We start from the raw sequence: 57,671 nt of genomic DNA, 5'->3' as shown, positions 1-57,671 counted from the left end.
ACTCTACTAAAAAATCAGGAAGTAAGAATTTTACTAACTCATCAGGAATATACTTCCTTCAAATTTAAACTTAACACTAGATCCACAACTTTTGAGACTGATCACAATTTATCATAAAATAAATATTCTATATCTAGTGAAATTTATTATGTTTTTTTAAAAATTGGAACAGAATTTTCAATAGATAAAATGAGAAATTATGTATATTTATGACAAGAAGTGCGTATAATAGCAATGAATTGATTAATTTTTTACTGTATTTCTTGATATATACGGGGAGGTAATTTGAGAATATAGGAATAAGGAAAATTAAATTTCACGATTATTAAAAACAATAAAAAATATTTAAGATCGACGAGGGCGATGGTGATGTATACGTTTTGTATATGTCTTTTGTTGTTTATAGTATCTTGTAATCAAACTTCTCAGAATAAGGAAAGAGAAGTATTTGATACCTCCTTAATGAAAAAAAGCAATGAACTACAGCTTTCCGGAGAATATGAGGCTTTTATGGACCTTAATATGGCTTACCTGAAAAAAGCTGAAAAAATGAAGTATCAGGCAGGAAAAGGACTTTGCTATCTCAACATTGCAGGAGTAAATGTCTCTGCCGGAAATTATGAAAAGGCATTGTTTTTCTTTAATAACGCAGAAAAAGAACTTAGAAATTCAGAAAATAATTATCACAAAGCTACTTTTTATAATGATTATAGTCTCTATTTCTATCATCTGAAATTATATGATAAAGCCATAGAATGTAATAATAATGCATTTTACTATATAAAACGAACTGTAGATTCGGAACTTAAAAATAAATTACTCCCCAGAATTTACGTCAATAAAGGAATATTTTACGCTTTCAAGGGCTGGATGGGAACTTCATTAAAATCATTCCTTAAAGCTAATGAGCTGGAAAATTCAGCATACAGCAATTGTATGGTTGCCCAATATTACTTGTTTGCCCATCAGTTAAAGGAAGCTGTAATATACATAAATAAGGCAGATGAAAAGATGATCAGCCAAAAGACAAGTGATGTGGAATCCATGTGGGTTTACTTTACGATGGGATATTATTATAACGAAATTAATAACAGTGATGAAGCCGAGAAGAACCTTAAAAAAGCTCTTGAAATTAATATAAAAACAAAAAGAACCTATTCAACCCATATCGCAGCAGTTTATAAATCTCTGGCAGGATTATACAAAAAGAAAAATGATGGGGGTAAAGCCTATTATTATCTCAAAAATTATATGGAGGAAGAAAATCGGCTGGAAAGTGCACGGTTTGCAAGTATGAATAAAACAACGGATGATTTTATTTTAGAAATGAAAACAGAATCAGACTGGCAGAAAAGTTATTTACCTTTAACGATTGCTTTGTCAATATTTGTTTTGACGGTTTCCGGGGTGTACGTACAAAGGATTATCAGGATACTCCAAACCAAAAAAAGAAAATTAAAAAAAGAAACCGAAGAGCTGAAAAACAATGTTCAAAATAAAATGCTACAAGATGTAACTGAACTGGCAAAGAAAAATGATTCTTCCTTTTTGATGAGATTCAGGGAGCTGTATCCTGATTTTATTAATTCTCTTTTGATGATCAATCCTGATCTTGAAAATTCAGAACTTACCTTTTGTGCAATGTTGAAACTTGGTTTTTCTTCTAAAGAAATTGCAGATTATACTTTTGTGCAGCATCGGTCTATTCAGCAAAAAAAATATAGGCTCAGGAAAAGATTGAATATTTCAGGTGAGGAAGATCTTTACGCCTTTTTTAATAATCTACATAAATAGTACAGAAATAATTCTTCTATTTTAATTAATTTGTAATATATCTAAGTGTAGATAGTCGTTTTTTTATCATAATTTACAATATAATTTAGTTTTAACAGGAAAGAGCCATGATACGTATTTTTCTTTTCGCTTTACTTTTTCTTTTAGGTTCCTGTAGGCAGAGTTCCAAAGAATTTGAAAAGTCGTTTGATGTTCCCTTAACGCAAAAGAATGAAGAATTCCGCCTTTCCGGAGAATATGATTCCCTTGTAAACCTTAATAAGACATATTATGCAAAAGCAGATAAGATAGGGTATGAAGGAGGTAAAGCTTTATGTCTTATTAATTTGGCGGTAGTTAATATATCGTTGGAAAATTACCGGAAATCTCAGTTTTTCTTTGATGAAGCCAATGAAATTTTAGAAAATTCAAGCAATAATCTGCATAAAGCTGTATTCAATACTAATTATGCAAAATTTAATTATGAGCTTAGAAAATATGATAAATGTCTGAAATACAATAATAAAGCTATAGCCTTTATCACAAATAGTGAACAAAATGATAAGCAACTGAAAAATAATATACTTTTTAATATTTATCTCAAGCAAGGTATATTTTACAGTCAGAATAAGCAAAGCGATAAAGCACTTGAATATTTCCATAAAGCCCGAAAATTAGATCAGTCAGGATACGCAGATTGTGCCATAAGTGATTATGTTTATATGCATAAAAATATGGATTCTGCTAAAAAATATGTTACTATTGCTTACCATAAAGCGTTAGAACGAGGAAAAACAGATATAATAGCCCTGTATGCGAATACTATTATGGGAGAATATTATATTGCAGATAAACAATATAATAAAGCGGAAGAGGTGTTAAAAAAAGCTTTGAAAATCGATAGCCATACCAAACGCATTTCTGCTTATTATACCAAGTATATTTATAATGACCTGAGAGTAGTGTATGAAAATACAGGCGATAGTGAAAAAGCATATTATTATTTGAATGCTTATACGGAAGCAAATAGTAAAAATAATACCGCTGCCTTAAAGACTATCAATCAGGATATGGAATCTTTTATGGCGGAAACCGAAAAAGTTTCTGAAAACCACAGAAGAAATGTACAATGGGTGATCCTTATATCTGTTGCTGTCTTTTTATTGTTAGTTTTATATTCATGGAGAGTCATAAAACTATTAAAAGAGCGGAGAAATAAACTGAAATCCGAATCGGAACAGCTAAAGAACCAGATGAATGATAACAAACAGCATGAGCTTATAGAACTTGCCAAAAATAATGATGCTGCATTTTTGAATCTGTTTAAAGAAACATATCCCGATTTTATTCGTAAACTTCTATCTATCAATCCTGCACTTGAAAATTCAGAACTTACTTTCTGTGCGATGCTGAAGCTGCATTTTACTTCTAAAGAGATCGCGAATTATACACTTATTCAGCACAGAACTGTACAGCAGAAGAAGTACAGAATCAGAAAAAGGCTTAATATCCCAACTGAGACGGATATTTATCAGTTTTTTGATGAGTTGGTTTAAGTCAAAAAAAAACTGCCTGATTTCTCTTATCAGACAGTGTTTTCGAAATTTTTTTTTTTCACCACCTGGATTTCCTTAGTGGTCTCATGTCAAAATTGAAGATTTTTAATTAAAAGAAGAAAAAAAACAATACTACATAGGTACTACGTAGTAATATTTTTTATTTAAAAGATTGAAAATCAAATAACTGGTTTTTTATGTTGTTTTTTTAAAAATGATTAAACTTAAACAACTATATCGGTAACTCATTATCTATTATCCAAAAAAAATCATGTTTTTTTTTACATACAATATCTATACTTTTTATATACAATCAATATAATCTCGTTTTTAAAAATTTTTATTTACCAAATTTTTCAATAATTTATTTAAAATATAACGTATTGATAATGTGTTGTTTATTGTTGTGTTGTATGTGTGTAGTATGACGCTTTTTTATTTTCTAAGGTTTAAAATTTAGCTTTGTTCAAGAAGTTCACAGATAAAGTGATCATGACTTCTAAAAAAAATAAAAAATCATAGTCTTACAATACAAACACAAATGAGTCTCCAAAATCAGGATCTAACGGAGAGAAAAATAGATTTATTTTTTAGAGGGAAAGTGACTGTCTCGAAAGAGACAGTTTTTTTATGATCATACCTTATGCCCATTGAAAAAACTCAACATTGTTGTGAGTGCTGTATCAGAATGCATCTTTTCTCCATTTTCAAGCGATTCTTTTATTGCTTTGGCAGCTCTTTTATGCATTTTTACTTCATAGTTAGAAATAGCTTCTTCTAATGTATTATAAGCATGACCTGTTAAATGTTCACTTAATTCTAGGGCATCAAGCATTGCCATATTTGCCCCTTCCCCAGCAAATGGAGGCATAACATGAGCAGCATCACCTATGAGCGTTAAATTAGGAACCGTTGTCCAGGGCTGGTCTAGAGGCATAAAGTAAATAGGTCGGGGTATAAAAGGAGAAATAGCGTGTTCAAAAAGCTCATACCATATTTTATTCCACTCTGGGTATTTTGCTTTAAACCACTGAAGGATCATAGTATTATCCGAAAAGTCTAATCCACTATCTTTTGCCCAGGTTTCATTAGCTTTAAAACTTGCATAAAAACCAAGGTCACCATTCCCTTTTTGCCCCAGTAATATGTTTTTGCTGTTGCCAAATGCCATGATTTTGCCACCATTAATCAAAGCATTAATATTCGGTGCATTTTCTTTGGCTACATTTCCTTCAAGCATGATTATTCCGGAATAAACAGGTTGAATATCTGTAAGATAAGACCTTGTTTTAGAGTTGGCTCCATCAGAAGCAATAACTATATCTGCGTAAGCTGATGTTCCGTTTTTGAAATGAAGCAGCCAGCCTTCATTTTTGGGTTCCATAGAAATAAAATGGCTGTCCCATACTACGGTTTCGGATGTCAGAGATTGTAAAAGCATCTTTCTTAAGGGACCGCGATCTATTTCTGGGCGGAAGTGTTCTGCTCCAAAATCTTCCTCAGGCTTGGTATGATGATCACTGAAGAGTATTTCTGCCTGTTCATTGACGATAAGGGTTTTATCTGCACCAGGGCGAAATGTTTTCTTGAATTCTTTTAACAGCCCGGCTTTCCGTAAGGCAGCCAATCCTGAATTTTCGTGCATATCAAGAGGTGAACCTTGTACGCGTGCGTGCTCATTGAAATCTCTTTCATATACTTTTACATCCGCATGCTTCAGCTGTAATAGTCTTGCCAGAGTAAGCCCTGCGGGTCCGCCACCTATAATGGCTATTGATTTATTATTTATCAGCATTTATTTAAATTTTACAGGACAAAATTACCTGCCTTTTAACACTGATAATAGTACAAATCGGTCGTTTTTATTTTTTGATAATTCTTTGGGAGCAACACCTGAAAATTTCTTTACTTCTTTAATAAAATGATTTTGATCTGTGTAATTCAATTCCGGAAACAGCTTACCTTGGGCAATATGTTCCAATGAAGCTCTAAATCGTAAAATCGTACAATATGCTTTTAATGATAATCCAAGCTGTTTGGTGAAATATCGGTTGATTTGTCTGCTGCTCCAGCCTACATTGTCAGAAAGTTCTTTTACGCTCATTTCGCCTTTTGAAGCATAAATAAGGTCAAAAAGTTTTAGTTTTCTATCATCTGTTTTTTCGGGGCGTAATTCTTTTATTGTATGGGTTGCTTTTTGACAACATAATTCAAAATTTTGTAAATCATCAGCTTTAAAGTTCCATAAATCAGGAGAAAGCTCTTTTGCTGTATTAAGTATATCGGCAATGGATGTATTTAAAATGTATTCTACAGCAATGGGTTTAAAACTGATAACAAAAGCGGCTGTTTGAGGGGGGATTTGTCGTTGTTCCGGATAGGTTTCAAGTCCTACAAGGGTAACATGAAAAGACTCGGATGAGGAATGCATGAAAAATAAATCAATCCGTCCATCGGGAATGATAACTACTTCCTTAAATTGGTCTGAATCATTATGGAAGGTTCCAAGATTTTCCACAAAATCAGCAATACTTTCGTCAGGCTGAATGAATTTGTATTGAAAACCTTGATTCATCATTAATTTTTTGGTAGGGTTTGAAATGGAAAATTACAAAATATTGCTGACTTGGATTAATTTTTCTCCTTAGACTTGTGATCTATGTGTTTTATAATTGTAGATTGATGCTTTCTAACATAAATTTATGAGGTTTAGAAGTTTATCCTAAATTTTTGTACAAGCCTTTATCTCTTAAAAATAAAAAAGCCCAAGTTGTAAAAAAACAACCCGGGCTTTATCAAGATTAAAAATAAGTTTAAAAAGAATATCCTACAGAAACCGTTACATTTCTCGGAGCTCCGGGGAATGCTCTTGTATAATCAAAACCACCCAGGAAATAATATTTATCGAAAATATTGTTGACATTCACTGCCATTTTCATTTTTCCGATATGGTAATAAACGGCAGCATTTACCGTAGTATAAGAGGGCCATTCTCCCCAAAGGGCTGCGCCGTTACTGTCTTTTCCAATGCTGTTATCCATACGTCTTGCATCTACATAATATACTCCGGCACCGAATCCCAAACCTTTTAAAGCTGAGGTTGAGAAGACGTATTTCAGCCACATACTTGCCATATTTTTTGGCGCTCCGGGTAGTGCCTGTCCTACTTCAGAAGCTATGGATGAGGATTTTACTTCAGTGTGATTATAGGTATAATTTCCCATAATCTGGAATTCTTTGGTCAACTGTCCTCGAATATCCAGTTCCACTCCTTTTGATACTGCTTCTCCTGACTGTCTGTATACAGGAAAACCCGTTGTACTGATTTCACCGGTAGCAATCAGCATATTTTGACGTTCTATCTGGAAAAGAGATAAATCCATTTGTAATTGATTTTTAAAAAATCCGGTTTTAAGCCCTGTTTCAATCTGGAAGCTATGTTCTGCTGTGAAAGGTTTTTCTGCTCCGTAATCCTGATAATTCTGGATGAAATTGGCACCTACAGGAGCAAATCCCTGAGAATAGCTTGCAAAGTAATTGATCTGGTCGTTGATCTGATACGTAAGCCCGATACGAGGCAGCCATGCGCTTTGCGTCGCATTAAAACGGTCTTTACCACTTACTGTTTCGGAATAATAATGTTCATGACGGAGCCCAACAATAAGTTTTAGTCTGTCTGCAAATGAAATTTGATCCTGTACATAAATTCCGGTTGTTTTGTAAGGACTTAAAAAAGGATAATTTCCCTGTGGCAGCCACACATAATTGCTCAGATCATGAGTGGTATAAGTAGGGTTATTAAGGTCAAACGTTAAAGGAACAATTTTCCCATCTATCTTTTGTTGTCTTGCTTCACGCTGCTGATTATTGCTGTCTCCTTCATACTGCGCATAATCTACCCCCGCTACAATATGATTTTCTATTTTATGACCGGTAAGATCCCATTTCAGATATACTACGGAATTATCTGTGTAATCTTTTCCATGTCTGTCAAAAAAACGCATATTCATAATGGTATTCTTAGGAGCATCGGCATAACTGTTCAGGGTTCTGTGTTCATTGACATCTTCCTGGTAGATTGATTTCATATAGCTTGCATTCAAGGATAGGTTGTGCGTCAGACGCTGGTTCAATCTGGCACTGAATGAAAGGGTTTTAGTATTATAAAAATCAGATGGCTGGCTTAAAGTAAAAGAACGGTCTAAAGCATAAAAATCATTGTTTCTTAAACCCATTCCACGATCAAGATATCCGTGAAACTGATCATATACAAGATCAATATCTACCTGTGTTCCGTCAAAAGGTTTGAAAGTAAATGAAGGAGCAATCATAAAGTTTTTTTGTTGATTGATATTTCGGAAGGTTTTACTGTCTTCATATCCTGCATTTAAGCGATAAAGAATTTTCTTTTCTTTATCCAGAGGTCCTGTGAGATCAATATTTGTACGAATGGTCTGGAAACTACCAACAGAAAAGTTGATGGATCCTTTTTGTTTATCCAAAGGTTTTTTAGTGACCATATTAATGGTTCCTCCCGGCGTAATATCTCCAAATAATGAGGCTCCGGGACCTTTTAAAACAGAAACACTTTCCAAGTTTATAGTCAAGGGTGAACGATAGTAACTGTTTCCATAGCTGTATCCGGAACGTAATCCGTTGACAAGGCGTATTCCTGTTTCGTAGCCACTTTTAAAACCACGAATAATAAGGTCATCATAAGAGGATGCTGTAGTAACTCCTGCAAGATCCTGTGCAACTTCACGGGTGGTATACGCCTGCTTGTCTTCCATAAATTCACTGCTGACGATGGAAACGGATTGTGGAAGATCTTTAAGATTTCCTGAAAATTTTCCGCCTAATTCCAGATTATTGGTTAAATAGGAATTGTTTCTGCGGGCAGTGATGAGAACTTCCTGAATATTGGTCTGATGTTCTGCCAAACGGATGATGATTCCGTTTTTATCATCATAAGAAAGGGAATCCAGAGTAATATCCGAACCGGAATATCCTTTTGCATCCACTGTTAATTGAGCCGGATACTGAAAAAGAGTTTCAAACTGAAATTGTCCATCCTTACTTGTTATGGTGGAATTTCCGTGATTAATGGAAACAGTGGCATTGGAAATTATTTTACCTTCCTGATTCAGGACTTTTCCGAAAATAGGATGAGTTTCCTGTGCTGATAAGGCAAAAGGAAGTAAGAGCATTATACCGTTGATGTATAATACTTTTTTGTTTATGTGCTTCATTGTATCTTCTATGCTTTGAATTATTTATTGTTCTGCCGGAATCATAAGTTCCATGTGCAGGGTTGGATAGGTGCCTTCATAGCAGGATTTTAAAAGTTTAAATCCTTGTTTTAGCCAATAATCATAGGCTCCCTGAAGGAAGGGATGGGTATGGAGGTATAATCGTTTGATATTTTTCTGTTGTGCTGTTTTTAACAATTCCTGGAAAAGCCGGGTAGCAATTCCTGCTCTTCGGTATTCAGGGTTAACGAATAATCTTGCCACTTCTACCGTCGTTTTTTCGTCAATATCAAGATGAGGGAAACGGTAATCAAAAGGCATCATTCCGATAGCGCCAATCAGTTTTCCTTCAATTGTTCGTGCATGTAAGAAAGCACCGGTAGGAGTGTGAAGATAGTTTTGTTCAAAATTGACCAGATCTTTTGGAACAATCAAAGGATCGAGTAGAGGGTATAGCTGACGTCTGAATTCCATTACATAAGGAAGCACTTCAAAAACATGGTAGTCTTCAACTTTGGAAATCGTTATTTCTTCGTTATTTTTCATATATTTTATTTTAATCGAGGTGCAAACATGGGGGTGCCCTGATGTTCCAGAGCGAGTAAAGAAACCTGATAAGTCTCTTCGAGAAGTTGTTTCAATTCATCATTTTCAAAAGATTGAACGGGGATCAACTCATTCTGATTCATCACAAAAAAATCATCTCCGAACTGAAAGGCAAGGTTAGGATCATGCATGACACATAAAACCGTGGTTCCTTCATTAACCAATTGACGGATAGCTTTTAAAACAGCAACCTGATAATGGAGATCCAGATGGTTGGTAGGCTCGTCTAACATGAGAATATCAGGTTTCTGAACCAATACCCGACACAAAAGAACCAATTGACGTTCTCCTCCGGAAAGAGAAGTGTAGGGCTTATCTTTTAAATGAATTAAATTAAGTTTTTCTAGAATGGATTCTACTTCCTGATAATCCGACTGCTTAGGTGAAAATCTTGAGAATGAAGCCCGCCCCGTTAATATTACATCGAAAACTTTAAATGGAAAAGTCGTCTGATGAAACTGAGTTAAAAACCCAAGACGAACGGGGGAGGATGGACCAATTTTGATCTTTCGGCGTTCTTTATCGGCAATCCATATATTTCCTTTATAGTTTTTTTCAAGCCCGGCAATGATTTTAAATAAAGTAGATTTGCCGCTTCCGTTTCTGCCCAGAATAATGGATAATTTCCCTTTTGAAAATTTCGCATTTACATTTTTCAGTACCTGATCTTTTCCATAATCAAAAGAAAGCTGTTCTATATTGATCATTGTATTCATGAGTTCCAGTTTATCGCGTTTTTACGCATTAAATAGATGAAAATAGGGGCTCCGATAATCATGGTAAATACACCAATCGGAATTTCAAAAGGCATTACAGAACGGGAAAAATCGTCAATCAGTAGTAAAAATGCCCCTCCAATACTGATATTCGCCCAAACGGTAATGTTATTATTGGGTCCGAAAATCATTCTGCTGATGTGAGGTACAATTAATCCAAATAAACTGATGACTCCTACAGCGGCAACGGACGAAGCCGTGATCATTGTCGCTACAGCCATCAGGATAAGTTTAAACAGGGTCGGGTTTACTCCTACAGCCATTGCTTCATGATCTCCCAAAGCCAAAAGATTAAGTTTCCATCGTAGAATAACAATTACAGTTAAGCCAATTAGGATTGGAACTACAGCGATATGCACTTTCTGCCATGAAGCCGTATGAAGATTTCCCATTGTCCATTGTACAATTGCCTGTAATTTATAAGGATCACTCAGATATTGAAGAACCGTCAGAAATGCAGTAAATACTCCCGACACAATCATTCCTGAAAGTACCATGCTCACGATAGAAGTTTTAGCTCCGGCGTAGGAAACAAGATAAGTAATTACCACAGCTACAACTCCGAAAATAAAGGCTGAAACATTCACTGCCAGCACAGGGAAAAGCATTGCCAATGCCGCTCCAAATGCTGAACCAGATGAGATTCCCAAGGTAAAAGGATCAACAATCGGGTTTCTGAAAACTGACTGCAAAACACCGCCGGCAGAGGCTAAGGAAGCACCTACAAGAAACGTAAGAACGATTCTGGGAAGACGTACCTGCCATAAAATGGTATGCAGACTGCTCTGAAGCATTGCCTCATCTTTTGAAATTCCCAATTCCAGCGCTATATGGTGAAAAAGTTCTCCAAAACCAATATTCTGGCTGGAACCTATAATCAACGAGATAAACACCAGTAGGACAGGCAAAATAATTAAAAGGAATATTTTGTTAAAGCTTTTCATCATCAGATCAGTCCTTTTTTCCCGTAGATGATCTCAAATGCTTTTTTTACATCCTGATCCAATTGTTCCTGAGTATATTCAGGCATGCACCAATGACGAAGCTGCTTGGCAAACAGCATGAACTTCACCGTATGCGGATCATAAGGGAATGATGGAGACATCACAAATACATGTTTGCTTTTTACCGCAGGAAGTGCTTCCAATTCCTTAAGACTATATACATCAGATAGTTTTGAATTCCATAAAATGATGAGGTCCGGATTCCATTTGTACATGGTTTCTGCACTGATATTGGGAGCCTCTACCGGAACAGGACATGCATTCTGAGCTCCGGAAAGAGTAATTGCCATATCAATCAGACTTCCTTTTCCTGAGGTAGACATGATACGTCCTTTAGACCATGCATAATAGATTTTCTTAGGAGATGCTGACTGTGAAGTTCTCATTTTCTTTACTTCTTCCGCTACATATCCTGTGATTTCTTCTGCACGCTTCTGTTTTCCAAGTAGTTTTCCTACATTTTTTAATTCTTCAAGGATTTTTTTGTCATTTAAAGAAGAAAAAGTAAATACAGGAATTCCCAGATTTTCAATTTGATTGATATTGTCTTCATCTGTATTGAATATAAGCACTAAATCGGGTTTCAGCTCTACAATGCTTTCAGCGTTACTGGATTGTCCGCCAAAAGTAGGAGTGGCAATGCTTTTATTTTTAATACGTTCGTCAAGTTGGGAAAGAAAACTGTAAGTATCTTCCATTTCATAGATCTGTTGTGGAATTCCTACAATTTTTTCACCAGCCTGAAGCATATAAACATCATCAACAAGGGCATTGTATAAAACAACAACTCGTTTTGCCTCGTGAGGAAGAGTGATGGTTTTACCTCTGCTGTCTGTGGCTGTGACCATTTCCTCAGATGAGTTTTCTTTATTGTTTGAATTTTTAGGATTATTACAGCTTTGCAATACTATTATGATTGCAGAAAATCCTGTGATTAATAGATTCTTAAATTTCATGTGCTCGGTTTTTTGACAGATAGCGTAAGGATTGATTGGATAATAGCTGGGCATCTGTAAGCTGGATGCGTTCTCCATATCTGCGAGAAAGCTGTTCATACAAACGTCCGTCATAAGGAACTGCAAAATAGTGTTCCTGAGTAAGAAATACCGGAAGATGCTGATTTCCGATAAAGTAACAGAAGTCTGCCGCCTCGGCATCATTCTTTGCCGGGAAACATATCGTCAAACATGGCTTGAAATGAATACTGGCTATACATTTTCCGTCGCTGTATAGTTCATCTCCCTGATGCCATTCTTTATTTCCCAATCTTATTTCAAGAACAAGCCCGGATTTGGTAGTCCGGGTCAGTTTTTGTTTTCTGTTTTCAAACCATTCGAGTTCCAGGACATCAGGGTGGCAATTATTCACCGCTGTTTTCACTTCATCGATTACGATTGGCTGTATGGTATTCATATTAAGCTTCTTTAGCAGCGCTTTCTTTTTTCAATTTTACTTTTTCTTTCAGCCAGTTGCACCATTCGTCAATTCCGTCTCCGTTTAAAGTGCTGATGGTCATTACTTCAAGATTCGGATTCACCTCACGGGCATCTTTTGTTACGGCTTCTACAGAAAAAGGAACGTAGGGTAGTAAATCTGCTTTGGAAACAAGCATCAGCTCACTCGTTAAAAACATACGTGGATATTTCTTAGGTTTATCATCTCCTTCTGTAGAAGCGAGAAGCGTTACACGATAATCCTCACCAAGGTCAAAAGCAGACGGACAAAGAAGGTTCCCTACATTTTCGATGAATAATAAATCAACACCTTCTAAATCAATATGATCTAATGCCTGTAGAATCATCTGGGCTTCGATATGACACATTCCACCGGTTACAATCTGTAAGGCATTGATTCCCACTTCGCGCATTCTGATGGCATCACGTTCTGTTTCCGGATCTCCTACAAGAATTGAAATATTAAGTTCTTCAGCAAGACGTTTTCCGGTTTCCTGCATCAGGGTTGTTTTTCCTGATCCCGGAGAAGAGCAGACATTGATTACACAAACATCTTTTAAACGATCTCTGATAGCTTTAGCTACAAAATCATTAGCCTTTAATAAATGAAGAGTGGTATTATCACATTGAACGGAACCTACGCGGTTTCCTAAACTTTTTGGATTAGCTGTTGACATATTAATGTTCTATTTGTTTAAATATTACTTTTGAAATAAAGAGTTCGTTCCCCTGAACGATATTGGCAGAAGGAGTTCCGCAATCATCACAGACAAATCTGTGGTACCTGACCTGAAAGTCTTTTTTGCAGTGATCACAATGAGCGATAATGTCATTGACGAGCACTTCAAGTTCCATTTCCTGATAGTAGGGATGATCTGTAATAAATGCATCAAACGCATTCTGAATAAGAACAGGCTGAACATTGGAAAGCAATCCTGCCGTTACCTGAACCTGTTGAATATCTTCTACTTTGGCATTATAATGATTTTCCAAAGTGTCAAAAATATCCTTCACTATACTTAATTCATGCATAGCTTATGTATTTTTATGGTGAAACTGATTATCCGGGGTTTTCAGATAATCTTTATAAGAATTATTTGTAAAGTGCTCTATATCGAGCGTTTACAGGTATTAAACTATAAAGAAATATTGATCTTTAAATTATGAAATAAAAGATATTTGGGAATATGATAATGGTGCGCAAATTCCGAAACAGAATTCATTACCATCGTAGAATTTAATTTTGACTCCCAGAGAAAAGCATATCTTTCAAATAGGGTAAAAGGTAAATCAAAAAAGGTCTTATCAACATCTGAATCATTTTCAGCAATAGATGCTATAAGTAAAGCATCATGCTGTTGAGGAGTTTCAGAAGCTTTTAATCCAATTTGATCTTGTGAAGAAATGATCTGAGTATTACTTTTTTTGTTATTTGCCCATCCCAACATTGTTGTTATTACAAGGGTAAGCAGAAAAGTAATTGATATGTAAAGAGACTTCTTCATTGATAGGACAAATTTACGCCTTTTGATGGTGCTTATTCTTACCAAAAACCTATTAAAAATGTTCAAAATCAGGACTGAATTGTAGTGGCGAAATAGTGTTTTTTTATGATTTTTTCATGGTGTTTTTATTTTTATTGTTTTATAAATCAGTATGTTGTATTTGTGTTTATGAAGCGTTTATAAATCTTGATCCTTCACAATAATGTTGAAAAAAGTGTCTCTGTAGTCTATCCTTGTCAAGGTTTTAAACCTTGACAAGGATAACAAGGATAAAAGAATTCAATACACGAAACAGTCTGTGAAATGTGGTAAACGCTAGTGGTTGATCATGTTAGATAACAGGATTATAATTTTGAGAAATAATCTTCTTCCAGAATAGCATATTCATAATTATCACTCCAGCCGCTTTTTAAAGGTAAGAGTTTTCTGCGATGAGCTTCCCTTATCATTCCTGATTTTTCCATGACTTTATAAGAGGCGATATTATCAATAGCGCAACCTGCTTCAATTCTATGTAGTTTCAGTTCTTCAAAACCAAATTGAATGACTCTTTCCAGAGCTTCAGTTGCATACCCTTTTCCCCATATTTCCGGGCAGAGTTTATACCATATTTCAGCATTTTTATAATGAAGCTTAATCATATCAATGCCAATAATACCTACAAACATGTGATCAATATTTGTTTCTATTAAAAAAGTGAATTTTTTACGGTTTTCTTCAGCTTCAGCTTCTGATCTCCATGTATTGATCAGCTTTTGGGTCTCGTTGATATCGTCAGAATAAGAGGTAGGATTGAATATTGTGCTTTCAGGTTTCAGCAGCATTTCATGTACATTATGGATATCACTTTCTTTGAACGAACGTAGGATGAGTCGTTCAGATTCTAATATGATGTTGTTCATGTTTATTATTTGTTTCTCCATCAAATATAAAGAAATATTCAAGAGAGTACTTTTATTACGGTTTCCCATAAATACAAAACCAAGGTTTTACTTACTATTGTGATCTATATAATTCAACATAAACCATGGAAATTTTATTAATCATTTTTCTGATTTTATTGTTATTGTTTGCATTTGGAAGATTAAGTAGTGTAAATAAACAATCAGCGGTAAAAGATACTCAGATTACAAATTTAAAGAGTGAAAACAATCAATTAAGAACTGATATATCAAAATTAAAAACTGATGTATCAAGACTACAGACAGATAAAGGTCTTTTAAGCAAAAAGAATACAGAATTGCAGCAGCATAATGATGCTCTGAGAAAGTATCAGGATATTATTGATGTAAAGGTAGAATGTGAATATTTATTACAGAAAGCACAAAGAGATAGTCTTAAGATAAAAGCAAGGGCAGAGCTGGAACTTTCCGACGCACAGGATCAGGCTAAAGAAATGCGTAGAAATGTAAAGGAATTGACAGAAAAGAAGTCCAGAGAAATAGAATTACTGTATGAGAATGCCGTCAATGAATCTAAACGTATTGTAGACAATGCAGAATTAAGAGCGGAATCAATTGGAGGTGATGCTTACAGAAGTTTGAGAGAATCTGACCAAATTGCTGATAGAATTAAAGCAATGAAAAATGTAATCAAAGGCTATGGAAATGAATATCTTATTCCAACTTACACACTGTTAGATGAACTTGCAGAAGATTTTGGTCATAAAGAAGCAGGTGAGAATCTTAAAAAACTTCGTCAGAATAATAAGCAAATGATCATTAGCCGGCAAGCAGGAATCTGTGATTATATGGACGAGTCCCGCAGAATTACGGCTATCGATTTTGTGATTGATGCTTATAACGGAAAGGTAGATTCTATTTTATCTTCCGTTAAAAAAGACAACTTTGGGATATTAAAGCAAAAGATGGATGATGCTTTTCAGCTGGTTAATTTTAATGGACAGGCTTTCAGAAATGCAAGAATCTCGGAAGTATATCACAGCGCAAGAGTAGAAGAACTGAAATGGGCGGTTGTCGCTCAGGAATTAAAGTGGCAGGAACAAGAAGAACAAAGGCAGATTCGTGAGCAGATCCGTGAAGAAGAACGCGCACGTAAGGAATACGAAAAAGCCATCAAAGAAGCTGAAAAAGAAGAGCAGACTTTAAAAAGATTAATTGAAAAAGCGGAATCTCAGGTAGCAAGAGCTAATGAAGAACAAAAACTTCTTTTCCAACAAAAGCTGGAAGAATTACAGCAAAAGCTTGTTCAGGCAGAAGAAAAGAATCAAAGAGCAATATCAATGGCACAGCAGACCAGAACAGGAAACGTTTATATTATTTCAAATATTGGTTCATTTGGTGAAGATGTGTATAAAATAGGAATGACCAGACGCTTGGAGCCTCTTGATCGTGTCCGTGAATTGGGGGATGCTAGTGTTCCGTTTGAGTTTGATGTTCATGCAATGATTTATTCTGAAGATGCACCGGCACTGGAAAAACAATTGCACAGAAAATTCCTGAAAAGTCAGCTTAATAAAATCAATCCAAGAAAAGAGTTTTTTAGATTAAATATTCATGATGTAAGAAATTATCTTGAATCTGTAGGAATTGGTTGTAAATGGACTCTGACAGCAGAAGCAAAGCAATATCGTGAAACATTGAAGCTTGAAGAAGAAATGAAAACGAATAAACAGCTGGAAACCGAATGGGAAGAATATCAGGAAATTGCAGATACTGTGACGTATGATGAAGTGATGTCTGAAGATTAATTCTTACCCACTTACATAGCAGCGAAAGCCGTGAAGTTATAATAATTATTTCCTTCCTATGAAAAAGAAAAATCGAAGATTTGTCAAGTACTTTCTTCGATTTATATTTTAACCCAAATTCCGGAATTATCCCTATTTTAGACGGCTAAAAACAGATAGCATTGTAATTTTCAATGGATAAGTCATCAATTAATAATTATTTTCATTCTTTATTCAGTATAAAAGATGAAGTGGTGGAAAAAATTACGGAAACCTTCAATCATTTTGATTTAAAGTCAAATACAATTTTGCTGGATCAGAATACCGTAAGTACCAAGACCTATTTTCTGGAAAAAGGTTATGTTCGTTCCTATCTTTTAAATGAAGATAATGAAGAGATTACAACCAATATCTATGCAGCACCTTGTTTTGTGAACGATTTTTTGTCGTTTTTCAGACAACAGCCGACAAAAGAGATTTATCAGACTATTACAGAATGTACCTTTTGGGAAACCGGTTTGGAAAATGTGCAATATAACTTTCATAATATTCCTGAGTTCAGAGAGTTTAGCAGGCTTCTTTTTGTATTAAATTATCACAATATTCATGACAGACTTATTGAAATGGCAAGTCAGAAAGCTTCTACAAGGTATTTTAACCTGATGAAAAAAGATCCTGAAATTTTTCAGCATGTTCCTTTAAAGGTTATTGCATCTTATCTTGGAATTAAAGACAGTTCACTGAGTAGAATCAGAAGGGATATTAATAAGTAAGAGATGGAAATGGGAAGTTACTGTCAGTTTAATAATTTTTTATTTAAACGCATGGCTCGCTAAGAATTGAATTAGGAATTTTATATATTCGTTCGCAATGGCGTTTCACTAAGCTAAGTTATTATACGGAGATATTCCTTTGCTGAACGGAGTGCCCTTGCGCTCGTAAATAAAGCATTGTAAAAAATACCTTAGCGTACTTAGCGTTTAAGGAAATTATTTAAGCTCCTTTTATAATTTTTACTTTTAAATGAGCATTTCTTTTCATTTGTCAAGTGATAGATTAAAATTTGTCATTCATCTTTGTCAAAAATAATTTCATGAATAAAAAACATATTGTAGTTGTAGGATTAGGAGGTGTAGGAGGATATTTTGGCTTTAAAATCAATCAGGAGAATGAAGTCTCCGGAAAATATACTGTTTCTTTTGTTGCAAGAGGAGAAACTTATCATAAAGTAAAAGAAAACGGATTGGTTCTTATTTCACCGGAACATCCCAACGATAGAACTTACCCAAATGTTATTGTCGAAAATATCAGTGATATTAAAAATCCTGATCTTGTCCTGATCTGCGTTAAAGAATATGATCTTGAAAATGTTTGCAGGCAACTTGCGAATGTTATCACCCAAGATACCGTGTTGCTTCCTATGATGAATGGCGCAGATATTTACGACAGAATCCGAAGAATACTTCCTGATCATATTATCCTGCCAACCTGTATTTATGTTGCTTCTCATATTAAAGAAAGAGGGACAGTAGAGCATAAAGGAAAATCCGGAAAGATGTTTGTAGGAAGAGATCCTGAACATTTCTCAAGCGACGTAGCATGGATAAAAGATTTACTTCAGGAAAGTAAAATTGATTTTGATTTTAAAGATAATTCGCTGGCGGATATTTGGACGAAGTTTTTCTTTATTGCAAGCTTTGGATTGGTAACGGCAAAGTATAATTCATCCATTGGAACTGTTTGTACAGATGAACAGCAAAAAAATGAAGCGACAGAAATAATGAAGGAAATAAAACTGATCTCTGACAAAAAAGAAATTCAGCTTCCTGAAGATATTATAGAAAAAACATTTGAAAAAGCTTCTACATTCCCGTTCGGAACCCCTACATCTTTACAATTGGACGTTCATTCCGGGAAAAAAGAAAATGAATTGGAGTTGTTTGCCGGAGCTATTCTAAATTATGGAAAAGAGCTTACTGTTGAAACTCCTTTTACGCAAAAAATCTTTAACGAGATTAAAGGGAAATAGGTTTTTGGAATCAAAGGGTGTTGCAAGCCATATAGATACGTGAGTTTTTTTGCCACGGATGCACGAATGTTTAAATTCTTTTTATAATTTTATGTATCGTTTATTTCTTGTTACAGACTAAAGGATACATAGAAATTTAATATTCTGAAACTATGTAATCTATGTGGTTAGTTTAATTAAAGGGAAATAGGTTTTTGGAATCAAAGGGTGTTGTAAGCCATATAGATACGTGAGTTTTTTGCCACGGATGCACGAATGTTTAAATGCTTTTTATAATTTTATGTATCCTTTATTTTTGTTACAGACTAAAGGATACATAAAAATTTAATATTCTGAAACTATGTAATCTATGTGGTTAATTTAGAAATAAAATAACTATTGTAATTGATCTTTCGGATTAAGCTCCGTGCATGAATTTTTGCCTATCCAAAAGTACTTCATCCGTTTCTCTATGGTCCGGATCATCAATACAACAATCTACAGGACATACATCTTTACATTGTGGTTCTTCGTGGAATCCTTTACATTCCGTACATTTTCCGGATACAATATAATATACTTCATCGGAAACCGCTTCATTGTAGGCTCCTGCATCTGCTGTTGTACCGTCGGGGAAAGTTACATTACCGGAAAGCTTTGTTTTGTCCTGCCAACGCCAGTCGATGGCACCCTCATAAATGGCTGAATTGGGACATTCTGGTTCGCAGGCTCCACAATTGATACAGTCATCAGTTATTTTTATAGCCATATTTTTATTTTTAAATGTTGTAAAAAAGGGACTTCTTCAACATGGTCCTGTTTTGGAAATCCCTACTAAACTTAATTAAAACAGTTCCAACAATTTATTACATCATAAACTGTGCAAACTTGTATTTTGAACCTCTTAATTTGCTGCAATTTCTAGTGAAAGCCCATCCATTTGAGCTGTCAGATAGATTTGGCATGCTAATCTGCTGGTTGATTTTGAGTTAAAGAGTTCAGATAAAAGAGCATCTTCTATATCACTTTTTTCAGGCAATGATGTTTCGCCGCTAAGAATAAAGCAGTGGCAGGTGGCACACATTGCCATTCCGCCGCACATCGCTTCCATGGGAAGTTCATAGGCTTTACAAATGTCTTTTAAGGTCAGCCCCATTTCCAGCGGACAGATAAGGGTATGTTTTGTCCCGGACTGATCCGTTACTGTAATTGTAATTTCATCTTTCATGGTTGTTAGTCAATCGTTGCTACTACTTGTTTTTCTGCCTGTTTTTTTGTTCCGTCAAAACCTTCGATACCGCTTACGGTAGTATATTTAAGAACAAATTTTTTATTTGGATTAAGACGCTGGTAAATACTTTGGCAGGCAATGGCAGCTTCATGGAATCCACATAAGATCAGCTTCATTTTATAAGGATATGTATTAATGTCACCCACAGCATATACCCCGGAGATATTCGTTTGGAAATCCGTACTGTTATCTACCTTGATGGCATTTTTTTCAAGTTCCAGCCCCCAGTCTGAAAGAGGTCCAAGCTTAGGAACCAACCCAAATAAAGGAATAAAATAATCCGTTTCTATAGTCTGAACAGCACCTTCTTTTTCCACTATAATTTCCTGCAAGGAATGTTCACCTTTAACTCCGATAACTTCGGCAGGAGTAATCAGACTGATTTTTCCTTCATGCTTTAATTTTTTTACTTTTTCTACAGAATCCAATGCACCTCGGAATTCGTTTCTTCTGTGAATTAACGTCAATGAAGAGGCAATTTCTGCCAGATGTATAGTCCAGTCCAGTGCCGAATCACCACCACCCGCAATTACGACATGCTTTCCTGCATAATCTTCGGGACGTTTGATGAAATAATTTACTCCACGATCTTCATAGAATTCAATATTGTCAATAGGTGGTTTTTTAGGTTCAAAACTTCCCAGACCACCGGCAATAATCACTGCTTTTGCTCTGTGTTTTGTTCCTTTATCTGTAATGACTTCAAATAGATTTTCTTCCAGCTTTAAAAGATGTACAGCCGTTTCATTGAATGTAAACCCCGGTTCAAACTGTTTGATTTGTTCATAAAGATTGTCAATCAGCTCGCCCGCCAGTACACTTGGAAATCCCGGAATATCAAAAATGGGTTTCTTGGGATATAATTCTGATAATTGACCTCCCATCTGTGGCAATGCATCAATGATATGGCAACGCATTTTGAGAAGACCGGCTTCAAAAACCGTAAATAACCCCGCAGGACCGGCACCAATGATCAGTATATCTGTTTCTATCATGTTATGATTGATTTATTATATTTTTTTCAATTTTCTTAGTTGTTGCGATATTAACAAGCTTATCCAGTTTCCCGGAATAAAAATCTGAGATCTGTTTGGGATCATCATTACGAAACAATGACGATTTTAGAATCGGTACACTGAAGGGAAGTGTCCATGCTCTTAGTGATTTTGCAATGGCATCCATCGCATTGATACCCTGCATTGCCTGTAAACCGTCTGCCCAGCATACCAATCCTACAGTTTTGTCTGTAAGATAGGGTTCATAAGAGTTTGCTGTAACTTCCAGCCAATCCAGACAGTTTTTCATCACTCCCGGGATGCTTCCATGATAAAGAGGTGCCAGCCAGAAATGAACATCAGCATCCTGAAACATTTGAGTCATTCGCTCCACGGCTAAAGGTGTTTTCGTCAAGGTGACATCAAACAAAGGAATTCCTGAATCTGCAAGTGTAAAAATATCAGTCTGAATGCCTGATTGTTTCAGGCGTTCTGATAGATATCCGGAAATCAGCCCGGAAGTAGATTCTGTTCTTCTTTCCAGTGATCCGTTAAATATGATTGCTTTCATATTGTTTTATTTTTTGAATATGACTTTTGGCAGACCTATTTCGCCATACATTAAGCTCTTAACCAATGGTTTTAGTAGGGAAGTTGCCAAAAGATAAAGTGCCGGAGCAATATCAGGTCCCGCCTTCACAACCACTTTCTGATCATGATACTGCTCCAGATCTGCACTTAAAAGGTTTTGTTTCCACAGATCCAGAAGAACTGTATCGAAACTGTTTATATCGGTGTATGCAGCATATGGTTGTAGTTTTTCCATCAATATCATAAATGCCCAAGGTGGAATAATAGCTTCAGTAGAGCATATGATTGCTACTGCTTTACCTGTATATATAGAAAAATCCGTTTTCGCAATTGATTCCTTGAATTCTTTTTCCTTAACGATCATTTCCATGAAAAGATGTTCTTTAATATCCAGTTCCATAACCTCCATTGTGGGTTTGTATTTCAATAGATCTAAGGCTATAATTCCTGAGGCAGCTGCTTTATTGATGAAAATCGGTGTATCCATTGCTTCTGTTTTGTCCTAAAAAGTTGTAAGATTATCTTATTTTTAAAAGCGCGTCATCGTATTTTTTTTCTACTACCGCCCAATCCAATACGGACCAGAATGAATCCAGATAATCTGCTCTTTTATTTTGGTAAGCAAGATAATAAGCGTGTTCCCAAACATCTATTCCAAGAATCGGGAAACCTCTGTTCATTGACAGCACATCCATCATTGGATTATCCTGATTAGGAGTAGCACTTATCATAAGAGATCCGTTGAATTTCACAGACAACCATACCCAGCCGGAGCCAAATTGTCCAAGTCCTGCTTTTTTCATTTCAGCTTTAAAATCTTCAAGGTTTCCAAAAGTTGAAATAAGAGCATCATTCAGTTTTCCTTCTGGATTTAATTTTGGCTTAGGAGAAAGAATTTCCCAAAATAAAGAGTGGTTGTAATGTCCGCCACCATTATTTCTTACGGCAGGGCTGTATTCGCTTACTCTTTGAAGTAATGAATCAAGGTCAGGATGGGTTTCATTGGTCTGTTCCAAAGCAGCATTTAAATTGTCTACATAAGCCTGGTGATGACGCTGATGGTGGATCGTCATTGTATTTTTATCTATGAATGGTTCCAATGCATCATAAGCATAAGGTAATTGAGGTAGTGTAAATGGTTTCATTGCATTTATTTTTGATTAATGTGAGACAAAGGTAGCAATATATTTGAATAAAACAACTAAAAAGTTGTTTTATTGACTAGCAGAATATTGTATTTAATATATTGTAAATCATGTGTTTGTTGTTTTTATTTTAAGATTATAGAAAATGACTATCTTTGTTGTTGAAAAATAAAACAACCTAAATATTGTCAAATGAAGAAGCCGGCTGCAGACCGCATTCTGATGTTTTTAAAGATGAGAGGAGAAGCTACTTCACTTCTTATTTCGGAAGAATTATCCATCACAAAAGAAGGTGCGCGAAAGCATTTACTGAACCTTGCTGAAAGCGGGCTGATTCAGCCTATGGTAAAAAGTGAGGGGGTAGGGAGACCGTCTACTTATTATATACTTACAGAAAAAGGACTGGCTCAGTTTCCTGATACTCATGCAGAAGTAACAGTTCAGCTTCTGAAATCCGTTAAAAATCTGTTAGGTGAAAATGCTCTGGATTTATTGATCAGTGATCGTGAAAAAAATACGCATGAGCGTTATGAAAAAGCACTCTCCAAAACAAAAAATCTTGAACAGCGGCTGGAAGCTCTTGCCGAAGCCCGAACTAAAGAAGGTTACATGGCTGAATGGAAAAAAGAAGGTAAAGATTATTTTCTGATTGAAAACCATTGTCCGATCTGTGCTGCAGCTACAGAATGCCAGGGATTTTGCCGTGCCGAACTTTCAAATTTTCAGTCATTAATCGGAAAAGAATATACGGTGGAAAGGATAGATCATATTATTTCAGGAGGGCAGCGCTGTGTGTATAAAATCAGTATATAATCATGATTAAAAATATTTGAATCAACTATTTTTTTGCTTTTATTCTTTATTATCAGTATTTGGTGAGAATTTCCATCAGCATAATAATGGATATTAATTTCTTTGAAGATTGATATTCCGGACTGAGCTGTTCTCTGATTTCTCCTAACGCTTTACTCAGTTTATTACTAACCGTTTTATTACTTATTCCCAAGGCTTCTGCCGTTTCATTGACAGACATATTCTGTCGGATTCTCATTTCATAGACCTGCTGTTCCGTGAGAGAAAGACGTGCCACTACTTCATCAATTAAAGATAATAACGCAGAAATTTCGTTTTCTTCCAGGATTTCAAAATATTCCGTATCGGAAATATTCAGTTCTGCGGGAGTTTCAAATTCATCAATACTCAATGTGGGAGGCGCTTTTTTAAAACTGTTATAATAATCTAAGATTCTGTAATGAAGATGCCTAAGCAGGTAGCCTTTTGCACTTTCGGAATCATCAGTCTGTATGGCATCTGTATTTTCAAGGATTTTCACCCAGAGATTCTGAAGGAGTTCCTCAGAAACTTCTTTATCCTTGGTTCGTACAAAAACGAAACGGTACAGACTATCCCAATAACGTTCGTACAGCAGCATAAATGCAGGTCGATCACCTGATTTTATTTTCTTTAATAATATTTCGTCTGTTAGATTCATATCGCTGCAACAAAATTACCTAAAGGAAAATTAACTTTTTGTGAACTTTAATTATGGTAAGGTTAAATATTTCTGAAAAACAAGGCTTTAATATGAAGCTAATGTTGAGCAAATGTAAAAAAAGATTAAAATGATCGGGAATTTGTGTTTAATATGAATAGAATGTTAAGAATCCTCTGGGGAAGTTTTTCATTTTCATAGTCTTATAGATAGAAGTATCTGTGAATACTATGAATTATTTATGAAAAAAATTAACTATAAAAATATTGAAGTCTTTGTTTTCAAACTTTGGGAACGAGAAGTATCAGAGGAAAAAGTTTCAGAAAAGGAAACGGAACTTTTAAAGCAATGGAATAATAATGCAGAAAAAGATCTGGATACCGTTCATATGCATGAATCTAAAGGAAGAGTGTTATCAGGATTAGAGTCTTATTTTAACGCTGCCGGAAGAAGCATTCCTGTAAGAAGCTATAAAAAATATGCATATCAGGCAGCTGCGGCTGTAGTTCTTCTGTTATCATTAGGAGGATTTCTTATTTATAATACATTCATAAAGCCGGATATCTATATTGCAGAATCCGGAGAAAAAATTATTCATCTTGAGGACGGATCGGTGGTTACTTTATTACCGGGCGCCGAGCTTACTGTAGCAAAATCATTTCCGGCTGCTACCAGAGTGGTAGATTTAAAGGGTGATGCTGTATTCTCCATTGCAAAATCAAAGACTCATCCTTTTATTGTGAATGCAGATGGTTTCAGTACTAAGGTATTGGGAACCGTGTTTAAAATTTCACAATCCGGGAAAAGCAAAGCGGTAGACCTTTACGAAGGTAAAGTTGCGGTATCTTCTGTAGGAGCTCCTGTTTCTTTCCTGAAACCTAATCAGAAGTGGACGAATTTTGGGGTTGCTCATACTACTGCGGTGATCTCATTTGTTCCCGATAAGACCTCTGGAAAGGCTATCTCAAAATTATTGTCTTTAAGCTTTAATGATGTTCCCCTAAACGAGGTGATTGCTGTTTTGGAAAGCAATTATAATACAAAGATCTATTATCCGAAAGAAACTGAAAATAAAAGAATTACTGCCGATTTTACCGGAGGAACTGTCGCTGAAAATATTGAATCACTGGCTTTTATACTTGGATTTGAAGTGCAGAAAAAAGATAATACCTACCTCTTAAAAAAATAATAATCAGATAATCTTAAATCTAAAGAGAAACACTTACGTATGAAAAGTTTGAAATGTGGTCTTACCATAGCAGCCTTATTTTTTACTGTTGCCGCAGAAGCACAGGAGCTGGTTCAGAAAGTTACATTTTCTGTACCTGCAAGCAGACCGTTAATTGAAGTTCTGGAAGATTTTGCCGGAAAAACAGGAATGAGGCTTGCCTATTCAAAGGTTGATATTAAAGAATTGAAGGTAAAAGGTATAAAATGTGAAAATTCATCAATTCATAGTTGTCTGAAAGACATTACAAATGGTCTTCCGGTTGTATTTCGTTTGCACGGTGATCTTATTTCGATAAAATATGAAGGCGGAAATGTTGCCGTACCGGGAAACGGACGTCTTTACGGGAAAATCGTTGATGAGGTAGGAAATCCTATTGTGGGAGCTGAGATTACTATTGCAGGAAAAACGATGTCGACAGACAATAATGGAGATTTTTCAACGGATCTGCCGTCAGGTATATATAATTTAACAATAAAAGCCTCTAAATATAATACGCTCAGAGTAGAAAAACTATCTATTAGTAATAAGGAAACGAACACGGTTTCATTTGCTTTAAACGCCGCTTCTGATAAAATTACAGACATCAAGGAAGTGTTGGTTACAGCAACCCGTAAAGCGGATACACAGGCAGGATTACTGGCTCAGCAGAAAAAAGCAGCCCAGATGAGTGACGGTATTTCTGCAGAACAAATTTCCAAAACTCCGGATAATGATGTGGGAGGAACACTAAAAAGAGTAACAGGAATTACCACTATAGATAATAAATATGTTGTTGTAAGATCAATGGGGGAACGTTGGAATACAGCGGCAATGGACGGAATTAATCTTCCAAGTACGGAGGCATATAATCAGAACTTTTCTTTTGATATTATCCCAACGGCAATGGTAGAAAGTGTTGTCGTAAGCAAATCTGCAACACCGGATATGAATGCAAGCTTCGCAGGAGGTTTTGTAGAAGTAAGAACTAAAGATATTCCCAATGAGAACTTTACAACCGTAAGCATGGGAACTTCTTATAACGATCAGTCGGCTTTTAAAGAGTTTCTTACCCGTAAGCGGGGAAAGTATGATTATTTCGGGTATGATGACGGAACAAGAGACTTCCCGAAAGGGCTTCAGGCTATGAACTGGACTAATCCTATGTTTTTCGAACAGTCCAGCCAGTTTAAAAATGACAACTTCACGAATTACAGAACAAAAGGTGATATGGGTTCCAATTTGCAGCTTGCCTTAGGAAGAACCTATGCGCTGAAAAATAATAATAAATGGGGTTTTGCAGGAGCATTTATCATCAGAAATGAACAGAATAAGCTGGATATAGATCATACAGGAAGAGGAAACTGGCTGGATACGACAGATTTTGCCTTTGATGCCAATGGAAAAATGCCTTTTTATAATTTTAAGAATAAGGGGGCTTCTTATAACTATAATTCTACAGTAGCAGGGATGTTGAATCTTGGATTACAGCTGGGAAAAAGCAGAATTTCACTCCGTAATTCATATACTCATATCTATGACAATACCCTCACAAGAATTACAGGCTGGGATGAATATACAAGCGGAAGCGGGAACCGTTCTGATGCAGAAGCTTCCTATAATTATTTTTATTACGGAATAATTCCCAATAATGATCCATCAAAAATTTCATCTTTAGAAAAACCTTTTACCAATAATACAGATTATCCTGTTTATCAGATGTTTTTACAGAACAAGTTGGAAGGAAATCATAAGTTAGGGAACATGGAAGTCAACTGGTATGCTGCCAGAACTGGAGTTTCATCAGATACTAAGGATTATACTCAATACAATACTTTATATAAATTCATAGGACGTGAGATTCTGAATTATCACATCATCAATAATTCTGCAAGTGATTTTGCGAGAGGATATATTGGCAGTAAAGAAACTGATTATAATTATGGAGCTTCTTTCAAATGGAGCATGGATAGAGGAAGTTTTAAAAATGATATTAAGATAGGATATGCCGGAGCTTCAAAAAGCAATACCAATCAGCAGCAGAAATTTTTATTGAGAGTAGATGGAAACAGAAACGTTCCGAATCCAAAAGTTCTGGAAATGTATGGTGCCCTTTCAGATTGGTTTGATGGTTCTCATTATGTACCGGGGGGTATTGGGTGGGAAACGAGACCGTTGTTCGTAGATGGTAAATATGAAGGAGAAGTAGAGCAGCATGCAGCGTATGTGATGTTTGATAACCGTTGGAAAAATAAATTCAGGCTCGTGTGGGGATTACGTGCTGAGTATTTTCAATATGATCTTGTTTCTCAGCAAATGGAAACTAAAGACTCCAATAATTTTACAAAAACAGGAATTGATGATAAGCCATGGCAATGGATGCCCTCTGTAAATTTTACCTATAGTCCTACGAATAAAATCAATTTGAGACTTGCTTATAACAAAGCTGTTATTCGTCCCCAGTTTAATGAGAGAACCGGACTGCCTTATTTTGATCCTATAGCCAACGGGCAGATTTTTAATACAGATATGGTATCATCGGTAGTTAATAACTACGATTTTAAGTTTGAGTGGTTTCCGGGATTAGGAGAAATATTTTCAGCAGGGTTGTATTATAAGGATATCGACAGACCTATTGAGAGAGAAGGATATATTACCAGCGAAGGAAATTTACAACTTTATAACGGGAATTCTAAAAACGCAAAATTAAAAGGATTTGAAGCAGAGGTCAGAAAAAACCTGGGCTTTATTGCAGCCGATTCTTTCATGGAAAAACTTTTCATAAATGGAAACTTCACTTATAACATAACAAAAGTGATTGCTTTTAAAGATAAAGCGAAAACAACAGATCAGGATGCTACCTATGAAGTAGACAGACCTCTTTACGGGCAAACTCCTTACGCTTATAACTTAGGATTAATGTATGATGGAGAAAGATTAGGGTTTAGCTTTTTATATAACGCAAAAGGAGATCAGTATATAACGGTGGGCTACTCTTATAATGGAGAAGAGATCCAGCGTCCTTATGCTGTAGCAGATGCACAGGTTTCATATAAGCTTTTAAAGAACAGAAATCTGGAACTAAAACTGAGTGTAAGGAATCTCTTCAACAGGGTGAAGGAATATTACAATAACTATAATTCTTATCTAGGGTATACTGACAACACGGGGGATAAAACTGCCCGGGAATTACAAACCATTGTGCCTGGAGCAACCAATAAATATGATAAAGATATTGATAAGATACTATTTCGTGCTTACAGCGGAAGAATATTCGGATTGAGTGTCAACTATACATTTTAATCCTTATTAGATAAAAAGAGCTCTCAATATAGAAGCGTACAGGTTTCGGAATCCTGGAAAACGAGTCGGAGGAATACTGATGATGCGCACAGCAGTACCGAATCAATCAAAAACCGGACGCTATTAACTTTTCCCGGGAGATAGTGGAATAACAGGGAACTCAGACAATTCAGCTCCTCCTGAACTGTAGGATGTAAACAATAACCAAATCGCAGAAATATAGAGGCAGATATTTCTGAATATTAAAAATTTCTGGTCATAAAAATAAATAACCGGATCTATCAAAAATTATAACAATGAAAAGATTAACTCTAATTGCAGCTGCTGCATTATCACTTACAGCTTGTCAAAATGATCATTTAGCAGATTCTTCTACTCCTTTCGAAATGAAATCTACTTCAGCTGAATACATTACAGCTTCTGCACTTCCAGTAACTAAAGTAAGCGGTGATATTACTTCTAATACAACATGGAGTGGAGTAATAGAAATTGATGGTACTGTAGCCGTAAAAAACGGAGCAACACTTACCATTCAGCCAGGAACTTTCATCAAAGCAAAACCTAATGCAATAGGGGAAGGTTCAGGTATTCTTGTTATTACCAAAACAGGTAAAATTAATGCTACAGGAACAGAATCTCAGCCAATTGTTTTTACAAGCTACAGATTATTGGACGGAGATGATACTACAACTGCCGTACCTGGGGACTTTGGAGGAATTATCCTTTTAGGTGATGCTCCTACCAATGTACCTTTTACTACTACGGTAGAAGGATTGCCAGCTAATAATCCTGATTTCTATTTTGGTGGAACAACTTCCGGACATAATGCAGGTACAATAAAATATGTGCGTATTGAATTTGCAGGGTATGATTTCGTAGGGGCTAACTCTGGAAACGAAGTTAATGCTTTAACATTGGCTGGGGTTGGAAATGGTACTACTTTAGATCATATTCAGGTTTCTTACGGACAGGATGACTCTTTTGAATTCTTCGGAGGAACTGTAAATGCTTCTAATTTAGTGTCTTTTGCAGCAGAAGATGACAATTTCGATTTCGATAACGGATATACAGGAACTATTACTTGTGCATTGTCTTTAGCAGATTACAAATCAGCACACACCGTAAGCGGAGGATCTCCTGATTCTAACGGTATCGAATTGGATAACAACGCAACAGGTACTGCAACTTCATTGATTACAAACCCTACCATCAACAACCTTACTATTATCGGGGCAAAAAATGGAGTAACAGGACAAGGGCTTGCTTATGAAAACGGTATCCACATCAGAAGACACGGGAAATTAACATTAAATAACGCCGTAGTTACAGGATATCCGGTAGGAATCAAAGTAGAAAATACAGGTTCTGAGCTTTCTGCAGCGTCTAATTTAAGTTCAATTCAGGTACACGGTTTCGGAACTTCTGTTACAGGAGCAGGAACAGCGGGGATCCCGGCAGGAAACCTATTAACAGGTACTTCTGCAGCTCTTTGGGGAATGAGCCAGCCATTCTTTAACGAAGGATTAACATGGAGCGTAAGTCCTAGAAATTGTGGAAACTTCCAAGGAATCTGGACAAAATATGATTTCTCAATTCAGGAATAATTCTTATAAACAGGGAAAGCACTGTGTCTTTCCCTGCTTTTTTCTTTTAAAAAATCTTAATAACAAATATTATGAAAAAACTATTTTTATTATCTATCATATGGGTGTCACAAGCTGCATTCGCACAGGAATTTATATGGGGAAACACTTTTGATACTGCTGATGATCTTCAGGGCTGGACCATCCATGATCTGAATAATAATGGAAACAAATGGGCTCAGGGACAGAACATTTATCAAAATGGTACTTCTATGGCATATGGAAGCGCCGGAGTTCTCAGACATTCTACCAATTTGGTTCCTAGTGGTATTGCAGGAGGATTTGCTTCAGAAAATGACTGGATCATCTCTCCAGAAATAGATTTGTCTACTGCCGGAGGAACGATCACATTCATTGCTCAGCTAGGGAGACAAAAACTAAATCAGGCTATTGTCGGAAGAGACCTTTATATTTATGTAAGCACTCCTGAGAAACCAGTTCCCGCTTTGGCAGACTTTCAGGCTTTGGCAGTAGATGCTAATGGAAATGAGCTTCCGAATCCTTATAAAATATCTGCAGGATCTACCAATAACCCATTCTCTTCAGATCTTACCGAGTTTGTAGAAAGTATTGTAGATCTTTCAACTTTTGCAGGAAAGAAAATTTACATAGGAATCTGGTCCAACAGAAAACCGGCAAATCTTCAGAATATAAATATTGATGAAATCGCGATTTATGCTACGGCAACTTTAGGCACAAAGGATGTAAAAAAGAACAAAACACTTACAAAGATCATTGAAAATCCGGTAAAGGAAAATTTACAGTTACAACTGAATCCGGCATTCAAAGAAAATGCTGCTTTAATAAATGTTTATAACGCTGTAGGACAAAAGGTTATTGCTGTTCAGTATTCGAAATCTATCAATACAACAGCTTTATCTACAGGAAAATATATTGTGGAAGTAACAGACGGTAAAACTACAGAAACTCTGAGCTTTATTAAAAAATAATCTTTCAGACTTAAAAACTGATTTAGAAATACAAGAATTTAAGTACAATAATGGGTAGCAGTCTCAGGTGTTACCCAGAACATATCCAACTAGTTTTTTTATAATTATTATTGCCCTGTACAAAAAGGCAGGGCAATTTTTTTAAAGTTTTAAATGATATTAAAGATGAATAAAATCTTTGCATTCCTATTATTGATCCTGTTATTTTCCTGTGCAGAAAATACAATAATGGAAAGATATGATACCGCACAAAAACCAGGTGAAATAATCATAAAAGGATACTCCAAACCTGATGTACTTCAATTGAGGTTCAATGGAGAACCTGTTTCCATTGACGGAAAAACATCTTATACCAATAAAATAGAAACCACGCTTCAGTTTGTTGTAGATCAGGGAGAAACCGATAAACTGGCAATATATAATAATGAAACAGGAAAAGAAATAGCAAAATACATGATTACCTATGATAATATAGCTGATTATAACAAAGTAAATTTCTTTAATCTTCCCGGAATTTTCCTGAAAACAGATGTCGTAAAACCTCAGGTAGGCTTTGGAAAAGTAGGCTTCGTATTTATTTTTCCGAATTTGGGGGAATATTCAGGAACATCTCTTACAAGCGTGAAAGGTGTTTTAAAAAAAGAAAACGGAGCAGTCCTTGCTGAATTTGATAATATTGAAAAAGACGGTTTTACTCCGGTAAAAATTTATAGTGCTTTCAGCTCCACAGCACCTGTATATCTTGAATTATATAAACCAGGAACTACACAACCTTATATTGGCTCGGAAATAATTAAAGTTAAATTAAAACAGCATACTGGTGCCAATATGATTGTACTTCAGGAAAAATCAGAAAATGGAGGGTCAGTGGTAAAAGGAGATATTGATGTTTCAGAATATTTATAGTAAAATATGAAAAGCTTTTTGAAATTTTGCAGCGTAGTCATTATTACCATTTTCGTTTCCTGTACCAACAGGGATGAAAATACACCTTTTTTCCCCGAAGGAAGTACAGAATCTGTTAATGCCTGGGTTCAGGACAGCATGAGAAGGTATTATTACTGGGCAGATCAAATGCCTGCAAAGCCTGACTATCACCTCCCTGTAAAAGATTTTTTTAAAAGTCTGCTGTCTCCCCAAGACCGTTTTTCCTTTATTGTAAATACCGAAGATACTTCCAGCTATCCACGATCTATCCGAAATATGTACGGCTTTGATTACACCGTTATTCAGCAGACCAATGGAAATGTACTGGCTGTCATTAAACTGGTTCTTAAAAATTCACCAGCCTTCAATGCCGGACTGGAAAGAGGAATGATTATTACCAGTATCAACGGTAAAAATATCACGGCGGCAAATGCAGAAACCCTTACTTCTTCAATGAAAGACTTTACAGTATTAGACCTCACCGTAGGAAACTGGAAAAATGAAGCGGTCACCGATGAAAAAGAGATCAAAGTATATTATGGTTTATCTTTTGAACAACCTGTTTTATCCAGAGTTTTTGAAAAAAGCGGTAAAAAAGTAGGCTATCTGTATGTTTATGATTTTCCCGATGGGATGACTTCGGTTTTCAGTCAGAAATTTGCAGAATTTAAAGCTGCTGGTGTCCAGGAACTTATTTTGGACCTTCGTTATAACTATGGAGGATCTGTATCTGCTGCTGCGGCACTTTGCTCATTGATTCCGTCAGGGATTTCGGAAAGTTCACCCTTTATTATATTCAAGGGAAATAAAAACGGGGGGCAGGTAAAAAGAACATTTGCCCAGCAGATTGCTTACGATCCAAAGGCAATTAGTTTTAATGCCTTACGCACAAATGCTTTAGGATTAAATAAAGTCTATATTCTTACATCCAACAGTACCGCTTCAGCAGCAGAAATTGTGATTAATAATTTAAAACCTTATTTACAGGTTATTCAGATCGGAAGTACAACTTTAGGAAAAGACATGGCAGGATTTTCCGTAGAAGATAAACGTAAACCGAGAAAAATTTCATGGCAGATTCATCCGGTTATTTATAAAGTATTTAATGCCCATAATTCCGGTGAATATAGCAACGGAATTTCACCACAGATAGCAGTCAATGAATATGCAGAATTACCATTATTACCTTTGGGCGATTCTAATGAAACATTGATTTCATCTGTTCTCACTGGAGCTTACTTAAAAACAGCGGGTCATGAGAGGTCAACTAACGAGGTGAAAATTCTGTATCAGAGCGACCTGAATTTTATCCAGGGACAGCAATAATCTCATTTAAGTTTCTTAAAAAAATAAAACAATGCAAGGAATAGAACCCAAGGTGCACACAAGTCTGACGAGCCGTATGGAATACTTTCGCGTAGTATTACAAGAAGCTGTGGAAGAAACTGATGCTCAGACTGCCGATATTTTAGTGAAAATTTCAGAGCTTGATGAATTATACAAAGAGTATTTGCTCAACAAAAAGAATCTTGAGAAAAGTATTAAAAACTACCGTGAGTATCACAATGATTTGCGAAAAAAACTAGCTACAAGACTTAGAGAACTTAGGAAAAAAGCCAAAGAGAAATAACGGAAATACCTTATTTTAAGTCCGAAATTCATACTTTTATAACATCAAGTTGAAAGGTTAAAAGCATATGAATAGTAACGAGACTGAACTTTCCGGTTATTTAGATCTTTTTTGGCAGTTTTCATGGTCACAATGGATCATTTTCAGTCTGGTTATTAATGTTTTCCTATATTTATTTTCAATAGGGTTGTATCTTTTTATTGATAAAACCTGCCGCAAAAGTCCATTACAGGAAAAAGACCATCCTTTAACCAGGTCTGATTTTTATATTAGTTTTCTTACGGTTGCCTGTAACTGTCTTGTGCTGCTGCTAGGAGTTTTTTTATGGAAAAATGGATGGATAGAAGTGAATAATATCCTTTCACCAGGTGTTATTACATTGGAAGTTATTGCATTATTACTTTTAATGGATCTTCTGATGTATTTTTTTCATTACGCAGCTCATTTACCTTTTGTCTACAGATTATTACATAGAAAGCATCATGAACACGTAAGTACCAATTATCTCAGCCTTTTTGTACTGCATCCTTTCGAAACAATAGGTTTTGGAGTGATGATGCTGGTTTTACTCATGTGCTATGAATTTTCTGTAGTCTCTATTTCGATTTATTTGTTGATCAATCTTATCTGGGGAACCATAGGACATTTGAACAGAGAGTTTTTTCCTGTACAGTTTGACCGTTTCTTTATCGGAACTACAAGATTTCATAACCATCACCATAGGGATGAAACAAAGAATTTTGGGTTCTATACTTCTATCTGGGACAGGCTGTTTGGGACTTATAGATAGGAGGGAAGCTAGGTGCTGGAAGTAGGAAGTTTCTGGAAGTCATTAGTATAATTTATCTTTATATTTTTAAACACCACGGTATTTATTTTTAACGCTAACGATCACAAAGGTATTGACAAAAAGCATTAACAATAAGAACGCAAAGGCGTTTCACTCAGCAAAATAAACTCATTGGAATTTGCTGAACGAAGTGCCATAGCGAACGGAAAAAAACTATTTTATTCTTTTTCTTTCCGTACTTTGCGTTTAATAAAGCATAAGTGTTTTTATTAAATTTTTCTATTCATCTCTTTTGCCTCATCCCAGCAAGCCACACAAAGTATTTTATAATCACAACAGGCAAACCATTCTTCCTCATCTTTCTCCGTTTCAATCTGTTGTTCTGTTTCATTACACAGATCACACCATGCATCAGGACGTCCGAGGTCTCCCGGATCAAACTCATGAAAACCCACAGGAATCCGATCCAATAGACTATGAGCAAGATGAGTACACAAAAGACCTATTTCCTGCTTTCCGTGTAAAGAACATTCAGTGTTTTTTTTGCCATTTTTAAATGAAAATTTAGGTATACTCAAAGCAGATTACTGTCTTTTTAATTGAATCATCATGGAATATAAAAATCTGATCAGCCGCATTTTCCTGGAAATCATAACCTTCAATACAGCCGATATAATCTAATAATTTCTCATTCAGGTAAGGTTTGTTGATAAGATTTTCTCCGCCAAACTTACTGTCTTCAAGACTGTTTTTCTCAATATTGAGCTCCTCAAATATTCCATACAATTTATTTTCGGCTCTTTCAGCCATATAATCCGAATGTTCATCTTTTTCCAGATCTTCAACGGTTAGCTGTCTAAGTCTTTCAAGTCTTCGAATATCATTTACAGTAAGCCCCGGTCTGTAAGAATATTTATCATACAGCTTACCGTGCTTTTTATAATAAGCTTTTTTCAGCTGATACATAGCTTCATTCATATTGTATTCAATGTCGAGATCAGAAAACTCTTCATTATATTGGTCTGGCATAATTTCATTAGAAGTTTGGAAGTAATTCCAGTCTGCATCGAATTTATATTTACCATCAATGATATCAAATCCCAGCATATCTGCTTTAGTAAACTGAGTATGATATTCTTCGCGCCCTTCTCCCACACAGCCGTCATAAATTTCTTTTACAGAAACAATATGAAGCCACTCATTTTTTGAAGAGTCAATAAGCCCGAGATTAAAAGAACAAATAGGAAGGAAATATTTTTTGTGATTTTCCAGGTCATCATAGAATACATCTTCATACGCCGGAAAAAGTCTGATCATTTCACTCATGGAATCGAAATTAATTTTTTAAATGATTTATTTAGTGTTTTACAAAGTATATTAATCAAAAATACGACTAATTAGAAAGAATCTGCAGCTTTAAAGTTTGATTTCACTCAAAACTTTGCTTAACAGATTATTAAAATGCTCAAGTTCATCCGGACTAAGGATTGCTGTAGTCTGCTGTGTAATTTTCTTTCGGAATGTTTCAGAATTTTCAACTACAAATTTCCCTTTTTCAGTAGCAGAGAGTATGAATTTTCTGCGGTCTTTTTCATCCTGTTTCTGAATAATAAAATTATTGTTTATAAGCGTTTTAAGCTGCTTTGAAACGGCAGCTGGTGTAATATTAAAAGCAGAGGATATTTCTTTTCCTGTAGACCCTTTTTTACGTAGAATGTATTCAATGATATTGTAATGAGAAGCTGTTATCCCGTTAATATCTCCTCTGTTCATATGAGCGAGAATAAGGCATTGGAAATCGGTAAAGGTGTCAAAAAATTTTTTTTCAAGAGGTTTCATGGAGTAAATTAATTAACTTAGTTAACTATTAACAAAGTTAATGATTTAAAATGGAAAAAATAGAAATTACCAATGCAAGACAGAATAATCTCAAAAATATTTCCATAAAAATACCTAAACATAAGGTTGTAGTTTTTACGGGAGTATCAGGATCAGGAAAATCATCTCTGGTATTTGAGACCATAGGTGCCGAGGCACAACGGCAGATCAATGAAACACAGAACAGCTTTATCAGAAACCGATTACAGCATTACGGTATTCCGGATGTAGATAAAATTGAAAACCTGAATGTTCCTATTATCATCAATCAGAAAAGGTTAGGAGGGAATGCACGTTCCACTGTAGGCACTGCTGCTGATATTTATGCTTCTCTGAGGCTGTTGTTTTCAAGAATGGGGCAGCCTTTTGTAGGATATTCCAATGTGTTTTCATTCAATAATCCGCAAGGAATGTGCCCGGAATGTGAAGGGCTGGGCTTTGTACAGACAGTGAATGTAAATATGCTAATTGATCTGCAGAAGTCTTTAAATGGAGGAGCTATTCAATTTCCAACCTTTCAACCCGGAGGCTGGCGCTTAACAAGATATACAGAATCCGGCTATTTTGATAATGATAAAAAGTTGAAAGATTTTACTTCCCAGGAACTAGATACTCTGTTATACGCCTCTGAACATAAACCCAAACATCCGAATAAAAATTGGGGCAAAACCGTAAAGTATGAAGGAGTTATTCCCAGGATTGAAAAAACATTTCTTAAAAAAGATTCCAAAGAAAATCTGACCAGAAAATCTGCTTTACATCATGTGGTGATCACAAAAAGTTGTCCTTCATGTGAGGGAAAACGATTAAATGATAAGATTTTAAGCTGTAAGATCAAAGGTAAAAATATTGCAGATTGTACAGCACTTTCCGTAGATGAACTATTCGGGTTTATTACTAGTTTGGAATCAGAAGCTTACGAAGTTATTCTCCATGAACTTTCTACAAAGCTGCAGAACATCATTGCGATAGGATTGCAATATCTGACTTTGGATCGAAGTACAAATACATTATCAGGAGGAGAGTCTCAACGTATAAAAATGGTGAAAAGTTTGGGGAATAGCCTGGTAGATTTACTTTATATCTTCGATGAGCCAAGTATTGGTTTACATCCTAAGGATCTTGAAAATATCAATTTTATCATACATCAGATCAAGAATAAAGGCAATTCTGTTTTGGTGGTAGAGCATGATCCGGATCTTATTAAAAGGGCAGATTGGATCATAGACATGGGACCTGGTTCCGGAAAAAATGGCGGTGAAGTAATCTATGAGGGTGATTTTACAAATTTGAAGAAATCTAAAGGGAAAACAGGAGCATACTTTAAGAAAAAAATTACGATTAAAGAAGAGTGCCAAAAACCTAAAGGATATCTTGAAATCAGAAACGCTAATCTCCATAACCTTAAAAATATAAATGTCAATATTCCATTAGGGATTATGACTGTGGTAACAGGAATAGCCGGTTCGGGTAAAAGCACATTAATTAATAAGGTATTACCTAGTTTTTATCCTGATGTAACGGTGATAGATCAGTCATTATTCACAGCAAGTGCCCGTTCTAATCTTCTGACTTATCTCAATATTTCTGATGCTGTCCGCAAACTGTTTTCTGAATCAAATAACGTTTCCGAAAAACTTTTTAGCCGAAATAGTGAAGGTGCCTGTAAAAATTGTAAAGGACTAGGAGTGGAAAAAATTGATTTGGCTTTCATGGACGATATTGAACAGCCATGTGAAGTATGCAGCGGCTCTGGTTTTGATCCGAAAGTTCTTCAGTATCAATACCATCATCAGAATATTGTAGAAGTGATGAATATGACGGTAGTAGAGGCAAAAGACTTTTTTAAAGATGAAAATATTGTCAAAAATTTTGAACTGCTCATCAAACTGGGGCTGGATTATCTCACATTAGGACAACGATTGGACAGCTTTTCCGGAGGCGAAAGACAACGTTTGAAACTTACCAGAGAACTGAAAAACACCAATCAGATTATTGTGCTTGACGAGCCAAGTACAGGGCTTCATCCAAGCGATACCCAAAAGCTATTGTCTTTTTTTAATGATCTTGTAGATCAGAATAATACGCTAATTGTTATAGAACATAACCTGGATATTATTGCCGAGGCAGATTGGATCATTGACATTGGTCCAGGTGCCGGAAAATTTGGAGGGAAGGTTTTGTTTGAAGGAACCCCTAAGGAATTACTGAAAAATAATAGGTCTTTTACTGCTGAATTTCTGAGAAAACATATTGAATAAATTTAATACAAATAGCAATATTATATAAAAAATAAACCATTAAGATTGGATTAGAAAGTTACATCCTAAATCTTAATGGTTTAAAAATATAATCTAAAACAAATATCACTAAGAGTAATAATTGTGTTATTAGTGTTGCGTTTGAAAATTATTGTTTTGCAGCTTTTACAGCCTCTAAAATCCTTTCTTCAATTATCCTCCAGTCATACAAATGAAAAACTCTGCCATTACTCATCGCAACAAACATACCTTTAGGGAATTTGGGTCCCAAATTAACATTAGTCACTTCTGAACCATCACTTTCAAGCGTTGAAACCGGTATCTCTGTAATTCTGCCTTTTGCCGGATTTTCCCTCAAATAGACATTAAACGTATCATTCTGCTGATTGGAAACCAAAATATATCCCGTGTTTTCAGAAGTAGGATAAATAGAAATTCCTTCTACATCAGATTTGAAATCACCTTGTCCGAAAACCAGAAGCTCTTCATTTCCTTTTGCCGGATCCGCATGATATTGGTGAACCCCAAACTGTTCATCGGAATAATAAATATATCCCTTTTCATCATCTACAGCGATGCTTTCAATCTCTTTCAATCCGCTGTATTTTCCAAATTTACGAACGACATCTCCTGTAATGCTTCCATTTTTTTCAGAAAGCTTATATTGCCAAAGATAACCGTCTTTAGGTCCTGATTTTCTTCCTGCAATGACAAAAATTTCTCCTGTCTGAGGATTTTTATACATCGAAACTCCCATCGGTCCACGGTCTGTTTCACCATCGAATACGGAAAACGCTCCAACCTCATTCAGTTCAGGAAGAGAATAAAGTTTTATCTTATTGGTTTCACGCTCTGTAACCGCAGCAATATCTATTTTTTTCCCATTTAAAGTAAAACCATACTCAATATCTACATTATTAGGACGTTTAAGCCCCAAAACTTTGTGTATTATTTTTCCATTGAGATCAAAAGCATATAATCCGCCATCGGTATCTTTATCGGTCCCGATGATAATACTTTTTGAAGCATCTGCCGGATTAATCCATATTGCCGGATCATCGGTGTCGTGAACTACTGTTTCGGTAATAACGGCTGGTTTTAATTTTTGTCCTAATTGTTTCTGTCCTGTACAGCTTATCACCAACGGAAAAACTGTAAGTGCTGCAATATAATGTGTTATCTTTTTCATGTTAAAAATCGAATTTTACCCCTAAGGTAAATCTTGGTCTGTAATACTCTGCCTGTGCGGTTCTGCTTTGAATTCCCTGATAATATCTTAACGGCTGATTGGTCAGATTATTGGCTTCAGCGAAAACTCTTAGTTGTTTTGTCACTTTATAGGAAGCATTCGCATCAAGGAAAAATTGTTTGTCATAATAACGGTCATCAAAGGATTTTCCACCCAGTTCATCAATATAATGAGAGGCGTAATTCATAGAAACCCTTGCCGAAAAACGTTTGTTTTCCCATGAAAGCGATCCGTTGAACATATGAGGAGCAGCTCCCGGAAAGCCTACATCGGTTCTCTCAATGCCTTCTTCATTGGTAATGCCCTTAGCTTTTGAATGGGTGTAAGTATAATTTACATAAACTCCAAGCCCTTTCCAGAAAGCCCCCGGAATGAAATCTAATTGTCTTTGTAAAGCGACTTCAAATCCGTAAATATCTACATTGTCGCCATTACGCTGCTGCATAAATTTCCAATTGCTTTCACCTGCCGGAATAGGGTTGGACTGTCCCGCAAAATCATTAGCAAAGTCGTTGGCGGTATAGTTTCTTCGTGAAAAAGTATAAATAAAATCTTTTAAGTTTTTATAAAAAATACCTCCTGAAAGGATACCCACAGATTTAAAATATTTTTCAGCCATAAAATCAAAATTATAAGCATAAGTTGCTTTCAAATTCGGGTTTCCTGCTGAAATAACCTCATCTTCCGATATTACATTAAGATAAGGAACCAGTGAATAGTAATTCGGGCGGGCAAGAGCGGTGGTAAATGCTGCACGAAGAACCAAATCCTGAACCGGAACATATTTGAAAGATACATTCGGAAGTACGTTTGTATACGTATTGGTATTGTTGATTTTTCCAACAAGATCACTTTCATTCAAAACGTAATTTCCAGTGTAGTCGATGGTCGTAGATTCAATTCTTGCTCCCACAATCATGGATAATTTATCATTGAAATCCTGATCCCAACGAATATAGCCCGCATAGATCTGTTCTTTTGCGCTGTAATTATTGGAAAGGAATTTTGATGGCTTTAATTTTCCTTTAAATAAACCTGAATTAAACAAGTCAAGACCTCCCAGATATGCCGGATCTACAAATGCTCCCGGAACATAATTTCCTGCCTGGAAATTCTTTCCGTCAAGATTTACTGTTGGTACAGAAAGCAGACTTCCCATGCTGTTGACAGGCTCAAAGGCATAAAAATCATTATCTCTTTCCTTTTCTTTTAAACGCATACGGAAACCCGTACGAAGTCTTCCTTTTTGGTCTTCAATCACAGTGAAGGGAAAACGTACATTTACTTTAGCTCCAAACTCTTTTTCCTGGGTAAAACTGTTGGCATCCGAAAGATCACTGAGTTTATAATTACCTAAATTATCAGCTGCAAGGAGATTGATCCTTGGTTTTCTAGGATCGCTGAGGTCCGGAGAGAATGTCATTTTACTGTTTTCAAACTCTATATAACGCTGATGAGGTTTGTCTTCGCTTGCGATGGCATAATTTACAGACCAGTCAAGATCCACTTTAGAACCTAATAAATGCTCTCCTCTTAAAGCATAGTTCTGAATCTTTTGTTTTTCCAGTCTCGTATTATCATTGTCCGCATCTCCGCCTTTGTTTTGCCTTGTAATGCTGCCTTTCCATCCCGTAATTTCAGACTCATCAGTATTATAAACAGGTTTTATTTTATATCCCAGCGCAAAACGATTTTCCTTGTCGTTTCTGAAGTTGTACATGGCGGAAGCATAGATTTTATTTCTGGAATTGAATTCATAATCCATATTCAAATCAAAACTATGCCTGATACGATGCTCATTATAATGGCGAACCCCCATTTTACTTATATAAACAGTTTTCGCAGCATCATTAGCCTGGCTCCATACAGGTTCTATATTGTCTGAACCAAAATTATTGTTGTTATAAGAAAAACTGAAAACAGCGCCCAGTTTTTTATCTAAAAAACGGTTTCCGTAGACAAATCCGGCTGTATAATTTCCTTTTTCACGGATTGGGTTATAACCTCCGGCAAGTGTTGCTGAAATTCTCTGCCCGTTAGGAGAAGCTCTTGTAATAAGATTTACAGAACCTCCGATAGCATCTGCATCCATATCCGGTGTCAATGTTTTATTCACCTCAATGGTTGAAATCATATCGGAAGGAATAAGGTCCATCTGAACATTACGGTTGTCTCCTTCAGCAGAAGGAATTCTGTCACCGTTCAGAGTCACAGAATTCAAGTTGGGAGCAAGTCCTCTGATGATCAGATTTCGGGCTTCTCCCTGATCATTTTGTATCGTAACTCCCGGAACTCTTTTCAAAGCATCTCCGATATTGGCATCGGGGAAACGTCCTATCTGATCTGAGGAAATTACATTGGTGATATTGGAATTGTTTTTCTGTTTGTTTAAAGCTCTTGCTTGGTTCTTTAAAGTAGCTCCTGATACTACAACTTCTGCAATGGATGTTTCTTTTTTATCAAAAACAATGTTTTGCCTTGTATTCTTCTCAGGTTCTACAATCACATTGTATTCATGCGTTCCATATCCAAGATAATCAATTTTCATAGTATAGCTTCCTGGAGGAACATTCAGGAAAACAAAATTTCCGTTGTCATCGGAAGTTGTATAGATATTTCCTGGGCTTAAGGAGATTTTAGCTCCTGGCAGGGCTATTTTGGCGTCGTCGTTAATGTTTCCGGAAAGAGTACCGGTTTGTGCATAGAAAAATAGAGAAGCACAAAATAAAACAGATGTAAAAATTTTCTTCACTTTCTTTTGATTAGATTAAAATCTTAACAAAATTAAACGACTGTTTGGAAAAAGGTTTGAAGTAAAAATTAACATTGTTTTAAGAATTGTTAATACAAGAGCGAAAGCTGTAGACTAAATTTCAGAACCCAGGTCTTTTGCTGTAATAATTCCTTCTACCAATAAGGTTAATTCATCACATTTTATAATTTTCTCATTCTCAATGGTAAATTCTGCCAATACTTTATGACAAACCTTACTGCCATCTTTTAAAACTGATTTTGCAATATGCTTGGTGAAAATGATATTTCCGTTTTCAGCATAGCTTATGATCTCTATATTTTGCTGAGCTACCTTTTCTTTGAGCTTTTTAATATGTAAAATAAATTCTTCATAGTTTAATGATTTGTGATCGACCCATTGAATATAATCTTTTGAAAAATACTTTTCAATCAATAACTGATCAAATACAGGATTTTCTAATACATCACGAAAAAGCTGCTGGATAAAATGTTTCATACGTTTGTTATTATAAGGACAAAATTACATTCATGTTTTATGAAGAAACGATAACATTTGTAAACAGTTTTCAGGGAAAGTCTTTAAATAAACCTTACAAACCTTATAGGTTTCTAAAACCTATAAGGTTTATGTCTGGCATTCAAGATCACATTCTCCATTTATAAACATCTTCAATAGGAATGGGTTATTGATCCCGATTCTGCCGGCTTGAGCATAGAAAAATGAGCTGATGGATGTGCTCCGATTAAGCATAGTCTGAACATTGCAGAATGAGTTTTCTGCAAGAAAGTAGAGTTTCGCATAGTTTTTTTAATTGCTTTTTAAATGAGTATATTTAATTTCCTTAGTGTGAAGAGGTGAGTATACTTTTTATAATGCTTTTTGATGTCTCAATTAATTCATTGGATCGATAGAGCTGGCTTGTTAATATTGAACTTTCAAACAGAAGATACACATGATCAGCTACTGTCTCATCCTGAATTTCTGTTTTGAAATATTCTCTGAGTTTATTTTTATGATAGCGTAGAATAGTATGAATTTCTACCTGGTCAGCAGGGATTTCAGATAAAATATTCAGAAAACTGCAACCCCGGAAATCTTCCTTCTCATTCATGTATATAAGAAAGTCAAACGATTTTAAAATTTTTTCTTCAAGGGTAGCGGCTTCAGATATAAACTTTTCCAGTTCAGAAACCCAATATTCATACCTTCTGTTGAGAAACTCAATGCATAAATCATCTTTTGATTTAAAATGTTGATAAAAACTCGCCTTTGATACATTGCCATCACCAATGATTTGATTAATACCGGTACGGTTATACCCTTGTCTGTGAAACAGAAGCATAGAAGTGCTTAATATCCTTTCGCGAGGTCGAGGCATAGGTTTATGTTTTTCACAAATGTAAATAAAATATGAACAGACTGGTACGTTTGTTAAAAAAATCTTAAATATTTTTTTCAGTGAATACAATAAAAAAATGACAGTGAAATTTCACTGTCATTTTCTATCAATCCCAAATCATTTTTTAAGATCTCGCTAATCAAAATTAATAGTACCACATTATTTGTAAGGGTTGCAAATATCATTTAAAGCAGAGCTTCTAAAATATTTTATAGATTAAAGATCTGTAGGTTTTGGTATAGAACCTGAACTTGCTGAACCTAATGATACAGTTTGGTCTGTGCCTATTTTAACCATAGAATTATTAATTACCAATAAGTCAAAAACCCATTCATATTGCGTTGAATTTGTTGTTAAAGGAGAGGCGTTAGGATAATCTGCATTGATTCTCCATGTCCCGTTTTGTTGAAACATATATACATTTTTATCAGATACAGTTAATTTAGATAGCTGATCCTTCGCATTGGTATTCGAATAAATTATATTATATGAGGCATTTGCTGTTGTTATATTATTTAATGAAATTCCTCCTTGATAAGTTGATGTACTGGCAGGTCTAAAAAAGGCAGCTGTGATGATTACCGTATATTCATTAGAAGGAATATTAGTATTTAAATTACTTATCCAGTCAGAATCAATTAATGAAACAGTATATCTGTATGTATTAAACGGTTTTTTTGTAGTTGCTAGTGCTTCTAAAGTACCCGTTGAAGCATTCCAGTATACAGCGTTGGAGGTGCTGCTCGGAGCAGGCATATTACTAATGCGGGCATTACCGTTTACATCTAAAGTAGCAGTTGGAGTTGTAGTCCCGATTCCCACTCTGTTATTAGCTCCGTCTACCGAAAAAGTGTTTCCTGCTACAGAGAAACCATTGGTAGCCGTACTTGTGAAAGCTAATGTATTAGCACCCTGAGTTACCGTTCTTGGACTTGTTAAAGTTCCGTTTGTATTGTAGATATTACTTGAAATGGATGCTTTATCAATCGTTTTTAAAACACCTGTCGCATCAGCAACTACAATGTTTGGTGCTGTCGCATCAGCTTGTAAACCTTCCAGTTTCACAGGATTAGAAGCTGCTTTTACATGTAAAGCATTGGTAGGAGCAGCAGTTCCCATTCCGACTCTGTTATTGGCTCCGTCTACAGAAATCGTTGTTCCTGCTACAGAGAAACCATTGGTAGCCGTACTTGTGAAAGCTAATGTATTGGTTCCCTGAGTTACCGTTCTTGGACTTGTCAAAGTTCCGTTTGTATTGTATATATTACTTGAAATGGATGCTTTATCAATCGTTTTTAAAACACCTGTCGCATCAGCAACTACAATGTTTGGTGCTGTTGCATCAGCTTGTAAACCCTCTAATTTAATAGGATCAGCTGTCGCTTTTACATGTAAAGTATTAGCAGGAGCTGTAGTTCCTATCCCCACTCTTCCGTTATTGCTGTCCGTAAGGTACATAAGCTCATTAAGGGTATTACCAACACTGAAAGAAAGGTATTTTGACTTTGCTATTCCGTTCATACCTACGTCCCCAAAGTTAATTCTGGCAATAGATCCTGGTTGTGCGCTTACATCAGACTTTATGTGAATACCAAAATTCTCCTTTCTGTTCCCATAAGACTGCCCATCTTTTCCAATATTAATTTCCAGGGCATCGGTTGTATCTGCCCATGTAGGAGCAGCATTGAAAAGTCCGGTTCCTACTACATTTAATTTTCTGGTAGGAGTTGTCGTTCCAATTCCCACTCTGTCATTAGCTGCATCTACAGAAAAGGTGCTTCCGTCTATGGAAAATGCATTGGCAGCAGTACCTGTGAAAGCTAATGTATTGGCTCCTTGTGTTACCGTTCTGTTATCTGTTAGAGAGCCATTTGTATTGTAGATATTACTTGAAATTGAGGCTTTATCAATCGTTTTTAAAACACCTGAAGCATCAGCAACTACAATGTTTGTTGCTGTCGCATCAGCTTGTAAACCTTCCAGTTTCACAGGGTTAGAAGCTGCTTTTACATGTAAAGCATTGGTAGGAGCAGCAGTTCCCATTCCGACTCTGTTATTGGCTCCATCTACAGAAATCGTTGTTCCTGCTACAGAGAAACCATTGGTAGCTGTACTTGCGAAGGCTAATGTATTGGCTCCCTGAGTTACTGTTCTTGGACTTGTCAAAGAACCGTTTGTATTGTAGATATTACTTGAAATTGAAGCTTTATCAATAGTTTTTAAAACACCGGAAGCATCAGCAACTACAATGTTTGTTGCTGTCGCATCATCCTGAAGCCCTTCCAGTTTTAAAGGGTTTGCATCGGACTTGATATGTAAAGTATTAGTAGGAGCTGTAGTTCCTATCCCCACTTTTCCGTTATTGCTGTCCGTAAGATACATAAGCTCATTGAGCGTATTACCAACACTGAAAGAAAGGTATTTTGACTTTGCTATTCCGGTCAGACCTACGTCCCCAAAGTTAATTCTGGCAATAGATCCAGGTTGTGCGCTTACATCAGACTTTATGTGAATACCAAAATTCTCCTTTCTGTTTCCGTAAGACTGCCCATCTTTTCCAATATTAATTTCCAGGGCATCGGTTGTATCTGCCCATGTAGGAGCAGCATTGAAAAGTCCGGTTCCTACTACATTTAGTTTTCTGGTAGGAGTGGTTGTCCCAATTCCGACTCTGTTATTTAAAGCATCCACAGAGAATGTATTTCCTGCTACAGAAAAAGCATTAGCCACTGTACCACTGAAGGCTAGTGTATTAGCTCCTTGGGTTACGGTTCTGGGACTTGTTAAAGAACCATTCGAATTGTAAATGTTTATAGGATTATTGGCAAGGCTTAGCCACTTTCCACCATCAAAATAATAATATCCGATACTGGTTACAGCTTCAGCTGGAGAACCGGCAGCCGGAGCAGCTCCTGAAATGTCATCAACATATAAAATAGCGCCTTTCTGATTAGCAGCATAACCAGTTTTTGCTATTAAATTAGTTCTGGAAATAATAGGCGGAATAATCCCATCAGCGGCTGTGGCTGTTGTAGGTTTTCCCGTAACCTGTAATGTTGCTGCGGGAGTGGCTGTTCCGATACCCACTTGACCAGAAGCGCTAGCTCCAAAAAGAAGTAATCCTAAAGACAAATAATTATAATTCATAAAATGTGTATTTGTTTCTGCAAATATTAACAAAACCTTTTTCCAGAGTAAGAAACAGGCGTTACTATTTGTATACACAATGTTTTAATTTGTCTACATAATCACTTGTTATGTTTTTAATTTATTGATTATTAATTGTTTATGTTTTTACGTGTATTTTGTGTGAAAAAGGATAAATGCTGTACTTCTGAAAAGCTATTCAGTATTTTATGGGAAAAAGAAGGTTTTTAATTTGTAAAAAAAGTTAAAAACTAAATTAATTTAATCAGTTTTCTTTATTTAAAAGAAAAAATTATCCTTTGAGATAGAGTGTGTACAAAATAATAGAGCTTAAATTCTATTGTTGATATCAGATATTCTCTCTTATATATAACCTTTAGCATAATAAAGCTGTATAAAAAAGAATAGTAAAGTAAAGAACCACACAACATAAGGATGGTAACGAAAATTTTCTCTGAGAATATAATGTAGTGCTTTGAATAGCTTTATAAGCCCAATAATGACCAAAATAATAAATACAAAAAAAACTATAAAAAAGATTTTGTCACGGAAATTATAAATGCCTGAGGTTGTCAACTTATCGAGATGATCTACATAAGATTGTACATTCACTGTTTGCCCAAGAAACATTACAGAAAGAATTAATATAAAAAATGGAGTAGAGGTATATACAGTGGTATAAATAAATGAAAACAGTAAGGTACGGAAGGTTGTTGTATTTACTTTCTCCTTTTTATACCATAGCAATATTACACTGAATACTACTGCTGTAAAATTGTTCATCAGAAAAATAAATAAGGCTTTTTCAACCATACTCAGCCCTTTGATTTTGGAGATAAAGCTTTGTTCGCTGCTATAATCCATCAGAAGGACAGAAACAATTACTGAGGTGTATACTGACAGTTTAATCGGGGACAGGTAATCATGAAAGCGTTCTGTTTCCTCCTTTTCCATTTCATGTACGGATAGATCATAACAACGCTTGGGGTCCTGAAACAGTTTAAAAATAGTCACAGGAACCAGCAATATTTCAATAATTATCTGCAGACAAAGCTTCTCAAAACTATCAATTAATTTTTCGAACATACACCGGGAGTTAAGGGAACAAGTTTACTATGCAATTTAAATAATTTTTAGATTGCATAGATCATAGAACCGGTGAATTATAGAGGTTTATCTTGGAAGTCCCTTCTTTAAAGCAATATTGGCATTCTCAACTGCTTTTCTTTCCTTCCAGTCCATATATCGTTTTTTGTATCTTCCTTTCATGAAGTTATCAAAATTACGCTGAACCGCCAGATTCCAAAGAGAATGAGCTTTTACTGCCCAGCTTTTATCCCAGGCACGAAGGGAAATAGAAAAGGAGCCATCCAAATATTTCATCCAGTGCCACCATCCTGTAGGCATAAATAAAGTGTCCCCGTGTTCAAGGAAACATTCGATACCTTCAATACCATCTAATGCCGGAAATTTTTCAAAGTCAGGGTTCGAAATATCATAATCTTCCAAGGCATAAGTAGCATAAGGGAGCTTATAGAGACGCGTTTTCCATTTGTATTCAAAAAGAAGAACATGTTTTCTTCCGTTAAAATGAGTATGGAAGATGTGAGGCATATCAATATCATAGTGAAGAAAGGTTACAGAACCTTTCCCTCCAAAGAACATACTTGGATATTTATCAAGGAATCCGCCCATAAGATTTTTAGGCGGGATATAATCATCTAAAAGCTTTGGTGCAAATTTAATCGGATCAAAGAAAAATATTCTAAGATCAGTAGGCTCACGTTGGATAAGGTCTACATAATCCTTGAAAGGCATTTTAGTAGTTGGCGTATTGATAGGCGCTGCCGGATCAGCCTTTGAACTGTCATATAAAGGGACTTCAACATCACCCACTACTTCTTTCATGTACTCCATTGTCCATTTTTGATAGGCAGACCACTTTCTTGCCATATTTTTGATTACTACTGGCTTACATGGTTTTAGATATTTTTCACGGAACTCTTCTTGTGAAATATCATCTACAATATCAATAGGTTTAAGGAGTATTCCCATTCGCTTCAATTATTAGGCTAAAATATTAAATATTTATGACAATGAATATAAATAACAGCGTTTATTTGGAATTATTATAAATAGTTTAAAAAAAATACAATTTAAGTCCTTGTTATGATGTAAAAAACTGTTTTAATCTGCTTTTTATGATTCAAAAATAAAGAAATTGAGACGGAAGTATGGATATCTTGTACGAATATGTTGAGAGGTAAATGATTTTAATGAAATATCGAGTATTAAATTAATCTTAAGTGCTTTTTTAATTTAAAATTATCTCTGTTTTTGCTTTTTATTGTTAAATTATTACAAAGATATAACGAATCCATTTTTCAAAAAATAGCTATATTCGGGCTTCATAAAAAAATTATATGCAAGTATACGAAGGGATTTCTGTGGGGTTGTATCTGTTGTTAATGATAGGTATAGGCGTATATTCTTATAGAAAATCGACAAGCAATTCAGAAGAATTTTTAATTGGAGGAAGAAAAATGGGAGCTGCGGTTACCGCACTTTCTGCAGGAGCTGCAGATATGAGCGGCTGGTTATTGATGGGAGTTCCGGGAGCCATGTATCTGTCTGGAATTTCCAGTTCATGGATCGCGATAGGTTTAACAATCGGGGCATTTCTCAACTATATCATTGTGGCACCACGACTCAGAATTTATACTGAGGTAGCTCAAAATGCAATTACTTTACCCGTATTTTTTGAGAACAGATTCAAAAACAAAAACCATATTCTGAAGATCACTTCTTCCATTTTTATTCTGGTATTTTTTACACTTTATACTTCTGCGGGGATGGTATCCGGTGGAAAGTTATTTGAATCTGCTTTTGGAATGGATTACACCCTAGGACTTTTATTGACAAGTCTTGTAGTAGTGCTGTACACATTTTTAGGTGGATTTCTTGCTGTGAGTCTTACTGATTTTGTTCAGGGAACCATTATGGTATTGGCATTGGTAATTGTTCCGATTGTAGCAATTACCCAGATCGGAGGAGTGGGAGAAACTATTTCACTGATTGAAGCGAAAGACCCAAAATATCTGGATCTGTTCAGAGGAACCACTACAGTAAGTATAGTATCTCTGCTTGCCTGGGGATTGGGATATTGTGGTCAGCCACATATTCTGGTACGTTTCATGGCTATTGATAAGCCAAAAGACCTTGTAAAAGCAAGGAGAATAGGAATAACATGGATGATTTTTACTGTAGCCGGTGCTTTAGCAATTGGGTTGGTAGGAATTGCTTTTTTACAGAAATTTGATGTTGAAACCATGATGAAATTTGATGGATCAAAGACGGAAGCTGAAACTATTTTCATTTATTTCTCACGTATATTATTCCATCCGTTTATTGCAGGATTCTTGCTTACCGCTATTCTTGCAGCGGTAATGAGTACTATTTCATCCCAGTTATTGGTGACTTCAAGTTCATTGACAGAGGATATTTATAAAGCTTTTCTGAATAAAAAAGCAACCTCAAAACAATTACTGATTGCCAGCAGAGTTTCCGTTTTATTGGTCGCAGTGATTGCCGTTCTTTTATCATTAGATCCGAAAGACAGCATCCTGAATCTGGTTGGTAATGCATGGGCAGGTTTCGGTTCAGCATTCGGACCACTGATTCTTTTATCTCTTTTATGGAAAAAAACAACATGGCAGGGAGGTTTTGCAGGAATGCTGGTAGGTGGAATTACTGTATTGGCTTGGGTATATCTTGAACATCCATTAAAAAATTGGTATGAGATTATTCCGGGGTTCACCCTTTCTTTACTGACTAATATTATCGTTTCATCATTCACCTATAAACCGGATGCGGTGATTGAAAGTGAATTTGATGAAGTGAAAAAAATCATGGAGGAATAATTTTGAAATCCTGAAACGAATATTTTACCCTTGCAGAAATGTGAGGGTAAATTATTTTCTGAGAGTATGTACATATTATAGATGAAGTTTCCGTGGTTTTGAACAGATTTAATTATCTTTAAATAATCAGAAACATCAAATGAAAAAAATATTGCTTATCATCGGGGCTATTCTCCTGTTGGCTGTTGTTTTTCTTTACAATTTTGGAGGGTTAGATGTTTATTTGCTTAATAAAATGAATACTTCCAGGTTACCTGAAAAATATAAAAGCTATAAAGATATTGACGCTAATGATCTCATTACTTTCGGGCATCATGAAATAAAACTGATGTGGAATAGCTATGAGCCAATACAACATTTCATAAGTTCTGATGGTAATGTAATTATAGTAACCAGCGAAATTCCCAAAGACAGAAATCAGAAAGAAATAGAAACGGATGGTGAAATGGGAAGTACCCGTTTTTATATAGATTATCATTTTTATAAGCTGGATAAAGATGGAAATATCATAGACCAATATACTTATAAAGCTACCCGAGAGAACTGGAAAGAATTACTGTTCGGGGATTTTATCGTGAATTATGAAAAGAAATACTATAAATCATGGATAAAAGACGGTGATACCCTACGCAAACCTATGATTATCCAGAATGAAGATCTGAAATGGGGAGAAGATGAGCAAGTGAGTCTATATCATAAAATCATTGAGGAAGCCGATGAGTATTTAAGAGATAGTAAAAGTGGTTCAAAAGGCGTTATCACTTATTATATGAACGGAAAATGGTGTCAATTTTTCACTAATACCAAGGCTTTGAAAAACGGTTATTTCTCAGATCGAAATCCGGGATATAACAACAGCCTTTTTGGAGAAAAGCCTTTTAGTGAAAGAGCGCTGGAGCCCAATCGTTATCCGAATATTATCCCCGTATATTTTCAAAGAAAAGAATTGGATAAATTTACCTCCAGTGCATCGGGAGGCGCTATATCTTCTACCTCAAAAAGCTGGAAAGGGGATTTGTATTTTCAGCTTATGGTCAAAGGAGACACTTTAAAATTTAAAAGAGAAATGTCATTTGATGAAGATTTTCCCACTGAAAAATTTTATAATACCAAAGGCGAAAATATCAGAAAACTAAAGGCAGACATTGAAAAACATTATTCACCTTATTTTTATTTTGAAGATAAAAATCTTAACTTTCAGCTTTTCACAACACGACAGAGTATGTTGTATATTATAAAACCTATTAAATAAAAGAGAATCAGGAGCTTTTGAAAAAACTAATTAATCATTTCCAATTCAGATTCAGACAGAGTTTCAGATTGTTGAACCTGAACCCCAGACGCAGCGTTCCTGTTTTGATGGTCCTGGGTGCTTTAATTGCCGTTAAATTACCCGAAAATTATTATTATCCCGGATTGTTTTTTGGACTCATCATTTTGTTTCATTATGAAAGAAAAGATATTCCTTTTCTAAAGAAAGTTTTTGTACAAAGCTGGAGATGGGTTGTTGTATTGGAAGCAACTATTATATACAGTATTTTACTGCTGGGAAATATCAATTATAAAATTGAAAAAATAGGATTGGGGCTTTATGCTTTAATGGCTTTATTTGCTTTTCTGTCTCCAAGAACACAACCGAGGGCAACCCTGCAGTGGAACTTTATTCCTGATGATTTATTTGAATGGAAAGGGTTTCTGCGAAAAAACAGTTGGATCGCTATTATTGGTTTTATAATCGTCCTGCTTTCATCCTATCATCCTGCAACTCTCATTCTGGTGGGAGTTTTTGTGCTGGATTATATCTCTCACATCTATGAGCCTCATGAGAATAAAGAAATGCTAGAAATGTATTTCAAAAAGTATACTTTAAAGGAGAAAATAAGAAAAAATTCCCTGTTTTTTAATATGTTGCTTTTGCCGGTTTACTGTTCTTTTTTGATTTTAAATCCTTATGAAAGCTTTTATGTATTGTATTATTTTACTTTTATGAATCTGTATTTCCTGCTGATCCTTACCAGGAAATATAAAAATTATAACCATAAAAATAAGAACGGTGACTACGGTATCGGGGTATATCTTGAGTACTTTGTATGTTGTATGACCGTTATTCCTGCTATTTTAATATTGAAATCAAATCTAAAGACAGCCGATCATAATATCAGAACCTATGTTGGAGATTAAAAATGTAAACGTTGAGTTTAAAAATCAAAAAGTATTAAACGACCTGAATCTGTCTATAGAAGAAGGATGTATCTTGGGAATTCTTGGGAAAAACGGAGCGGGAAAGACCACCTTGTTTGAATCTGTTTATCAAAGCATACAATTTTCAGGGAATATCAACTGGAAGAATGAGCGCTTACAACGAAAACAGATTTCCTATCTTGAAACGGAAAATTACTTTTATCCTTATATCACCGGAGAAGAATATCTGGCTTATTTTTTATCCCAAAAAGAAAGTGAAATCACGGAAATTATTAAAAAATTCAATCTCCCACTACAAAAATATGTACAATATTATTCCAGCGGAATGAAGAAGAAGCTTGCCCTTATCGGAATGCTGATGCTGGATAAACCTATCAATATTCTCGATGAGCCATTCAATGGGGTAGACTTTGAAGGAGTTCATATCCTTTATGATATCATCAGGCAGCTGAAATCGGAAAACAAAGTAGTGATCATAAGTTCCCATATTATTGAAACCCTTTTTCATACCTGTGATAAAATTGCGCTCCTTCAAAACGGAAAAATTGAAAAGGTTTATCATAAAGAAGATTTCGGTCTTTTGAATACCCTTAAGTTTTAATTCTGGAAATAGCCTTTGAAATGAAATTGCAGTCTGATTCTGAAATAATATCATGTTGTTTTTCTTGTAAATAAAAGCTTTTTCATACCTTCACTATACGTTGATCCATTTTATTTCAACAGTATGAAACTGAAATTAGGTATATTAGACCAGTCTCCCGTCAGCCATAAAGATTCTTCAGCAGAATCAGCAGTAAAGAATAGTATCAATCTTGCTTTATTTGCAGAAGAAGCAGGTTTTCACAGCCTCATGTATTCTGAACATCATGGAGTAATGGCATATGGAAGTTCAAGCCCGGAGCTTCTTGCCACTATTGTTTTAGGTAAAACTAAAAGAATAAAAGTAGGAACAGCAGGAATTATGATGAGGAATTATTCCGCATATAAAATTGCTGAGTGGACAAAGTTATTAGCAACATTGTACCCTGAAAGGTTTATTCTGGGATTGGGCAAAGCTCCCGGAGGATTAAAAGACGCTGTAATGGCATTGAATAATCATAAACCCGTGATCCTGTCTAATCTGGAAACAAAACTGGAAGGAATCATTCAATACATCAGGGAAGAAAAAGGAGTATATGAAGGACTTATTGCGCAGCCGACCCAGGTAAAAAAATTACCGGAAATTCTTTGGCTCGGTTCCGGAATGACTTCTGCTAAGGAAGCCGCTCTACATGGTGTAGGATACTCTTTTGCTGCTTTCATGAATAGTGATAATGGGGGAGAAGTTACTGAGACCTATCTCAGAGAATTTGATGAAGATCAATATACTTCAGAGCCCTCTCTACAAGTGGCTGTTGCAATTTCTATTGCTGAAAATGCTGAACTGGCAAAAAGAAATGCTTATGGGATGGCTTATCAGTTTTTACAGTCACGACAATTGGTAAGTCCGGAACCTGTTTTATCTACTGAAATGATCGAACGGAGAATATTGGGAACCAAAGATGAAGAAGAATTCTTTACAACTCTTGACCGGATTATTACGGGAACCCCTCAATCTGTTTATCAGGATTTACAAACAGTTGCTGAGAAATATCAGACAGATAATATTCTTTTGTTGTGCAATATGTACAGAGAAGAAGACCGAATGAATACCTATAAGAATATTATCGAGAATAATAAATAATTCCACCTTAAAACCTGAAACATACCTTTTTTTCATGTGGAATTAAACAACCTTAAATCGAATGAATTCCAATGAAACAGACACATTCAAAATTATATATCCTTACGGGCGGACCGGGCTCAGGAAAAACATCCTTACTGAATGAACTTACGCATAAAGGATTTATCACAGTTCCTGAAGAAGGAAGAAGAATTATCAAAGAACAGATTAATATCAATGGTGATGCTTTGCCCTGGAAAGATAAAAAAGGGTTTGCAGATCTGATGTTTAAAGGATCTGTGAGTGCTTTTCAGGAAATGAACAAACTTGATGATCAGCCTATTTTTTTTGATCGGGGAATATTAGATACTATTGGCTATCTTAAACTGGAAAGAATTCCTGTATCCCAAGAAATGAAGATGATAGCCAGCGAAATAAAATACCATAACCCTGTTTTTATCCTTCCGCCCTGGAAAGAAATCTATGAAAATGATTCTGAAAGAAAACAAACCTTTGATGTTGCTAAGACTACTTTTGATTGTATGAAAGAAACGTATCAGGAATACGGTTACAATCTTATTGAAGTTCCAAAACTGACTATAGAACAAAGAGTGGAATTTATACTCGATGTTATTGCCAATGAATTATAAAGAGTGAATTTTTCTTTTGCTTTATCTGTAATTACCTGTTTTACGAAAAAAACGGACCTAAGCCCGTTTTATAACCTTTATTTCTCTTATTTGAAAAGAATAGAGATAAATAATCCTGTTAAATATAATCCAATACCATAGATAAGGTGCGCCTGTAAACTCCGAAACCTTGCAAGGGCGGGATTGGGGAGTTTAGAAGCAGCAAAACCAAAACCAAATGCCGGCTGCATCATAAACCAAGGTGCTAAAGTAGTAGCAAGACCAGTAAAAATAGGAGGCAAAATAGTAGGCGTTACCAGCCAGTTTTCACCCCAGATCAAAAGTAGAATATAGGCAAACGTAATTCCTATCAGATAATGTGAAGTCCAGCCAATGATCTGCTCACCCTGAATAGGCGTGGTTTGTATAATATTGGAATGACAGAACTTTCCATCTTTAAAATGTCCTATCCATCTGCCTAAAATCCGATAATCTAAGGAAGGAATATTCCAGAATTTCCTGATGATAAGAGCATACACATCCATAAAGACGGTAGCTCCTACACCAAGTAACACAGCATCAATTAACATATTCATTTTAGCTATTTTAAACTGATCAATAGTTCTTCTAATGCCGCTTCAGCAAAAGTTCCCGAGCTGCGCCAGACTTCCTTGTTATTTTTTAAGATAACAAAAGTAGGAACCGATCTGATTCCATATTTTACCGCGAAATCCTGCTGTTCATCTACATCGATCTGATGTACATTTAACCAATCTTCCAGTTTTACTTTCAGGTTGTTAACTACAGGAGTCATCATTTTGCATGGATAACACCATTCAGCATAAAACTGAAGCAGCATTAATGAATCAATTTCCTGTACGTTCTGATTTTTCTCTGTCATTGTTCTAAAATTTATTGATACAAAATTAGAGAAGTCAATGGCTGTGCAGCTGACACAAATCGGAGAGAAAGTGGTACAAATCAAAGATTTTAAAGAAGGCAAGTCCAGATGTTGTTTAAGAATAGCTAAAGTGCTCTGTCTGGTGTGATTTTATATTCGAGAATATTCAGTGTTTATGGTTTTTACGGTAATGAAGCGGAGTAATTCCGGTTTGTTTTTTAAAGAAACGTCCAAAATAAGAATCATCTGTAAAATTAAGATCCGCTGCAATCATAGAAACGGTATCATTCGTTTGAATAAGTCTGGATTTCGCTTCCTGTATCAGTTGTTTCTGAATAAAATGGCTTGCAGGAAAACCGGTAACCTCTTTAATAACATCATTCAGATGATTAGGGTGAATATGTAAGAGTTCTGCATAGTTTGAAACCTGTTTTTTATCCATAAAATGTTGATTGACCAGTAATTGAAACTGAGAAGCAATCTGATCTTTTCGGGATAAAGAAAATGCATCAGCAGATGTTTGCCTGTTGTAAATACGTTCGGCTTCCAGTAAGATAACATTCAGAAACATGCGGGTAAGCAAATCATCATTAAAGGTGGTTTTCTGGCATTTTTCACTGTTTAATTTCCAGAAAAGGTGTTCCATCATCTGAATCTCACGCTCCGACAGTTTTAAAAAAGGCTTTTGATTCATTTGGAAAAAAGGGAACTGATTAAGCTTGATCTGATGTTTAATACACAGCAGAAAATAATCTACATCAAACATACAGAAGATTCCTTTTATATCTTCACTCCACCGCTCTATAACATGTAATTGATTTTCTCCGATAAAATATAACGTCCCGGATGTAAAATGATACTGATGATGTCCTATAGTTTCATCTATTTCCCCGTCTGTAAGAAGGACAATGCTGTAGAATTTCCTCCTTGTCTGCTTTCCCTCAATGGATTTTTGACCTTTTTTAAGTTCTTCCAGTCTGGCGATTTCCAGAAAGCCATTTCCATGCGAATAAGTAATATGATTACACTCTTCACAAAAAGATG

Annotated in this window: 53 protein-coding genes (1 of these 53 running past the window's edge); 21 read left to right on the top strand and 32 right to left on the bottom strand. The window is 35.6% G+C overall.

Going from position 1 to position 57,671, the window contains the following annotated elements:
* The first annotated feature begins 462 nt into the window (after positions 1 to 462).
* Both AC5YGG_RS06885 and AC5YGG_RS06880 read left to right on the top strand, forming a co-directional pair.
* Positions 463 to 1,794 (top strand): tetratricopeptide repeat protein, encoded by a 1,332-nt coding sequence (locus AC5YGG_RS06885; protein WP_496143763.1) that lies wholly within the window; start codon positions 463 to 465, stop codon positions 1,792 to 1,794.
* 107 nt (positions 1,795 to 1,901) lie between these two features.
* Positions 1,902 to 3,329: a tetratricopeptide repeat protein gene (locus AC5YGG_RS06880; protein ID WP_496143762.1), complete on the top strand. Its 1,428-nt coding sequence runs from the start codon at positions 1,902 to 1,904 to the stop codon at positions 3,327 to 3,329.
* A gap of 634 nt (positions 3,330 to 3,963) precedes the next feature.
* On the opposite strand, the gene AC5YGG_RS06875 is transcribed toward AC5YGG_RS06880, so the two are convergent.
* The 12 genes from AC5YGG_RS06875 to AC5YGG_RS06820 all read right to left on the bottom strand — a co-directional run bounded on the left by AC5YGG_RS06875 (position 3,964) and on the right by AC5YGG_RS06820 (position 14,825).
* Positions 3,964 to 5,124, bottom strand: coding sequence for an FAD-dependent oxidoreductase (locus tag AC5YGG_RS06875; RefSeq protein WP_496143761.1), 1,161 nt, complete (start codon positions 5,122 to 5,124; stop codon positions 3,964 to 3,966).
* A 24-nt stretch (positions 5,125 to 5,148) separates the two neighbouring features.
* On the bottom strand, positions 5,149 to 5,907 hold the full coding sequence (locus AC5YGG_RS06870; protein ID WP_496143760.1) for a helix-turn-helix domain-containing protein: 759 nt from the start codon (positions 5,905 to 5,907) through the stop codon (positions 5,149 to 5,151).
* A 235-nt stretch (positions 5,908 to 6,142) separates the two neighbouring features.
* The gene (locus AC5YGG_RS06865; RefSeq protein ID WP_496143758.1) at positions 6,143 to 8,578 is read right to left on the bottom strand and encodes a TonB-dependent siderophore receptor; all 2,436 of its coding nucleotides are present in this window, start codon (positions 8,576 to 8,578) and stop codon (positions 6,143 to 6,145) included.
* 24 nt (positions 8,579 to 8,602) lie between these two features.
* Entirely contained in the window at positions 8,603 to 9,124 is a 522-nt protein-coding gene (locus AC5YGG_RS06860; RefSeq protein WP_496143757.1) for a GNAT family N-acetyltransferase, read from the bottom strand.
* A 5-nt stretch (positions 9,125 to 9,129) separates the two neighbouring features.
* Positions 9,130 to 9,900, bottom strand: a complete 771-nt coding sequence (locus AC5YGG_RS06855) for an ABC transporter ATP-binding protein (protein WP_496143756.1) — start codon at positions 9,898 to 9,900, stop codon at positions 9,130 to 9,132.
* Positions 9,897 to 10,904 (bottom strand): FecCD family ABC transporter permease, encoded by a 1,008-nt coding sequence (locus AC5YGG_RS06850; RefSeq protein WP_496143878.1) that lies wholly within the window; start codon positions 10,902 to 10,904, stop codon positions 9,897 to 9,899. Before AC5YGG_RS06850 ends, AC5YGG_RS06855 begins: the two co-directional genes overlap by 4 nt.
* 2 nt (positions 10,905 to 10,906) lie before the next feature.
* Entirely contained in the window at positions 10,907 to 11,920 is a 1,014-nt protein-coding gene (locus AC5YGG_RS06845; protein WP_496143754.1) for an ABC transporter substrate-binding protein, read from the bottom strand.
* A complete protein-coding gene (locus AC5YGG_RS06840) occupies positions 11,910 to 12,377 on the bottom strand; it encodes an urease accessory protein UreE (protein ID WP_496143753.1) in 468 nt (155 codons plus the stop codon). Before AC5YGG_RS06840 ends, AC5YGG_RS06845 begins: the two co-directional genes overlap by 11 nt.
* Position 12,378: 1 nt before the next feature.
* On the bottom strand, positions 12,379 to 13,095 hold the full coding sequence (gene hypB / locus AC5YGG_RS06835; protein WP_496143752.1) for a hydrogenase nickel incorporation protein HypB: 717 nt from the start codon (positions 13,093 to 13,095) through the stop codon (positions 12,379 to 12,381).
* Between the two features lies 1 nt (position 13,096).
* Complete coding sequence (locus tag AC5YGG_RS06830) at positions 13,097 to 13,450, bottom strand: hydrogenase maturation nickel metallochaperone HypA/HybF (protein ID WP_496143751.1); 354 nt, start codon at positions 13,448 to 13,450, stop codon at positions 13,097 to 13,099.
* Positions 13,451 to 13,554: 104 nt separating this feature from the next.
* Positions 13,555 to 13,923: a hypothetical protein gene (locus tag AC5YGG_RS06825; RefSeq protein ID WP_496143750.1), complete on the bottom strand. Its 369-nt coding sequence runs from the start codon at positions 13,921 to 13,923 to the stop codon at positions 13,555 to 13,557.
* Between the two features lie 344 nt (positions 13,924 to 14,267).
* Entirely contained in the window at positions 14,268 to 14,825 is a 558-nt protein-coding gene (locus AC5YGG_RS06820) for a GNAT family N-acetyltransferase (RefSeq protein WP_496143749.1), read from the bottom strand.
* Positions 14,826 to 14,950: 125 nt separating this feature from the next.
* Here AC5YGG_RS06820 and AC5YGG_RS06815 point away from each other — a divergent pair, with 125 nt between their 5' ends.
* The 3 genes from AC5YGG_RS06815 (at position 14,951) to AC5YGG_RS06805 (ending at position 18,641) form a co-directional block, all read left to right on the top strand.
* Positions 14,951 to 16,633 carry a GIY-YIG nuclease family protein gene (locus AC5YGG_RS06815; protein WP_496143748.1) on the top strand — a complete coding sequence of 561 codons (1,683 nt, stop codon included), beginning with the start codon at positions 14,951 to 14,953 and terminating at the stop codon, positions 16,631 to 16,633.
* 173 nt (positions 16,634 to 16,806) lie between these two features.
* Positions 16,807 to 17,385 carry a Crp/Fnr family transcriptional regulator gene (locus AC5YGG_RS06810; RefSeq protein WP_496143747.1) on the top strand — a complete coding sequence of 193 codons (579 nt, stop codon included), beginning with the start codon at positions 16,807 to 16,809 and terminating at the stop codon, positions 17,383 to 17,385.
* A gap of 320 nt (positions 17,386 to 17,705) precedes the next feature.
* Complete coding sequence (locus AC5YGG_RS06805; protein WP_496143746.1) at positions 17,706 to 18,641, top strand: ketopantoate reductase family protein; 936 nt, start codon at positions 17,706 to 17,708, stop codon at positions 18,639 to 18,641.
* Positions 18,642 to 19,038: 397 nt separating this feature from the next.
* Here the strand turns inward: AC5YGG_RS06805 and AC5YGG_RS06800 are convergent, their stop codons facing one another.
* The 6 genes from AC5YGG_RS06800 to AC5YGG_RS06775 all read right to left on the bottom strand — a co-directional run bounded on the left by AC5YGG_RS06800 (position 19,039) and on the right by AC5YGG_RS06775 (position 22,642).
* Positions 19,039 to 19,389 carry a 4Fe-4S dicluster domain-containing protein gene (locus tag AC5YGG_RS06800; RefSeq protein WP_496143745.1) on the bottom strand — a complete coding sequence of 117 codons (351 nt, stop codon included), beginning with the start codon at positions 19,387 to 19,389 and terminating at the stop codon, positions 19,039 to 19,041.
* A 135-nt stretch (positions 19,390 to 19,524) separates the two neighbouring features.
* Positions 19,525 to 19,848: a 2Fe-2S iron-sulfur cluster-binding protein gene (locus tag AC5YGG_RS06795; RefSeq protein WP_496143744.1), complete on the bottom strand. Its 324-nt coding sequence runs from the start codon at positions 19,846 to 19,848 to the stop codon at positions 19,525 to 19,527.
* A gap of 5 nt (positions 19,849 to 19,853) precedes the next feature.
* Entirely contained in the window at positions 19,854 to 20,906 is a 1,053-nt protein-coding gene (locus AC5YGG_RS06790; RefSeq protein ID WP_496143743.1) for an NAD(P)/FAD-dependent oxidoreductase, read from the bottom strand.
* A gap of 1 nt (position 20,907) precedes the next feature.
* Positions 20,908 to 21,477 (bottom strand): NADPH-dependent FMN reductase, encoded by a 570-nt coding sequence (locus tag AC5YGG_RS06785; protein ID WP_496143742.1) that lies wholly within the window; start codon positions 21,475 to 21,477, stop codon positions 20,908 to 20,910.
* Positions 21,478 to 21,483: 6 nt separating this feature from the next.
* The gene (locus AC5YGG_RS06780; RefSeq protein WP_496143741.1) at positions 21,484 to 21,984 is read right to left on the bottom strand and encodes a DUF2480 family protein; all 501 of its coding nucleotides are present in this window, start codon (positions 21,982 to 21,984) and stop codon (positions 21,484 to 21,486) included.
* Between the two features lie 31 nt (positions 21,985 to 22,015).
* On the bottom strand, positions 22,016 to 22,642 hold the full coding sequence (locus tag AC5YGG_RS06775; protein WP_496143740.1) for a superoxide dismutase: 627 nt from the start codon (positions 22,640 to 22,642) through the stop codon (positions 22,016 to 22,018).
* Positions 22,643 to 22,834: 192 nt separating this feature from the next.
* On the opposite strand from AC5YGG_RS06775, the gene AC5YGG_RS06770 reads away from it, so the two are divergent.
* Positions 22,835 to 23,455: a helix-turn-helix transcriptional regulator gene (locus AC5YGG_RS06770; protein WP_496143739.1), complete on the top strand. Its 621-nt coding sequence runs from the start codon at positions 22,835 to 22,837 to the stop codon at positions 23,453 to 23,455.
* Between the two features lie 52 nt (positions 23,456 to 23,507).
* Here the strand turns inward: AC5YGG_RS06770 and AC5YGG_RS06765 are convergent, their stop codons facing one another.
* Positions 23,508 to 24,134, bottom strand: a complete 627-nt coding sequence (locus tag AC5YGG_RS06765; protein ID WP_496143738.1) for an RNA polymerase sigma factor — start codon at positions 24,132 to 24,134, stop codon at positions 23,508 to 23,510.
* A 241-nt stretch (positions 24,135 to 24,375) separates the two neighbouring features.
* Here AC5YGG_RS06765 and AC5YGG_RS06760 point away from each other — a divergent pair, with 241 nt between their 5' ends.
* From AC5YGG_RS06760 to AC5YGG_RS06725, 8 genes are all read left to right on the top strand, one after another.
* Positions 24,376 to 25,323 carry a FecR family protein gene (locus AC5YGG_RS06760; protein ID WP_496143737.1) on the top strand — a complete coding sequence of 316 codons (948 nt, stop codon included), beginning with the start codon at positions 24,376 to 24,378 and terminating at the stop codon, positions 25,321 to 25,323.
* Between the two features lie 39 nt (positions 25,324 to 25,362).
* Entirely contained in the window at positions 25,363 to 28,644 is a 3,282-nt protein-coding gene (locus AC5YGG_RS06755; RefSeq protein ID WP_496143736.1) for a TonB-dependent receptor, read from the top strand.
* A 296-nt stretch (positions 28,645 to 28,940) separates the two neighbouring features.
* A complete protein-coding gene (locus AC5YGG_RS06750) occupies positions 28,941 to 30,248 on the top strand; it encodes a beta-helix domain-containing protein (RefSeq protein ID WP_496143735.1) in 1,308 nt (435 codons plus the stop codon).
* 71 nt (positions 30,249 to 30,319) lie between these two features.
* Positions 30,320 to 31,237: a choice-of-anchor J domain-containing protein gene (locus AC5YGG_RS06745; RefSeq protein ID WP_496143734.1), complete on the top strand. Its 918-nt coding sequence runs from the start codon at positions 30,320 to 30,322 to the stop codon at positions 31,235 to 31,237.
* A gap of 165 nt (positions 31,238 to 31,402) precedes the next feature.
* Entirely contained in the window at positions 31,403 to 32,143 is a 741-nt protein-coding gene (locus AC5YGG_RS06740) for a hypothetical protein (RefSeq protein WP_496143733.1), read from the top strand.
* Positions 32,144 to 32,149: 6 nt separating this feature from the next.
* Entirely contained in the window at positions 32,150 to 33,490 is a 1,341-nt protein-coding gene (locus AC5YGG_RS06735; protein ID WP_496143732.1) for a S41 family peptidase, read from the top strand.
* A 31-nt stretch (positions 33,491 to 33,521) separates the two neighbouring features.
* Positions 33,522 to 33,794 (top strand): hypothetical protein, encoded by a 273-nt coding sequence (locus AC5YGG_RS06730; RefSeq protein WP_496143731.1) that lies wholly within the window; start codon positions 33,522 to 33,524, stop codon positions 33,792 to 33,794.
* Between the two features lie 67 nt (positions 33,795 to 33,861).
* Entirely contained in the window at positions 33,862 to 34,584 is a 723-nt protein-coding gene (locus tag AC5YGG_RS06725) for a sterol desaturase family protein (protein ID WP_496143730.1), read from the top strand.
* A 269-nt stretch (positions 34,585 to 34,853) separates the two neighbouring features.
* Here AC5YGG_RS06725 and AC5YGG_RS06720 read toward each other — a convergent pair whose 3' ends face one another.
* The 3 genes from AC5YGG_RS06720 to AC5YGG_RS06710 form a co-directional block, all read right to left on the bottom strand.
* Positions 34,854 to 35,162, bottom strand: a complete 309-nt coding sequence (locus tag AC5YGG_RS06720) for a hypothetical protein (protein ID WP_496143729.1) — start codon at positions 35,160 to 35,162, stop codon at positions 34,854 to 34,856.
* Positions 35,149 to 35,910 (bottom strand): hypothetical protein, encoded by a 762-nt coding sequence (locus AC5YGG_RS06715; protein WP_496143728.1) that lies wholly within the window; start codon positions 35,908 to 35,910, stop codon positions 35,149 to 35,151. The genes AC5YGG_RS06720 and AC5YGG_RS06715 overlap by 14 nt, the downstream gene beginning before the upstream one ends.
* 90 nt (positions 35,911 to 36,000) lie before the next feature.
* The gene (locus AC5YGG_RS06710) at positions 36,001 to 36,423 is read right to left on the bottom strand and encodes a MarR family winged helix-turn-helix transcriptional regulator (RefSeq protein WP_496143727.1); all 423 of its coding nucleotides are present in this window, start codon (positions 36,421 to 36,423) and stop codon (positions 36,001 to 36,003) included.
* A 50-nt stretch (positions 36,424 to 36,473) separates the two neighbouring features.
* On the opposite strand from AC5YGG_RS06710, the gene AC5YGG_RS06705 reads away from it, so the two are divergent.
* Entirely contained in the window at positions 36,474 to 38,723 is a 2,250-nt protein-coding gene (locus AC5YGG_RS06705) for an ATP-binding cassette domain-containing protein (RefSeq protein ID WP_496143726.1), read from the top strand.
* A gap of 148 nt (positions 38,724 to 38,871) precedes the next feature.
* Here the strand turns inward: AC5YGG_RS06705 and AC5YGG_RS06700 are convergent, their stop codons facing one another.
* From AC5YGG_RS06700 to AC5YGG_RS06670, 7 genes are all read right to left on the bottom strand, one after another.
* Positions 38,872 to 39,912: a phytase gene (locus AC5YGG_RS06700; protein WP_496143725.1), complete on the bottom strand. Its 1,041-nt coding sequence runs from the start codon at positions 39,910 to 39,912 to the stop codon at positions 38,872 to 38,874.
* A gap of 1 nt (position 39,913) precedes the next feature.
* A complete protein-coding gene (locus AC5YGG_RS06695) occupies positions 39,914 to 42,724 on the bottom strand; it encodes a TonB-dependent receptor (RefSeq protein ID WP_496143724.1) in 2,811 nt (936 codons plus the stop codon).
* A gap of 114 nt (positions 42,725 to 42,838) precedes the next feature.
* The gene (locus AC5YGG_RS06690) at positions 42,839 to 43,222 is read right to left on the bottom strand and encodes a hypothetical protein (protein WP_496143723.1); all 384 of its coding nucleotides are present in this window, start codon (positions 43,220 to 43,222) and stop codon (positions 42,839 to 42,841) included.
* A gap of 346 nt (positions 43,223 to 43,568) precedes the next feature.
* The gene (locus tag AC5YGG_RS06685) at positions 43,569 to 44,105 is read right to left on the bottom strand and encodes a TetR/AcrR family transcriptional regulator (RefSeq protein ID WP_496143722.1); all 537 of its coding nucleotides are present in this window, start codon (positions 44,103 to 44,105) and stop codon (positions 43,569 to 43,571) included.
* A 237-nt stretch (positions 44,106 to 44,342) separates the two neighbouring features.
* Positions 44,343 to 47,273 carry a beta strand repeat-containing protein gene (locus AC5YGG_RS06680; protein ID WP_496143721.1) on the bottom strand — a complete coding sequence of 977 codons (2,931 nt, stop codon included), beginning with the start codon at positions 47,271 to 47,273 and terminating at the stop codon, positions 44,343 to 44,345.
* Between the two features lie 363 nt (positions 47,274 to 47,636).
* Positions 47,637 to 48,359, bottom strand: a complete 723-nt coding sequence (locus AC5YGG_RS06675) for a hypothetical protein (protein ID WP_496143720.1) — start codon at positions 48,357 to 48,359, stop codon at positions 47,637 to 47,639.
* Between the two features lie 87 nt (positions 48,360 to 48,446).
* The gene (locus tag AC5YGG_RS06670; protein ID WP_496143719.1) at positions 48,447 to 49,328 is read right to left on the bottom strand and encodes a cupin-like domain-containing protein; all 882 of its coding nucleotides are present in this window, start codon (positions 49,326 to 49,328) and stop codon (positions 48,447 to 48,449) included.
* 368 nt (positions 49,329 to 49,696) lie between these two features.
* On the opposite strand from AC5YGG_RS06670, the gene putP reads away from it, so the two are divergent.
* From putP to AC5YGG_RS06640, 6 genes are all read left to right on the top strand, one after another.
* Positions 49,697 to 51,193 carry a sodium/proline symporter PutP gene (gene putP / locus AC5YGG_RS06665; RefSeq protein WP_496143718.1) on the top strand — a complete coding sequence of 499 codons (1,497 nt, stop codon included), beginning with the start codon at positions 49,697 to 49,699 and terminating at the stop codon, positions 51,191 to 51,193.
* 139 nt (positions 51,194 to 51,332) lie between these two features.
* Entirely contained in the window at positions 51,333 to 52,445 is a 1,113-nt protein-coding gene (locus AC5YGG_RS06660) for a hypothetical protein (RefSeq protein WP_496143717.1), read from the top strand.
* Positions 52,446 to 52,462: 17 nt separating this feature from the next.
* A complete protein-coding gene (locus AC5YGG_RS06655; protein WP_496143716.1) occupies positions 52,463 to 53,374 on the top strand; it encodes a hypothetical protein in 912 nt (303 codons plus the stop codon).
* A complete protein-coding gene (locus AC5YGG_RS06650; RefSeq protein WP_496143715.1) occupies positions 53,361 to 53,996 on the top strand; it encodes an ABC transporter ATP-binding protein in 636 nt (211 codons plus the stop codon). Before AC5YGG_RS06655 ends, AC5YGG_RS06650 begins: the two co-directional genes overlap by 14 nt.
* 123 nt (positions 53,997 to 54,119) lie before the next feature.
* Positions 54,120 to 55,118, top strand: coding sequence for an MsnO8 family LLM class oxidoreductase (locus AC5YGG_RS06645; protein WP_496143714.1), 999 nt, complete (start codon positions 54,120 to 54,122; stop codon positions 55,116 to 55,118).
* Between the two features lie 71 nt (positions 55,119 to 55,189).
* Positions 55,190 to 55,747, top strand: a complete 558-nt coding sequence (locus AC5YGG_RS06640) for an AAA family ATPase (RefSeq protein WP_496143713.1) — start codon at positions 55,190 to 55,192, stop codon at positions 55,745 to 55,747.
* An 86-nt stretch (positions 55,748 to 55,833) separates the two neighbouring features.
* Here the strand turns inward: AC5YGG_RS06640 and AC5YGG_RS06635 are convergent, their stop codons facing one another.
* From AC5YGG_RS06635 to AC5YGG_RS06625, 3 genes are all read right to left on the bottom strand, one after another.
* Positions 55,834 to 56,322, bottom strand: a complete 489-nt coding sequence (locus tag AC5YGG_RS06635) for a DUF2938 domain-containing protein (RefSeq protein WP_496143712.1) — start codon at positions 56,320 to 56,322, stop codon at positions 55,834 to 55,836.
* A gap of 5 nt (positions 56,323 to 56,327) precedes the next feature.
* A complete protein-coding gene (locus AC5YGG_RS06630) occupies positions 56,328 to 56,627 on the bottom strand; it encodes a thioredoxin family protein (protein WP_496143711.1) in 300 nt (99 codons plus the stop codon).
* 166 nt (positions 56,628 to 56,793) lie between these two features.
* Positions 56,794 to 57,671, bottom strand: partial view of a helix-turn-helix domain-containing protein gene (locus AC5YGG_RS06625; protein WP_496143710.1) — the 3' portion only. Its footprint extends 73 nt past the window's final position; 878 of the gene's 951 nt are visible here — the last part of the coding sequence; its start codon lies beyond the right edge, outside the window; its stop codon occupies positions 56,794 to 56,796.

The organism is Chryseobacterium sp. CS2K3 (genome assembly GCF_059515185.1).
Note: the sequence above shows the minus strand (reverse complement) of the source record. Positions and strands in the feature narration are given on the sequence as shown.

Excerpts from the sequence above, each read along its gene's own strand:
- AC5YGG_RS06885 (WP_496143763.1), top strand. The coding sequence starts at position 463 with ATGAAAAAAAGCAATGAACTACAGCTTTCCGGAGAATATGAGGCTTTT.
- AC5YGG_RS06880 (WP_496143762.1), top strand. The coding sequence starts at position 1,902 with ATGATACGTATTTTTCTTTTCGCTTTACTTTTTCTTTTAGGTTCCTGT.
- AC5YGG_RS06875 (WP_496143761.1), bottom strand. The coding sequence starts at position 5,124 with ATGCTGATAAATAATAAATCAATAGCCATTATAGGTGGCGGACCCGCA.
- AC5YGG_RS06870 (WP_496143760.1), bottom strand. The coding sequence starts at position 5,907 with ATGATGAATCAAGGTTTTCAATACAAATTCATTCAGCCTGACGAAAGT.
- AC5YGG_RS06865 (WP_496143758.1), bottom strand. The coding sequence starts at position 8,578 with ATGAAGCACATAAACAAAAAAGTATTATACATCAACGGTATAATGCTC.
- AC5YGG_RS06860 (WP_496143757.1), bottom strand. The coding sequence starts at position 9,124 with ATGAAAAATAACGAAGAAATAACGATTTCCAAAGTTGAAGACTACCAT.
- AC5YGG_RS06855 (WP_496143756.1), bottom strand. The coding sequence starts at position 9,900 with ATGAATACAATGATCAATATAGAACAGCTTTCTTTTGATTATGGAAAA.
- AC5YGG_RS06850 (WP_496143878.1), bottom strand. The coding sequence starts at position 10,904 with ATGAAAAGCTTTAACAAAATATTCCTTTTAATTATTTTGCCTGTCCTA.
- AC5YGG_RS06845 (WP_496143754.1), bottom strand. The coding sequence starts at position 11,920 with ATGAAATTTAAGAATCTATTAATCACAGGATTTTCTGCAATCATAATA.
- AC5YGG_RS06840 (WP_496143753.1), bottom strand. The coding sequence starts at position 12,377 with ATGAATACCATACAGCCAATCGTAATCGATGAAGTGAAAACAGCGGTG.
- hypB (WP_496143752.1), bottom strand. The coding sequence starts at position 13,095 with ATGTCAACAGCTAATCCAAAAAGTTTAGGAAACCGCGTAGGTTCCGTT.
- AC5YGG_RS06830 (WP_496143751.1), bottom strand. The coding sequence starts at position 13,450 with ATGCATGAATTAAGTATAGTGAAGGATATTTTTGACACTTTGGAAAAT.
- AC5YGG_RS06825 (WP_496143750.1), bottom strand. The coding sequence starts at position 13,923 with ATGAAGAAGTCTCTTTACATATCAATTACTTTTCTGCTTACCCTTGTA.
- AC5YGG_RS06820 (WP_496143749.1), bottom strand. The coding sequence starts at position 14,825 with ATGAACAACATCATATTAGAATCTGAACGACTCATCCTACGTTCGTTC.
- AC5YGG_RS06815 (WP_496143748.1), top strand. The coding sequence starts at position 14,951 with ATGGAAATTTTATTAATCATTTTTCTGATTTTATTGTTATTGTTTGCA.
- AC5YGG_RS06810 (WP_496143747.1), top strand. The coding sequence starts at position 16,807 with ATGGATAAGTCATCAATTAATAATTATTTTCATTCTTTATTCAGTATA.
- AC5YGG_RS06805 (WP_496143746.1), top strand. The coding sequence starts at position 17,706 with ATGAATAAAAAACATATTGTAGTTGTAGGATTAGGAGGTGTAGGAGGA.
- AC5YGG_RS06800 (WP_496143745.1), bottom strand. The coding sequence starts at position 19,389 with ATGGCTATAAAAATAACTGATGACTGTATCAATTGTGGAGCCTGCGAA.
- AC5YGG_RS06795 (WP_496143744.1), bottom strand. The coding sequence starts at position 19,848 with ATGAAAGATGAAATTACAATTACAGTAACGGATCAGTCCGGGACAAAA.
- AC5YGG_RS06790 (WP_496143743.1), bottom strand. The coding sequence starts at position 20,906 with ATGATAGAAACAGATATACTGATCATTGGTGCCGGTCCTGCGGGGTTA.
- AC5YGG_RS06785 (WP_496143742.1), bottom strand. The coding sequence starts at position 21,477 with ATGAAAGCAATCATATTTAACGGATCACTGGAAAGAAGAACAGAATCT.
- AC5YGG_RS06780 (WP_496143741.1), bottom strand. The coding sequence starts at position 21,984 with ATGGATACACCGATTTTCATCAATAAAGCAGCTGCCTCAGGAATTATA.
- AC5YGG_RS06775 (WP_496143740.1), bottom strand. The coding sequence starts at position 22,642 with ATGAAACCATTTACACTACCTCAATTACCTTATGCTTATGATGCATTG.
- AC5YGG_RS06770 (WP_496143739.1), top strand. The coding sequence starts at position 22,835 with ATGAAGAAGCCGGCTGCAGACCGCATTCTGATGTTTTTAAAGATGAGA.
- AC5YGG_RS06765 (WP_496143738.1), bottom strand. The coding sequence starts at position 24,134 with ATGAATCTAACAGACGAAATATTATTAAAGAAAATAAAATCAGGTGAT.
- AC5YGG_RS06760 (WP_496143737.1), top strand. The coding sequence starts at position 24,376 with ATGAAAAAAATTAACTATAAAAATATTGAAGTCTTTGTTTTCAAACTT.
- AC5YGG_RS06755 (WP_496143736.1), top strand. The coding sequence starts at position 25,363 with ATGAAAAGTTTGAAATGTGGTCTTACCATAGCAGCCTTATTTTTTACT.
- AC5YGG_RS06750 (WP_496143735.1), top strand. The coding sequence starts at position 28,941 with ATGAAAAGATTAACTCTAATTGCAGCTGCTGCATTATCACTTACAGCT.
- AC5YGG_RS06745 (WP_496143734.1), top strand. The coding sequence starts at position 30,320 with ATGAAAAAACTATTTTTATTATCTATCATATGGGTGTCACAAGCTGCA.
- AC5YGG_RS06740 (WP_496143733.1), top strand. The coding sequence starts at position 31,403 with ATGAATAAAATCTTTGCATTCCTATTATTGATCCTGTTATTTTCCTGT.
- AC5YGG_RS06735 (WP_496143732.1), top strand. The coding sequence starts at position 32,150 with ATGAAAAGCTTTTTGAAATTTTGCAGCGTAGTCATTATTACCATTTTC.
- AC5YGG_RS06730 (WP_496143731.1), top strand. The coding sequence starts at position 33,522 with ATGCAAGGAATAGAACCCAAGGTGCACACAAGTCTGACGAGCCGTATG.
- AC5YGG_RS06725 (WP_496143730.1), top strand. The coding sequence starts at position 33,862 with ATGAATAGTAACGAGACTGAACTTTCCGGTTATTTAGATCTTTTTTGG.
- AC5YGG_RS06715 (WP_496143728.1), bottom strand. The coding sequence starts at position 35,910 with ATGAGTGAAATGATCAGACTTTTTCCGGCGTATGAAGATGTATTCTAT.
- AC5YGG_RS06710 (WP_496143727.1), bottom strand. The coding sequence starts at position 36,423 with ATGAAACCTCTTGAAAAAAAATTTTTTGACACCTTTACCGATTTCCAA.
- AC5YGG_RS06705 (WP_496143726.1), top strand. The coding sequence starts at position 36,474 with ATGGAAAAAATAGAAATTACCAATGCAAGACAGAATAATCTCAAAAAT.
- AC5YGG_RS06700 (WP_496143725.1), bottom strand. The coding sequence starts at position 39,912 with ATGAAAAAGATAACACATTATATTGCAGCACTTACAGTTTTTCCGTTG.
- AC5YGG_RS06690 (WP_496143723.1), bottom strand. The coding sequence starts at position 43,222 with ATGAAACATTTTATCCAGCAGCTTTTTCGTGATGTATTAGAAAATCCT.
- AC5YGG_RS06685 (WP_496143722.1), bottom strand. The coding sequence starts at position 44,105 with ATGCCTCGACCTCGCGAAAGGATATTAAGCACTTCTATGCTTCTGTTT.
- AC5YGG_RS06680 (WP_496143721.1), bottom strand. The coding sequence starts at position 47,273 with ATGAATTATAATTATTTGTCTTTAGGATTACTTCTTTTTGGAGCTAGC.
- AC5YGG_RS06675 (WP_496143720.1), bottom strand. The coding sequence starts at position 48,359 with ATGTTCGAAAAATTAATTGATAGTTTTGAGAAGCTTTGTCTGCAGATA.
- AC5YGG_RS06670 (WP_496143719.1), bottom strand. The coding sequence starts at position 49,328 with ATGGGAATACTCCTTAAACCTATTGATATTGTAGATGATATTTCACAA.
- putP (WP_496143718.1), top strand. The coding sequence starts at position 49,697 with ATGCAAGTATACGAAGGGATTTCTGTGGGGTTGTATCTGTTGTTAATG.
- AC5YGG_RS06660 (WP_496143717.1), top strand. The coding sequence starts at position 51,333 with ATGAAAAAAATATTGCTTATCATCGGGGCTATTCTCCTGTTGGCTGTT.
- AC5YGG_RS06650 (WP_496143715.1), top strand. The coding sequence starts at position 53,361 with ATGTTGGAGATTAAAAATGTAAACGTTGAGTTTAAAAATCAAAAAGTA.
- AC5YGG_RS06645 (WP_496143714.1), top strand. The coding sequence starts at position 54,120 with ATGAAACTGAAATTAGGTATATTAGACCAGTCTCCCGTCAGCCATAAA.
- AC5YGG_RS06640 (WP_496143713.1), top strand. The coding sequence starts at position 55,190 with ATGAAACAGACACATTCAAAATTATATATCCTTACGGGCGGACCGGGC.
- AC5YGG_RS06635 (WP_496143712.1), bottom strand. The coding sequence starts at position 56,322 with ATGAATATGTTAATTGATGCTGTGTTACTTGGTGTAGGAGCTACCGTC.
- AC5YGG_RS06630 (WP_496143711.1), bottom strand. The coding sequence starts at position 56,627 with ATGACAGAGAAAAATCAGAACGTACAGGAAATTGATTCATTAATGCTG.